51 protein-coding genes and 1 pseudogene (1 of these 52 running past the window's edge) are annotated in these 57,671 nt (G+C 55.2%); 30 read left to right on the forward strand and 22 right to left on the reverse strand.

The genetic code is table 11. From position 1 onward, the window contains the following. Window positions 1-49: 49 nt before the first annotated feature. Together J2I48_RS03335 and J2I48_RS03340 are read right to left on the reverse strand one after the other, a co-directional pair. The gene (locus J2I48_RS03335; protein ID WP_207333974.1) at window positions 50-973 is read right to left on the reverse strand and encodes a DUF58 domain-containing protein; all 924 of its coding nucleotides are present in this window, start codon (window positions 971-973) and stop codon (window positions 50-52) included. Window positions 974-1,303: 330 nt separating this feature from the next. Further along, on the reverse strand, window positions 1,304-1,750 hold the full coding sequence (locus J2I48_RS03340) for a septal ring lytic transglycosylase RlpA family protein (RefSeq protein ID WP_207333975.1): 447 nt from the start codon (window positions 1,748-1,750) through the stop codon (window positions 1,304-1,306). Between the two features lie 270 nt (window positions 1,751-2,020). Here J2I48_RS03340 and J2I48_RS03345 point away from each other — a divergent pair, with 270 nt between their 5' ends. The 3 genes from J2I48_RS03345 (at window position 2,021) to J2I48_RS03355 (ending at window position 4,332) form a co-directional block, all read left to right on the forward strand. Beyond that, a complete protein-coding gene (locus J2I48_RS03345; RefSeq protein ID WP_207333976.1) occupies window positions 2,021-2,344 on the forward strand; it encodes a DUF3276 family protein in 324 nt (107 codons plus the stop codon). A gap of 194 nt (window positions 2,345-2,538) precedes the next feature. After that, window positions 2,539-3,639 (forward strand): redox-regulated ATPase YchF, encoded by a 1,101-nt coding sequence (gene ychF, locus J2I48_RS03350; RefSeq protein WP_207333977.1) that lies wholly within the window; start codon window positions 2,539-2,541, stop codon window positions 3,637-3,639. Between the two features lie 114 nt (window positions 3,640-3,753). Then, complete coding sequence (locus J2I48_RS03355; protein ID WP_207333978.1) at window positions 3,754-4,332, forward strand: TetR/AcrR family transcriptional regulator; 579 nt, start codon at window positions 3,754-3,756, stop codon at window positions 4,330-4,332. A gap of 114 nt (window positions 4,333-4,446) precedes the next feature. Here the strand turns inward: J2I48_RS03355 and J2I48_RS03360 are convergent. Next, window positions 4,447-5,013, reverse strand: a pseudogene (locus J2I48_RS03360) (porin family protein); the annotation flags it as partial. A gap of 104 nt (window positions 5,014-5,117) precedes the next feature. Further along, window positions 5,118-5,837 (reverse strand): porin family protein, encoded by a 720-nt coding sequence (locus J2I48_RS03365; protein ID WP_207333979.1) that lies wholly within the window; start codon window positions 5,835-5,837, stop codon window positions 5,118-5,120. 253 nt (window positions 5,838-6,090) lie between these two features. Here J2I48_RS03365 and J2I48_RS03370 point away from each other — a divergent pair, with 253 nt between their 5' ends. Further along, a complete protein-coding gene (locus tag J2I48_RS03370; RefSeq protein WP_207333980.1) occupies window positions 6,091-7,266 on the forward strand; it encodes an acyl-CoA dehydrogenase family protein in 1,176 nt (391 codons plus the stop codon). A gap of 90 nt (window positions 7,267-7,356) precedes the next feature. On the opposite strand, the gene J2I48_RS03375 is transcribed toward J2I48_RS03370, so the two are convergent. Then, a complete protein-coding gene (locus tag J2I48_RS03375; protein ID WP_207333981.1) occupies window positions 7,357-8,091 on the reverse strand; it encodes a hypothetical protein in 735 nt (244 codons plus the stop codon). Further along, entirely contained in the window at window positions 8,088-8,678 is a 591-nt protein-coding gene (locus J2I48_RS03380) for an RNA polymerase sigma factor (RefSeq protein ID WP_207333982.1), read from the reverse strand. The genes J2I48_RS03375 and J2I48_RS03380 overlap by 4 nt, the downstream gene beginning before the upstream one ends. Window positions 8,679-8,851: 173 nt before the next feature. Between J2I48_RS03380 and J2I48_RS03385 the strand changes: the two genes are divergently transcribed. Beyond that, on the forward strand, window positions 8,852-11,842 hold the full coding sequence (locus tag J2I48_RS03385) for a S9 family peptidase (RefSeq protein WP_207333983.1): 2,991 nt from the start codon (window positions 8,852-8,854) through the stop codon (window positions 11,840-11,842). 167 nt (window positions 11,843-12,009) lie between these two features. Here J2I48_RS03385 and J2I48_RS03390 read toward each other — a convergent pair whose 3' ends face one another. Continuing rightward, window positions 12,010-12,288, reverse strand: a complete 279-nt coding sequence (locus tag J2I48_RS03390; RefSeq protein WP_207333984.1) for a hypothetical protein — start codon at window positions 12,286-12,288, stop codon at window positions 12,010-12,012. Window positions 12,289-12,356: 68 nt separating this feature from the next. On the opposite strand from J2I48_RS03390, the gene J2I48_RS03395 reads away from it, so the two are divergent. Both J2I48_RS03395 and J2I48_RS03400 read left to right on the forward strand, forming a co-directional pair. After that, window positions 12,357-12,539 carry a hypothetical protein gene (locus tag J2I48_RS03395; protein ID WP_207333985.1) on the forward strand — a complete coding sequence of 61 codons (183 nt, stop codon included), beginning with the start codon at window positions 12,357-12,359 and terminating at the stop codon, window positions 12,537-12,539. A gap of 97 nt (window positions 12,540-12,636) precedes the next feature. Next, window positions 12,637-13,035, forward strand: a complete 399-nt coding sequence (locus J2I48_RS03400) for a hypothetical protein (RefSeq protein ID WP_207333986.1) — start codon at window positions 12,637-12,639, stop codon at window positions 13,033-13,035. Between the two features lie 85 nt (window positions 13,036-13,120). On the opposite strand, the gene J2I48_RS03405 is transcribed toward J2I48_RS03400, so the two are convergent. Further along, window positions 13,121-16,141: a serine hydrolase domain-containing protein gene (locus J2I48_RS03405; protein WP_207333987.1), complete on the reverse strand. Its 3,021-nt coding sequence runs from the start codon at window positions 16,139-16,141 to the stop codon at window positions 13,121-13,123. A gap of 194 nt (window positions 16,142-16,335) precedes the next feature. Here J2I48_RS03405 and J2I48_RS03410 point away from each other — a divergent pair, with 194 nt between their 5' ends. The 3 genes from J2I48_RS03410 to J2I48_RS03420 all read left to right on the forward strand — a co-directional run bounded on the left by J2I48_RS03410 (window position 16,336) and on the right by J2I48_RS03420 (window position 19,954). After that, window positions 16,336-17,265, forward strand: a complete 930-nt coding sequence (locus J2I48_RS03410; RefSeq protein WP_207333988.1) for a helix-turn-helix domain-containing protein — start codon at window positions 16,336-16,338, stop codon at window positions 17,263-17,265. A gap of 106 nt (window positions 17,266-17,371) precedes the next feature. Then, a complete protein-coding gene (locus J2I48_RS03415; protein ID WP_207333989.1) occupies window positions 17,372-18,274 on the forward strand; it encodes an SDR family oxidoreductase in 903 nt (300 codons plus the stop codon). Between the two features lie 45 nt (window positions 18,275-18,319). Further along, a complete protein-coding gene (locus J2I48_RS03420; protein ID WP_207333990.1) occupies window positions 18,320-19,954 on the forward strand; it encodes a M1 family metallopeptidase in 1,635 nt (544 codons plus the stop codon). A gap of 251 nt (window positions 19,955-20,205) precedes the next feature. Here the strand turns inward: J2I48_RS03420 and J2I48_RS03425 are convergent, their stop codons facing one another. The 5 genes from J2I48_RS03425 to J2I48_RS03445 form a co-directional block, all read right to left on the reverse strand. Beyond that, window positions 20,206-20,946 carry a hypothetical protein gene (locus tag J2I48_RS03425; RefSeq protein ID WP_207333991.1) on the reverse strand — a complete coding sequence of 247 codons (741 nt, stop codon included), beginning with the start codon at window positions 20,944-20,946 and terminating at the stop codon, window positions 20,206-20,208. Next, complete coding sequence (locus J2I48_RS03430) at window positions 20,943-21,200, reverse strand: hypothetical protein (protein WP_207333992.1); 258 nt, start codon at window positions 21,198-21,200, stop codon at window positions 20,943-20,945. Before J2I48_RS03430 ends, J2I48_RS03425 begins: the two co-directional genes overlap by 4 nt. A 51-nt stretch (window positions 21,201-21,251) precedes the next feature. Beyond that, entirely contained in the window at window positions 21,252-21,761 is a 510-nt protein-coding gene (locus tag J2I48_RS03435; RefSeq protein ID WP_207333993.1) for a hypothetical protein, read from the reverse strand. A 161-nt stretch (window positions 21,762-21,922) separates the two neighbouring features. Beyond that, window positions 21,923-22,666, reverse strand: coding sequence for a LytR/AlgR family response regulator transcription factor (locus J2I48_RS03440; RefSeq protein WP_207333994.1), 744 nt, complete (start codon window positions 22,664-22,666; stop codon window positions 21,923-21,925). A gap of 4 nt (window positions 22,667-22,670) precedes the next feature. Next, the gene (locus tag J2I48_RS03445) at window positions 22,671-24,575 is read right to left on the reverse strand and encodes a 7TM diverse intracellular signaling domain-containing protein (RefSeq protein ID WP_207333995.1); all 1,905 of its coding nucleotides are present in this window, start codon (window positions 24,573-24,575) and stop codon (window positions 22,671-22,673) included. A gap of 145 nt (window positions 24,576-24,720) precedes the next feature. On the opposite strand from J2I48_RS03445, the gene J2I48_RS03450 reads away from it, so the two are divergent. The 5 genes from J2I48_RS03450 to J2I48_RS03470 all read left to right on the forward strand — a co-directional run bounded on the left by J2I48_RS03450 (window position 24,721) and on the right by J2I48_RS03470 (window position 32,237). Further along, window positions 24,721-25,641, forward strand: a complete 921-nt coding sequence (locus tag J2I48_RS03450; protein ID WP_207333996.1) for a dihydrodipicolinate synthase family protein — start codon at window positions 24,721-24,723, stop codon at window positions 25,639-25,641. 88 nt (window positions 25,642-25,729) lie between these two features. Next, window positions 25,730-26,734 carry a 4-hydroxyproline epimerase gene (locus tag J2I48_RS03455; protein WP_207333997.1) on the forward strand — a complete coding sequence of 335 codons (1,005 nt, stop codon included), beginning with the start codon at window positions 25,730-25,732 and terminating at the stop codon, window positions 26,732-26,734. A gap of 12 nt (window positions 26,735-26,746) precedes the next feature. Beyond that, on the forward strand, window positions 26,747-28,003 hold the full coding sequence (locus J2I48_RS03460; protein ID WP_207333998.1) for an NAD(P)/FAD-dependent oxidoreductase: 1,257 nt from the start codon (window positions 26,747-26,749) through the stop codon (window positions 28,001-28,003). A 25-nt stretch (window positions 28,004-28,028) separates the two neighbouring features. Further along, window positions 28,029-28,403, forward strand: a complete 375-nt coding sequence (locus J2I48_RS03465; protein WP_207333999.1) for an MGMT family protein — start codon at window positions 28,029-28,031, stop codon at window positions 28,401-28,403. Between the two features lie 120 nt (window positions 28,404-28,523). Next, window positions 28,524-32,237 carry a PAS domain S-box protein gene (locus tag J2I48_RS03470; protein ID WP_207334000.1) on the forward strand — a complete coding sequence of 1,238 codons (3,714 nt, stop codon included), beginning with the start codon at window positions 28,524-28,526 and terminating at the stop codon, window positions 32,235-32,237. Here J2I48_RS03470 and J2I48_RS03475 read toward each other — a convergent pair whose 3' ends face one another. Genes J2I48_RS03475 through J2I48_RS03485 form a run of 3 tightly spaced genes read right to left on the reverse strand, consistent with a single transcriptional unit; the run spans window position 32,238 to window position 34,879 of the window. Then, on the reverse strand, window positions 32,238-32,864 hold the full coding sequence (locus J2I48_RS03475) for a hypothetical protein (RefSeq protein WP_207334001.1): 627 nt from the start codon (window positions 32,862-32,864) through the stop codon (window positions 32,238-32,240). 5 nt (window positions 32,865-32,869) lie between these two features. Then, window positions 32,870-33,463, reverse strand: a complete 594-nt coding sequence (locus tag J2I48_RS03480) for a hypothetical protein (protein WP_207334002.1) — start codon at window positions 33,461-33,463, stop codon at window positions 32,870-32,872. A 57-nt stretch (window positions 33,464-33,520) separates the two neighbouring features. Further along, window positions 33,521-34,879, reverse strand: coding sequence for a hypothetical protein (locus tag J2I48_RS03485; protein ID WP_207334003.1), 1,359 nt, complete (start codon window positions 34,877-34,879; stop codon window positions 33,521-33,523). 310 nt (window positions 34,880-35,189) lie between these two features. On the opposite strand from J2I48_RS03485, the gene J2I48_RS03490 reads away from it, so the two are divergent. From J2I48_RS03490 to J2I48_RS03510, 5 genes are all read left to right on the forward strand, one after another. Beyond that, window positions 35,190-35,702 carry a DinB family protein gene (locus J2I48_RS03490; RefSeq protein ID WP_207334004.1) on the forward strand — a complete coding sequence of 171 codons (513 nt, stop codon included), beginning with the start codon at window positions 35,190-35,192 and terminating at the stop codon, window positions 35,700-35,702. A 226-nt stretch (window positions 35,703-35,928) separates the two neighbouring features. Continuing rightward, window positions 35,929-37,248 (forward strand): glycoside hydrolase family 30 protein, encoded by a 1,320-nt coding sequence (locus J2I48_RS03495; RefSeq protein ID WP_229375793.1) that lies wholly within the window; start codon window positions 35,929-35,931, stop codon window positions 37,246-37,248. A gap of 129 nt (window positions 37,249-37,377) precedes the next feature. Next, entirely contained in the window at window positions 37,378-38,469 is a 1,092-nt protein-coding gene (locus tag J2I48_RS03500) for a DUF4932 domain-containing protein (RefSeq protein ID WP_207334005.1), read from the forward strand. Then, window positions 38,466-39,542, forward strand: a complete 1,077-nt coding sequence (locus J2I48_RS03505) for a sensor histidine kinase (RefSeq protein WP_207334006.1) — start codon at window positions 38,466-38,468, stop codon at window positions 39,540-39,542. The genes J2I48_RS03500 and J2I48_RS03505 overlap by 4 nt, the downstream gene beginning before the upstream one ends. Further along, window positions 39,539-40,243 carry a LytR/AlgR family response regulator transcription factor gene (locus tag J2I48_RS03510; RefSeq protein ID WP_207334007.1) on the forward strand — a complete coding sequence of 235 codons (705 nt, stop codon included), beginning with the start codon at window positions 39,539-39,541 and terminating at the stop codon, window positions 40,241-40,243. Before J2I48_RS03505 ends, J2I48_RS03510 begins: the two co-directional genes overlap by 4 nt. Before the next feature lie 15 nt (window positions 40,244-40,258). On the opposite strand, the gene J2I48_RS03515 is transcribed toward J2I48_RS03510, so the two are convergent. Beyond that, window positions 40,259-40,696, reverse strand: a complete 438-nt coding sequence (locus tag J2I48_RS03515) for a WapI family immunity protein (RefSeq protein WP_207334008.1) — start codon at window positions 40,694-40,696, stop codon at window positions 40,259-40,261. Window positions 40,697-40,935: 239 nt separating this feature from the next. On the opposite strand from J2I48_RS03515, the gene J2I48_RS03520 reads away from it, so the two are divergent. Together J2I48_RS03520 and J2I48_RS03525 are read left to right on the forward strand one after the other, a co-directional pair. Next, window positions 40,936-41,316: a response regulator gene (locus tag J2I48_RS03520; protein ID WP_207334009.1), complete on the forward strand. Its 381-nt coding sequence runs from the start codon at window positions 40,936-40,938 to the stop codon at window positions 41,314-41,316. Window positions 41,317-41,345: 29 nt separating this feature from the next. Further along, entirely contained in the window at window positions 41,346-42,107 is a 762-nt protein-coding gene (locus tag J2I48_RS03525) for an MBL fold metallo-hydrolase (protein WP_207334010.1), read from the forward strand. Between the two features lie 164 nt (window positions 42,108-42,271). Here the strand turns inward: J2I48_RS03525 and J2I48_RS03530 are convergent, their stop codons facing one another. Then, the gene (locus J2I48_RS03530) at window positions 42,272-42,664 is read right to left on the reverse strand and encodes a LytR/AlgR family response regulator transcription factor (protein ID WP_229375773.1); all 393 of its coding nucleotides are present in this window, start codon (window positions 42,662-42,664) and stop codon (window positions 42,272-42,274) included. 158 nt (window positions 42,665-42,822) lie between these two features. On the opposite strand from J2I48_RS03530, the gene J2I48_RS03535 reads away from it, so the two are divergent. Both J2I48_RS03535 and mnmE read left to right on the forward strand, forming a co-directional pair. Further along, window positions 42,823-43,839: an oxygenase MpaB family protein gene (locus tag J2I48_RS03535; protein WP_207334011.1), complete on the forward strand. Its 1,017-nt coding sequence runs from the start codon at window positions 42,823-42,825 to the stop codon at window positions 43,837-43,839. 64 nt (window positions 43,840-43,903) lie between these two features. After that, window positions 43,904-45,340 (forward strand): tRNA uridine-5-carboxymethylaminomethyl(34) synthesis GTPase MnmE, encoded by a 1,437-nt coding sequence (gene mnmE, locus J2I48_RS03540; protein ID WP_207334012.1) that lies wholly within the window; start codon window positions 43,904-43,906, stop codon window positions 45,338-45,340. A 103-nt stretch (window positions 45,341-45,443) separates the two neighbouring features. On the opposite strand, the gene J2I48_RS03545 is transcribed toward mnmE, so the two are convergent. Beyond that, window positions 45,444-45,977: a hypothetical protein gene (locus J2I48_RS03545; RefSeq protein ID WP_207334013.1), complete on the reverse strand. Its 534-nt coding sequence runs from the start codon at window positions 45,975-45,977 to the stop codon at window positions 45,444-45,446. 58 nt (window positions 45,978-46,035) lie between these two features. Here J2I48_RS03545 and J2I48_RS03550 point away from each other — a divergent pair, with 58 nt between their 5' ends. The 4 genes from J2I48_RS03550 to guaB all read left to right on the forward strand — a co-directional run bounded on the left by J2I48_RS03550 (window position 46,036) and on the right by guaB (window position 49,862). Beyond that, on the forward strand, window positions 46,036-46,260 hold the full coding sequence (locus J2I48_RS03550; protein ID WP_207334014.1) for a VF530 family protein: 225 nt from the start codon (window positions 46,036-46,038) through the stop codon (window positions 46,258-46,260). 131 nt (window positions 46,261-46,391) lie between these two features. Next, the gene (locus J2I48_RS03555; RefSeq protein ID WP_207334015.1) at window positions 46,392-47,837 is read left to right on the forward strand and encodes an NADP-dependent isocitrate dehydrogenase; all 1,446 of its coding nucleotides are present in this window, start codon (window positions 46,392-46,394) and stop codon (window positions 47,835-47,837) included. 17 nt (window positions 47,838-47,854) lie between these two features. Then, window positions 47,855-48,136: a hypothetical protein gene (locus J2I48_RS03560; protein WP_207334016.1), complete on the forward strand. Its 282-nt coding sequence runs from the start codon at window positions 47,855-47,857 to the stop codon at window positions 48,134-48,136. Between the two features lie 253 nt (window positions 48,137-48,389). Further along, window positions 48,390-49,862 carry an IMP dehydrogenase gene (guaB, locus tag J2I48_RS03565; protein ID WP_207334017.1) on the forward strand — a complete coding sequence of 491 codons (1,473 nt, stop codon included), beginning with the start codon at window positions 48,390-48,392 and terminating at the stop codon, window positions 49,860-49,862. Window positions 49,863-49,946: 84 nt separating this feature from the next. Here guaB and J2I48_RS03570 read toward each other — a convergent pair whose 3' ends face one another. From J2I48_RS03570 to J2I48_RS03580, 3 genes are all read right to left on the reverse strand, one after another. Next, window positions 49,947-55,214: a DUF11 domain-containing protein gene (locus tag J2I48_RS03570; RefSeq protein ID WP_207334018.1), complete on the reverse strand. Its 5,268-nt coding sequence runs from the start codon at window positions 55,212-55,214 to the stop codon at window positions 49,947-49,949. A 103-nt stretch (window positions 55,215-55,317) separates the two neighbouring features. After that, window positions 55,318-56,046: a metallophosphoesterase family protein gene (locus tag J2I48_RS03575; protein ID WP_207334019.1), complete on the reverse strand. Its 729-nt coding sequence runs from the start codon at window positions 56,044-56,046 to the stop codon at window positions 55,318-55,320. Window positions 56,047-56,065: 19 nt separating this feature from the next. Further along, window positions 56,066-56,758, reverse strand: coding sequence for a DUF2306 domain-containing protein (locus J2I48_RS03580; protein WP_207334020.1), 693 nt, complete (start codon window positions 56,756-56,758; stop codon window positions 56,066-56,068). 276 nt (window positions 56,759-57,034) lie between these two features. Between J2I48_RS03580 and J2I48_RS03585 the strand changes: the two genes are divergently transcribed. After that, window positions 57,035-57,355: a hypothetical protein gene (locus J2I48_RS03585; protein WP_207334021.1), complete on the forward strand. Its 321-nt coding sequence runs from the start codon at window positions 57,035-57,037 to the stop codon at window positions 57,353-57,355. 13 nt (window positions 57,356-57,368) lie between these two features. Further along, window positions 57,369-57,671 carry the 5' portion of an Hsp20/alpha crystallin family protein gene (locus J2I48_RS03590; protein ID WP_207334022.1) on the forward strand. It continues 93 nt past the right edge of the window, so only the first 303 of its 396 coding nucleotides appear in the window; it begins with the start codon at window positions 57,369-57,371; its stop codon lies beyond the right edge, outside the window.

Raw genomic sequence — 57,671 nt, forward strand, 5'->3', positions numbered from 1 at the left:
AAGCGTCAGCCCAAATCGTAAATCGTACCTCGTAATTCGTAAATCCTTTTTATCTCATCTTCGTCCGCTTCACTAGGTATGCTGATAAAATGGGCTCGAAGCCCTGAGCGATGTCGGCTTCGATGAAGTCGATGCGGTACTGTGCGCAGCGGAGCTTCAGGTTGTGGAGGTAGTCCGTCACGGCGGTTTTGTAGGCGTCGCGCACTTGGTTGGGCTGGAGTTTCACGCGGTTGCCGGTCTCCAGGTCGATGAACTCGTAGGGGCGCTCATCAAAGGCAAAAGCCTGTTCGGTTTGGCGGTCAGTGACGTGAAAAATAAGTACCTCGTGCAGGTTGTGGCGCAGGTGTTGCAGGGCCGAAAACAGGGCATCCTGCCGGGCCGGGTCTGTTCCCGCCGAATCGAACATATCACTGAAGAGAATCACCAGCGACCGTTTATTGATCTTCTCGGCTAGTTGGTGAATCACTTCCGGGGCGCTCGTGCGGCGGTTCGGCTTTGGCGATTGCAACAGCTGATCGAGGTACGTAAACAGCTTATGCACGTGCCCCGGCGTGGACTTCACGGGCGTTTGTAGTTCAATCTCGTCGGCGAAAGTACACAGGCTCACGGCGTCGCGCTGCCGTTGTAGCATATAAGCCAAACTGGCCGCGCCCATGGCGCTGAACGTAATTTTACCGTAATCTTTTTCAGGATAATACATCGACGACGATGTGTCGATGAGCAGGTGGCAGCGGAGGTTGGTTTCCTCTTCGTAGCGTTTCACAAAGAGCTTATCGGTTTTGCCAAAGACCTTCCAGTCGATGTAGCGGGTGCTTTCGCCGGGGTTGTAGAGCCGGTGTTCGGCGAACTCCACCGAGAAGCCGTGGAAGGGTGATTTGTGCAAACCCGTGATGAACCCCTCCACGAGTTGCCGGGCCAAAAATTCGACGTTGCCAAAGGAACGTACCTGCGCTAAGTTGATCGATGCTGCCAAGGGGATTCTGGATGTTGGACGCTGGATATTGGACATTGGATCTGGACACAGTTGGCGTATTGGTGAATAACCAGACGTAGCGTAAGCAATCGCCAACTGTGTCCAGATTCAATGTCCAATATCCAGCGTCCAACATTCCAACGCCTAATATCCGATATCCAACGTCTATAAACACAAAAAAAACCTGATTCGTAGGTCCGGCGCTTTGCAAAGGGAATTGCAAAAAAAGGGCCAGCCTGTGAATCAGGTCTTAACTAAAACGGACTGTACTCGTCCGTACAGATGTGTGGTGCGGGTTGCGTCGGTACGCCTTGGCTTCCCACACCCTGGTTACTGCACCGGCACCAGACCGGGTAGCAGTGGCGAACGCCCATCGAGCGTTGGCGACTCATCGAGTTGGGCGACATAGCGGTCTTTTCCCACAACTCGTAATGTAACATTGGCCACCCCTCTTCCGAGCATTCCGATGGCCTTGGCGGCGGCAGTCGTCATATCGACGATGCGGCCTTTGTGAAACGGCCCCCGGTCATTGATCCGGATAACGACCGACTGCTGGTTGGATTGATTGGTTACTTCAACCAGCGTATTGAAAGGTAATGTGCGGTGCGCGCCGGTTAACATATGTTGTTTAACGCGCTCGCCGCTTGTTGTCCGACATCCGTTGAACCGATTGGCGTAATAGGATGCCTTGCCTGACTGCTGTGGTGCCTGTTTTTGGGGCACGCCTGTTGAGCAAGAGGTACTCAACAGTAGCAGGAGGGATGTGAATAAACTCATACAGTCTTTGGTTCGTGAAACAATAGAAGAAGACCTTTCCAAAACCGGGTTTCATAACGCCTTCATTCACCAAAAAATGCAATTCCCTACTAACAAAGATAGCAATAAAGGGCTATAGAACAAAGCGTTATGACTGCCTGATCTGTATCTAGCCTGTAGAGTAATGTCCACGAAATATGATTTTTCCAGAAAATTATATTCCCCGCTTTCTTTTTGTTGTGCCCCGCCGCACCGTATTTTGACCCGTACTATCCCTAAATTGATTGACCAGTGGACGAGCGAACGAACGAGAAAATCTATTCAAAACGGGTGCGTGCGGGCAAAAGGACCTACTTTTTCGACGTGAAGGCCACCCGTGGCAATGACTTCTACCTTACCCTCACCGAGAGTCGCCGCCTGCCGCATGGCGACGGGTTTACCTACGACAAGCAAAAGATGTTTCTCTACAAAGAAGACTTCGGCAAGTTTCTCGAAGCCCTCCAGGAAACCATCGACTACGTGAAAACCGAGCTGATGCCCGACACCGATTTCACCCAATTCGACCGCCCCGAAGCCGTTGCCGACGACCTCCATACGGAGCTAAAATGGGAATAGTACTATTTTGATCAAAGTCACCAAGCCAGCCTCGACCCCGGTCTGAGGCTTTTTTTGTAAATTTGCATTGTGTAGAGACGCAACATCCTGCGTCTCACATGCGTCAGCAATGATGTAATTATAAACTAAGCGTATTGCTGACGCGAGAGAGACGCAAGATGTTGCGTCTCTACCAGACTACCAACATCATTTTCATGGGACTTCAATGTGGCATTGTGGGTTTGCCAAACGTGGGCAAATCCACCTTATTTAACGCAATTTCGACCGGCAAGGCCGAAGCTGCCAATTACCCCTTTTGCACTATCGAACCCAACGTGGGTGTGGTGACCGTACCCGACGAACGGCTCGATTCGCTCGAAAAGCTGGTGACCCCGCAGCGGGTGGTGCCAACCATCATCGAGTTTGTCGACATTGCCGGGCTGGTGAAAGGCGCTAGTCAGGGCGCGGGTTTGGGCAATAAATTCCTGGCCAATATCCGCGAGGTAGACGCCATTGTGCACGTGGTGCGCTGCTTTGAAGACGACAACATCGTACACGTAGAAGGCCGCGTCGACCCTGTTTTCGACAAAGAAATCATCGACGCTGAACTGCAACTGAAAGATTTAGAGTCGGTTGACAAAAAAATGCAGAAGCTGGAGCGCAACGCCAAGTCGGGCGATGCACGGGCGAAGGCAGCACTCGAGACGCTGCGGTTGTACAAAACCGCGCTGGAGCAGGGCAAAAGCGCCCGCACGGTGCAGGTGTCTGCCGAAGAGCAGGAAGAGGCCATCGGCGATATCGACCTGCTGACGGTGAAGCCCGTGCTCTACGTAGCCAACGTCGACGAAGGATCGCTGCCCAACGGCAATGCCTATTCCGACAAGCTGCGGGCGGCGGTGGCCGACGAAGGTGCCGACGTAGTGGTGATTTCGGCGGGGATCGAATCGCAGATTGCCGAGATGAGCGACCCCGAAGAGCGCGAACTGTTTCTGAGCGAATACGGCCTGACCGAATCGGGTTTGAGCAAGCTCATCAAGGCGTCGTACAAACTGCTGGGCCTGATCACCTACTTCACGGCGGGCGTGAAAGAAGTTCGTGCCTGGACCATCCGCCGGGGTTGGAAAGCCCCCGCCGCCGCTGGCGTGATCCACACCGATTTCGAGAAGAAATTCATTCGCGCCCAGGTCATGAAACTCGCTGATTTCGAGCAGTTTAAAACCGAATCGGCCGTGAAAGAAGCTGGCAAACTGTCGGTAGAAGGCAAAGAATACGTCGTGCAGGACGGCGACATCATGGAGTTTCTGCACGGGGCATAACAAGGAAGTTTCCAGTTTTCAGTTTAAGAGGTTTTCAGTTGGCTGACGCAAGACCCTACGTTTGCGTCAGCCAACTGAAAACCTCTTAAACTGAAAACTTTTTAAACTGAACACATGGCTCGACCAAAGGCTTTTGCGGAACAGGATGCCCTTCAGGCAGCGATGGAAACCTTTTGGCAAAAGGGGTATCACCAGACATCGATGCAGGATTTGGTCGATGCCATGGGTATCAACCGGGCCAGCCTGTACGATACCTTCGCTGATAAGCACACGCTGTATAAGCTGGCGCTGGTGCATTATGCCGACCTGAACCGGGCCGAACTGACCGAGGCCATTGCGGAAGCGGAGTCGGCCCGCGCTAAAATCCAGCTCATCTTCGACCGGGTGGTGCAGGAGATTGTGGACGATAGCGAGCAGAAAGGGTGCTTCCTTACTAACGCCACCCTGGAAATGCTGCCCCACTACCCCGACGTGGCAACCATCATTACCGATGATACCGAGGCCCTGACCGCCACCTTGCATGACCTATTGCACGAGGGCATTGCAGCCAAAGAATTTCGGGCTAAACTGCCTGTTGATGAGGTAGTTCCGTATCTGATAAGTCAGCTGTCGGGCCTGCGGGTGCTGGGCAAAACAAATGCCAGCCCCACTATGCTAAAAGCAGTAGTAGAGCTGGCAATGAAAACGTTGTGATGTACGATGTACGAATTACGATTTACGATTTACGATTTATTGCTTACGCCGGAGCACAGGTACTATGGCGTAAGCAACAAATCGTAAATCGTAATTCGTACATCGTAAATCAGTTTAATACTCTCGGCCGATGCCGAAGTTGTAGCCTACCCCAATGGTAATCATCTGGTTACGTAGGTCGCTGTTTGCCACGGCTAACGGTGTGACGCCGTAGGTATAGCGAGCATCGACGGTGAACCGCTGCGTGGCACCCGTGCGGAAATTGGCCTGGAAACCAGCGGTAAGTCCCAAATCAGCGGCGCGGTAGGGGTTGCTTGTTTCAGGAATCACGTCGATGCTGCCCCCCTTCACAATCGTGGCGTGACTGAGGTACAGTGCCGATACCACGCCTCCGTAAATGTTTGGCCTGAAATTGCCGGACCGGTTCAGAAAATACCGGGCCGTGATGGGTACTTCGAGGTAGTTGATCCGGTAATTGAGCGATTGGTCTCCGTAGGCATTGTGGCTACCCCGTTGCGAATAGAGTACGTCTATGGCAAAGCCAAACCGGCTGACATTGCTATACATGACGCCCAAACCAGCCGACAGACCGGGCAGCAACTGATTGGTCTGGCTATCGGCTGTTTTTGTAGGGCCAACCACACCCGCGAAGTTGGTCAGGTTCAGCCCAACCCGTGGGCCAAAGCTCCACCGCTACCGCGACTGACCGAAGCTGATAGTTTGAACAAAAAAGAGTGCGGCGAAAAGAATACTATACCGTACGTTTTTCATGGCATCTGCTAAAGTTACCGCGCCCGGATTGGCAGCTTGCGGTCGCCAGGCTGGTACTGGCGACCAATGCCGAAATTATAACCTAAACCAATGGTAATCATTTGGTTACGCACATCAGTTGCTCTATACGCAATGTTTGTAATACCTTGCGTATAGCGGGCATCGACGGTAAAGTGCTGCCGTGGGCCGGTACCCCAGTTGAGTTGAATACCACCCGTTACGCCAAGGTCAGCCGAGCGGTAGTCATCGGTGGTGTTAACCGATATTTCACTGTTATTTCCCTTGATAGTCCCTACGCCGCTGAGGCGCAATGCGGGCACGGCACCCAGATAAATGTTTGGCCGGAAGTTGCCCCCTCGCGTAAGGTAATAACGCCCTGTAATGGGCACTTCTAGGTAGTTCACCCGGTTGATGCCCGTGTATTCGATATTGTTGGCAATGGTTTTGGCCTTATTTCCTCGTTGTGAATACAGAATATCTACGCCAAAACCGAAGCGGCTGATATCACTATACACAAAGCCAATCCCTGCCGATAAGCCAGGCAGCAATTCATTAGAACCATTACCATTGGTTCCCTGAGGAATACCCGGCACATTGATGCTCGTACCAGCCAAGTTAGTCAGGTTTAGCCCCACACGAGGACCCAAACTCCAGCGTTGGCGTGATTGACCGAAGCTAACGGTCTGAGAGAAAAGAAGAATAGTGAAAAGAAGGATGTAACGTGCGTTTTGCATAAAAAGATGGGAGACATTTCATGCCTACGATCAAAAGCTACGTAACTGGCTCATTATTAACTGAATAACATTAAGCATAGCAACTGATAACCTTCGGCAAAGTATAATAATTTTAAGTTTACTGATTGAACCCATAACGGTCATCAACCGGCTTTGTTTCATGAATACCCATTGTTTTCGTGAACGGCCCCGAATGGCTACTTTTACGTATTGACCCTTGCGGCGAAAAAATTGTATTCAACAAACAGAATTCATGAAAAGACCTTCCCTGTATTTCACCGACGACCACGACCTGTTTCGGCAGAGCGTACGGCAGTTTATCGAGAAAGAAGTGGTGCCCCATACCGAAGCCTGGGAGACCGCCCGCCGTATTCCGCTATCTGTTTTCGGGCGCATGGGTGAGCTAGGTTTTCTGGGCCTGCCCTACGCCGAAGCGTATGGCGGATCGGGGGCCGATTTCTGGTTTTCGGTGGTGTTTCTGGAAGAACTGGCCCGTTGCGGCATGGGCGGTTTCGTGACGGCGGTGAGCGTACACGAGTATATGGCCATCAACCATATTGCCAAGGCTGGTTCTGATGATCTGAAAGCCAGGTATTTAGCGCCCGCTATTGCCGGTCAGAAAGTGGCCGCGCTGGCTATTTCCGAACCCGACACCGGCTCCGACGTGTCATCTATCCGCTCCACGGCGATCAAAGACGGGGATCATTACATCATCAACGGGGCTAAGACGTTCATCAGCAACGGCACCTACGGCGACTTTGTCACGCTGACGGTGAAGACACGGCCGGAAGGCGGAGCCAACGGCGTGAGCCTGATCGTGGTAGACTTGGACAGCCCCGGCATCACGCGCACGAAGCTCAACAAGATGGGCTGGCACAGTTCTGACACTGCCGAAATCCGGTTCGACGACGTGCGCGTGCCTGTTGAAAACCTCATTGGCGTAGAGAATTCGGGGTTTTATTACCTCATGGAAAGCCTGCAACTGGAGCGCCTCGTGGCCGCCATCATGGCCGTGTCGGGCGCCGAAGTAGCCCTCGATTGGACACTCGACTACCTGAACGAGCGCGAAGCCTTCGGCAAGAAGATTGGCAAGTTCCAGGCCATACGCCACAAAATTGCCGACGTAGCCACCGAAATCGAGATGGCGAAGCAGTTTGTGCACCACACCTGCTGGCTTTTCACGCAGGGCGAAGTGGTGGTGAAGGAGTGCTCGATGGCGAAGCTCTACACCTCCGAAATGCAGAAGCGGGTGATCGACACCTGCCTGCAATTTTTCGGTGGTTACGGGTTCATGGAAGACTACCCCATCTGCCGCGCCTACCGCGACGCCCGCGCCGGTACCATTGCCGGGGGTACCTCTGAAATCATGCGCGAAATCATCGCCAAAATCGTCGTCGACGCCGTAGCGTACAAACCGGCGTATGCGTAAGGGGAATTTAAAGTCTAAAGTTGGCTGACCCAGGCGGTCCCGCGTCCGGGTTACGCCTGGGTCAGCCAACTTTAGACTTTAAACTCCCCTTCACAACTTCACCGCCGGGGGCCAGTCGCTGAAGGCGCGTTCGGGGTTGATGGTGCGGGCGCGGCGGGTGGCTTGTTGTTGGTCGGCGAGGGTAGTGGGGGCGCTGGGGTCTAGGGGTAGGGTAGCGACGGGAACCGGTGCTGGCGACATGGCAACAACCTCTGCCGCCGCTGTCGGTGCTTCAGCGGCCGAACGCAACGGCGATCTCCTGGCTACGACCCGACGCAGGTTTTTACCCGCGACTATTTTCGCTGGTACGGCCAAAAAAGCGGCTTTCTGGGGTGCAGAGGCTGTCTCGGCCGTTCCCAAGTCTTTTACGTCCAGCAAGACCGTGCCTGGCTCCAACTGGGGCTGCGTCACGTGCGTTACAGCCGGGATACCGCTTTTTTGCGCTACCGTGATAGCGGGGTTGGTGGTGTAGATCAGGTACAGGGCTACGCTCATCACCAGCAGCACCGACGCGGCCAGGCTGGTAACCCAGAGGGGCATCAGACGGCGGGGTGTGGCGGCTTCATGGATGCGCTCCTGAAGGGCCTCGTGCAGACTTTTGGTTTGGCGTTGCAGGCTGCTACCGGCTTGCTGAATGGCCTCCAGGCCCTCCAGCGCATCGGCGTAGATGGGGTTTTCGAGTAGTAGCCGCTCGATGCGGTGCTGCTCGGCCGCGCTGAGCTGTCCGGCCTGATAGGCCCGCAGCTCGTCGAGGGTAAGTGGTTGATTATAGGCTGAATAACTCATTTCTGTAAGATCAATTTCAGGTTACGGCGGCCGTTCTGGAGATAGCTTTTCACCTGTTTCAAGTCAAAGCCGGTGAGATCGGCCACATCAGCATAGCTTTTCTGCTGCAAATAAAACAGGTCGATGCACACGCGCTGCGGGTCGGGTAGTTGACCCAGCGCGGCGGGTAACCGGCTCAGGTGCCGTTCCAGGTCCAGCGCGGCTTCGTCCTCATCAGGCCACACGGCCAGCACCTCGTGGGTAGGCCGGTCGTCGTCGATCAGGTCCATGTCACCGTCGCCGCCTACCCGCACACGTTGCTTGCGCAGGTGCATGAGGCAGTGGTTGCGTGCCACGGAATGTAGCCAGCTTTTGAAGTTGATCACCTCATGCCGCCGCAGGTCTACAATTAGCTGTTCAAATAACTGCATCACCGCGTCTTTGCTGTCGGCTTCGTCGCGCAGGTATTTGAAACAAACGGCATAGACCAGGTCAATGTGGCGCTCGTATAATTCACCCAGCACGTCCAGGTCGCCCGTGGCCTTATACGCCGACACGAAGTCGGCATCGGCGGTGGGGCGAGCTTTGCGAAAGCGTTTGAAAAACATACGCGCAGGCTGTTTTGGGTCAGAACATCAACGACACCGTATTGATGCCGGACTACAATTATTTCCACAAACCGGTACTGACTTTTAGTATCAGAATGACTTACACGATAAGCAATGCCGGAGCAGGCGGCTTGTCTTTATCTTTATAGGCTCCTTATCAATCTACCCAGCCTATGCCCCGGTTTACTCAACTAACTGCCCTCTTTTTTCTGTTGATTTCGCTGCCTGCCCTAAGCCAGAAACGGGCGCTGACGGCGGCTGATTATGACCGCTGGCAAACGGTTCGTTCGGAAAAAATTGCCCCAGATGGTCGCTGGATCGCCTACCAGATTGACCCGCAGGAAGGCGACGGGCGGTTGGAATTGGTAAGCAGCACCGGCCCACTCAGCAGCCGGACACGCTACGCCTTTGCCCGTGGCTACATGGCGCATTTCACACCCGACAGTAAGTATCTGGTGATGCGGCTGAAGGTACCCGTGGCCGATACGCGCAAAGCCAAGTTGAAGAAAAAGAAGCCCGACGAGATGCCCAAAGACAGTCTGCTGGCCCTGAACCTGGCAACGGGCAAAATCACCAAACTCCCCAACGTGAAGTCGTTTGTGCTGGGGAAAGAGGCAGGGTCTTGGGTGGCGGTGGTGCAGGAACACAAAGAAGCTACGCCGAAAACAGGGGCCAAATCAGTGGCCCAAAAAGGCGACCAGAAGGACACGCTCAACCCGTTGCCGCCCGTGTCGACTACTGTGGCGAAGGGCAACACGAAAAAGCCCAAAGGCGACGACCTTACGCTGCTGAACATGGCCGATGGTACCACCAAAACGGTGCGCTACGTCTCGAACGTGGTGATGGCCGATAATGGACAGGCCGTTTTTTACAGCAAAGAATCGGCCACAGATTCGTTGAAAACAGGCGAAAAGAGCGTACCGGGGGTGTTTTTGTTTACCACTACAACCGGCCAAACAACGCTCATCGACACTAGTTCGGCCCGGAAGATTTATAAGGGCCTGGCCATCGACAAACCCGGCAAGCAACTTGCCTGGATGGCCTCTGCCGACAGCGCCGGGAGCGACGTGAAGGTGTTTACACTTTACTATAAAAGCCTGCTGCCCCCCGTAGCGGCCAAGGGCAAACGAGCTAAAACGACCACTGCTGAACTGCCCTACACGGTCATCGCCGACACGCTGACGAAGGCTTTGCCCAAGGGCTGGTCGGTGAATGAATACCGCGAACCGCAGTTTGCCGATGATGGGAAACGGCTGTATTTCTCGGCGTCGCCCATTGCACCGAAACCGACGAAAGACACGCTGACACCGGAGGACGAAAAAGTGAAAATGGACGTCTGGAGCTGGACCGACACGCGGCTGCAACCCATGCAGCAAAAGCGGCTAAAAGAAGAAAAAGAACGCGGTTTTCTGGCCGTCTATGACCTCCCCACCAACAGAGTCACGCTACTGGCCAACCGCGAGGTGCCCACCGTAGCGTTCGACGAGAAAGTAAATACGCGCTACCTGCTTGGCCTGAGCGACTTACCTTATCAGGTGCAATCGTCGTGGGATCCCGGTCATACCGACCTGTACCTGATTGACACACAGACGGGTGAGAAAAAGCGGATTGCCGACGACGTGATGGCGTCCAGCCCCAAACTATCGCCCGGTGGTAAGTACGCTTACTGGTTTGACGAGCGCGATTCGCTGTGGCGGGCGTGGAACATCGACGCGGGCAAACGCATCGACCTTACGCGTGGTCTTCCGGGCAAATTTTTCGACGAAGAACACGACATGCCCAATTTGCCCGGGTCCTACGGCTCGGCAGGCTGGACCACCGGCGACCGGTATTTGTGGCTCTATGACCGCTACGACATCTGGCAGATTGACCCCACTGGCACCGAAAAGCCGCTGAACCTGACGGCGGGCTGGGGTCGTAAAAACAAGATACGCCTCCGCCGCGCCAACCTGAACGACGACGATGACGCGCCTGCGCCCACACCCACGCCCGGTGCCAACCGTCGTACGCCGGAGAAGCCTATTGACCCGAAGACCGACCTGTTTTTGACGGGCATTTGGGAGAGTGACAAGGCTACGGGCATCCTGAAAAGCAAAAACGGCCTCGCCGCCACCGATCCCGCCATGCTGACCCGCAGCAACCACCGTTATTCAGGGCTGAGTAAGGCCAAGCACGCGGCCACCATGACGTTCTACCGGGGCAATTTCCAGGAGTCGGTCAACTTGTTTCAGACGGATACCACGCTGGCTACGCCCGTGCAACTTACCCGCACCAACCCGCAGCAGGACAGCATCCGGTGGGGCAGCGTGGAATTGGTAAACTGGGTTGGCACGAACGGGACGAAACTGGAGGGGTTGCTCTTCAAACCCGAAGGCTTCACCGGCGACACTACCGGCAAGAAGTACCCCATGCTGACGTATTTCTACGAACGCAACGCCGAAACGCTAAACGACTACCGCGCACCCAGCCCTAGCCGGTCAACGATAAATATTCCCTACTGCGTCTCAAACGGCTATTTGGTCTTCGTGCCCGACATTGTGTATACCACCGGTCAGCCCGGCCCGAATGCGTATGACTGCGTGGTGCCGGGGGTGCTGAGCCTGCTCAACAGGGGCTTTGTTGACCGCAGTCGGCTGGGTATTCAGGGGCAAAGCTGGGGTGGCTACCAGACGGCCTACATCGTCACGCGCACGAACCTGTTCCGCGCCGCCGAAGCCGGGGCTGCCGTAGCCAATATGACGTCGGCCTACGGGGGTATCCGGTGGGAGACGGGCGTGAGTCGGGCGTTTCAATACGAAAAAACGCAGAGCCGGATTGGGGGTACACTGTGGGATAAGCCCATGAACTACATCGAAAACTCGCCGCTGTTCTACGCCAACCGGATAGAAACGCCGCTGCTGCTGATGCACAACGACGCCGACGGGGCCGTGCCCTGGTACCAGGGTATTGAATTATTTTCGGCCCTGCGCCGCCTGAATAAGCCCGTCTGGATGCTGGTTTATAACGGCGAAGGCCACAACCTGACGCAGCGCCACAACGCCAAAGATTTAAGCATCCGCATGTACCAGTTCTTCGATCATTACCTCAAAGACGCCTCTCTGCCAATATGGATGAAAGAGGGACGTACCTCTGTGGAAAAAGATCGCGGCGAGATGAAGTATTAGGGAAAAGGTTTTTTAGACAGAGTTGTTTAGGACAGGATTATCAGGATAGCAGCGGACGCCGCGCGGGATTGACAGAATTTTTCTTTGCTATACCGAATCAATCGCAAGCAAAAAAAGAAATCCTGTCCATCCTGAAATCCTGATAATCCTGTCAAAAAACCCTTTTTTTAAATCCCCCGTCGTATTGCTTTATAAAACGCGTCGGCCACTCCTGTCCTTATATCCAGTTCGCTGATTTTATTGTTGTTGCGGGTGGGGTAGACGCGCTTGCGGAGGAAGACGTAGTTGAGGCCTACGGCGGGGTTGATCCAGGTAAAGGTGCCGGTATAGATGGCTAAATTACCGAAGCTGATATCGGGCAGAATACCACTGCTACGGCAATAATGGATGATGCTATATCCTTTTGTGGCTCGGTTCCCTGAATAATAAGTTTCTACATTATTCATTTGTTTAATTACCAAACAAAGTGTATTTTTGTATCGTCCTCCACAGGAGCGGCACCAAACTAACTGCTATGTTTCAAGGTATCTTAAACCGGCTTAACCGCCAGATTCAGCTTCTGGAGAGCGTATTAACATCCGTGCGTGATCTCATCACCGACAAGGGCGAAGCCAGCCCGGAAGTGCAAGCATACATCGACGAGGCGCTTGATGAACTATTTACCCTCTACGCTACTCGTCAGGACTTTCTAATGTAAAAAAAAAGGAGGGCTAACCACTCTTACTCACTTGTCCAAGAAAATAAATTTTATAGAATTTATTTCGTTAACCACTCGCACAATAACCACTCGTACCATGACAACCAGCGAACTCATCGCCCAAATTCAGGCTGTAGACACGCCTGAAGCAATGGCTAAAGTCGATGCCCTTATCCGTAGCCAGCCTGGCAAAATGGCCCCCGCCGTGCAGGAGGCCCTGTTGGCGAAACTGGCCGAAGTAACCCAGCAAAGCAAAGAACTGCGGGCTAACATTCGCGAAGTGCTGATGCTGAACGGCGTGGAATACCCGCTCACCGACTGGTTAACACCCGCCGCCTATGCCCGCCGCTTCGGTCTGCCCAACGTATCTACCGTTACCAACTGGATCAGTCGAGGGGTAATTCCTGCCGAGCACATCCGCGAGGTACCTTCCCTTGGCCTTCGGCTCATTAAGGCCGTAGCGCATGCCGCCCGCCAATATGAACGGGCAGCGTAGGCTTACTTTCGTATGGCTGGAAGCATAAAACAAAACCCCGCTGGTCTTACCAGCGGGGTTTTGTTTTATGCTTCCAGCGACGTGTTTATTGAATGGCCGTTGCTCCCCGTCTGATCGCCTTGTAAAACGCATCGGCGACGCCAGTGCGGATGCCTAGTTCGCTGATTTTGTTGTTGTTGCGGGTGGGGTAAACGCGGTTGCAGAGGAAGACGTAGTTGAGACCCACGGCTGGGTCGATCCAGGTGAAGGTGCCCGTGTAGCCTGAGTGCCCGTAGCTGGACGGACTGGCTAGGCGGGGGGCGTTGCCGTTGTATTTGTAGGCGGCTTTTTCAAAACCCAGCCCGCGGCGGTTGCCAAGTTCGGGGAATTGGTAGCGCGTGAATTCCGTAATCGTTTCGGGTTTGATCAACTGCCGGTCGCCGTAGGTGCCGTGTTGCAGGTAAAGCTGCGTGAGCTTCATCAGGTCGTTGGCGGTGCCAAACAGACCCGCGTGGCCCGACAGGCCGCCCAGCATGGCCGCGCCCTCGTCGTGCACCCGTCCCCAGATCAGCGTTTTGCGGAACAGCGAATCATATTCAGTGGGCACAATCCGGCTCAGCGGGTAGAACCGGCGGGGGTTATAGGTCAGCGTGTTGGCACCAATGGGCCGGTAGAGGCTGTCTTTCAGGTACCCCTCGAAATCGCGGCCTGTGATGCGCTGCACAAGCTGCGGGTAGAGATAAAACGACAGGTCGCTGTAGACGTATTCTTTCTTGGCGTTCAGCGGCGAATCTTTGATCAGCTCGAAGATGGTGCTGGGGTACTTTTTGAACAAAAACAGGCTGTCAGTCACCTCAATGGGGTATCGATTGCTGCGTTCGGCCACGAAGGTCTTCTTTTTGAAGGTGCCGTCGGGGTTTTTGGTAGCCTGCCAGAAGGGTATCCACGCCTTTAGTTTGGCCTGGTGGGTGAGCACGTCGCGCCACCGGATCGTGTCTTTGTTCGACTTCCGGTAGCCGGGCAAATACTCGCCCATGGTGCCGTCGATGTTGAATTTTCCGGCATCGACCAGGCGCATGAGGGCGGGGGTAGAGGTGCTGATTTTCGTAACCGACGCAAAGTCGTAGAGGTCGTCAAGCTGGGTAATTTCGGCTTTGCCGCCCAGGCTGGTGTCGTAGGTGTGTTTGCCGTAGGCTTTGCGGAAAATCACCTTGCCATCCTTCGCCAACTGCACTACGCAGCCGGGAAATGCCTTCGCGTTTAGCCCCAGGTTCACCACCGAATCAACCTGTTGCGCGAGGTATGCACTGCTGATGCCCACCTCTTCGGGGATCGTGTATTTCAGCCGACCAATGGGCTGAATGGTCATGCCGTCGCCCACGCGGAAGGTTTGATTGACCGTCACCGGCAACCGCCCCGACGCGCCGATGGCCCCGAAGATGAGTTGCGCCGACAGATCTTCGGTGAAATCGGTCAGCTGATAGGGCATCACCAGCGCCTTTGCACCTTCCAGATCGGGCAGTTTATCCAGCACGTAGGGGTTGCCAAACACCGTAACAATGGCCTTGCCGGTAGCCACCAGTTTCTGCACCAGTTCGGCGGTGCGGGCCTGCATACCGTATTTGGCGGGCCTGATATTGTTCAGGTGTATGCCTACCAGTACCGTATTAAACTGCCCCAGCGTGTCCAGAACGGCCTTTATTTCGGCATCTGTTGATTTCGACGACAGCACAAACGGCGTCACGGACGTATAGTCGGCAAGGCGGTTTTGGAACACCGTAGGGGCTGTGGCTTCAAGCGAAACCGAAGCAATGCGGAGCGTGTCGAGGCGTTGCAGGGGCAGATTGTTGTTGGGGTTGGCCAACACCGTGAGCGCGGCTTCGGTGAGACGACGGTTAATCACCTCCGACTCGGGGCGGTTCAGGTCGGCCACCAGGTTGTCGAGCACCACGGGGCGGTAATTGTTCAGCCCCACCCAGTATTTGGCCAGCAGCATCTTGCGGCAGCGGTCCCTGATTTCGCTTAGGGCCAGGGTCCGTTCGTCGGCGGCTTTGCAGATCTCGGTCATGGCGCGGGGTATGTTTTCGGTGAACTCGAGCACGTCCATGCCCGCTTCCAGCCCGCGCCGGTCGGCTAGACCAGAGGGAAAATATTTGGTCAGGCCCTTCATGTTCATGGCGTCGGAAAAGACCAGCCCGCCAAAGCCAAGTTCATTTTTCAGCAGCCCCGTCACGATGTTGGGCGAGAGCGTCGACGACCGGTTGCGGGTGGTGTCGAGGGCGGGCACGCTCAGGTGCGCCACCATCACGCCTGCTGCCCCGGCCCTGATCAGTTCGCGGAAGGGGTATAGTTCGAGGCTATCCAGCTGCGCCCGGCTTTTGTTGATCAGGGGCAAATCGAAGTGCGAATCGGTGCCGGTGTCGCCGTGACCAGGAAAGTGTTTGAGGGTGGTTAACAGGCGGTTATCCTGCATGCCGCGCATGTAGGCCAGGGCTTTGCGGGCCACGGCGTACTTGTCTTCGCCAAACGACCGGAAGTTGATGACAGGGTTATTGGCGTTGTTGTTGACGTCGGCGTCGGGCGCGAAATTGACGTACATACCCAGCCGCCGCATCTGCCGGGCCAGGTCGGTACCCATGTCGTAGATGAGCTTTTCGGACGTCTGCGGCATACCGCCGAGGGTCATCTGGTAGGGAAACCGCACGGTGCTGTCGAGGCGCATGGCAATGCCCCACTCGGCATCCATTGCCACCAGCAGCGGCACCGCCGACGCGGCCTGCAATCGGTTGTTGAGTTTGGCCTGCCGGATGGGTCCGCCCTGGAAAAACACCACGCCACCCAGCTTGTAGGTGCGTACGAGCGTGGTGAGCGAATCTTCGTAGCCAGCGGTCCGGTTGGAATAGCCCGCCACCATAATCAGCTGCGCAATCTGCTCGTCTAGCGGCATACGTGCCATAATGGAGTCGGCCCAGCGGCTGGCGCGGACATCGTTGCGCAGAAACGGCGGCAATGCATTGGCCGAACGGATCGGTTTTGAAGTGGGAGCGGTGCCCATTTGGGCAAAGCCGGGGGCGGCGAGGGTGAGCAGTAAAAGCAGTGCGGCAAGCGTACGTCGGCAAGCAGTCATTCCGTATGAGATCAAATTAGCTAGATCAAAAGTAACAGTTGTAGCGCAGGCTTCAGCCTGTTTCTTGATGCGAAAGCAATAGACTGCGGCCATTCTTACCCTACTTTATTGCTTTCGTGTCAAGATACAGGCTGGGCGCCCCCGGCTGAAGCCTGCGCTACATCCGCTATCTTTGATTTTTATAACGGCTACTTATGAAAACCAGCTCAATCGATGATTTTTCGGCTAGTATCGTCACCGCTGATAAACCCGCCGCCGATCCCTTATTGTTGGTGGGCGCTGTGGGGGAGGTTAGCCAATTCAACCTGTTCAATATGGCCGATTTGATGCGCACGTACCGCAGCCGGCCACCGATGACGTTTGACCGCCGACCGTTCTATAAAATCAGCCTGCTTCGTGGGCGAAGCCGGGTAGAATATACCGACCGGGTGGTGGAGATTGATCAGAGCAGCCTGTTTTTTGCCACGCCCAGAGAACCCTACCGCTGGGTGCCCTACGACCTGGCCCAGACCGGTTACTTCTGTGTCTTCACCGACGAGTTTTTGCTACCCGCCAAGAGTGGTATCGTGCTGGATGATTTACCGATTTTTCAGCCGGGAAGCTATCCGGTATGGTCCATCACCGATGCACAATACGAGGCTATTGAGGCCATATTCCAGAAAATGGCGCTGGAAATTACGTCCGACTACACCTTTAAATACAGCCTGTTGCGCACCTATTTGCTGGAGTTGATTCATGCCGGGCAAAAGCTACAGCCTGGGCCGACACAGGCGCTGCCGCACACAGCGTCGACGCGGGTAACGGCCCAGTTTACCGAACTGCTGGAACGGCAGTTTCCCCTGGGCACCCCCCGTCAGCAGTTGCGTCTGCGTACGGCCAAAGACTACGCCGACCAGTTGGCTGTACACGTCAACCACCTTAACCGGGTGCTGAAAGAAACCACCGGCCACACCACCACCGCGCTTATTGGCAGCCGGGTGGCGCAGGAGGCGCGGATTCTCCTCAAACAAACCAACTGGACTGTCTCGGAAATTGCCGAGAGTCTGGGCTTCGCCAACGTGGCCCACTTTTGCAGCTTTTTCAAACGACAGACCACCCTCACCCCCGGCTCTTTTCGAGAATGAGCTGATTGTTTGAATTATGTAATAGATGGTTTGACCGGCGTAGACCCGGTCTGACCCCATTGCCAGACCTTTGTGGCGTAGTTAACAACCATAAAACAGGCAACGTATGAACGTTTTCTTAACCGGCGCAACGGGCTTCATCGGCTCGGCCATTGTGCAGGAATTACTTGGCGCAGGCCACCAGGTGCTTGGCTTGGCCCGCTCTGATAAATCAGCCCAGGCACTCATTGCCGCCGGGGCCGATGTACACATGGGGTCGCTGGATGATCTCGATAGCCTGAAGCGTGGCGCGGCGGCTTCGGACGGGGTTATTCACACGGCCTACAACCACGACTTTTCGCAGTACGTGGCCGCCGGACAAACTGACAAAGAAGCCATTGCTGCCCTTGGCAGTGCCCTGGCAGGCTCAGACCGGCCCCTCATTGTCACGGCCGGACTGGCTGGCCTGGTGGCATCGGGCGGTATTGGTACCGAAAATGATAACCCGGCCCCGTCACCCCGGCAGTCGGAAGATGCGGCGATGGCACTGGCAGCGCAGGGCGTGCGGGTCTCGGTGGTTCGCCTGTCGCCGTCGGTGCATGATGATGGTGATTATGGCTTCGTGCCGTTTCTCATTGGCATGGCCCGGCAAAAGGGGGTGTCGGCCTATATTGGTGACGGGCAAAACCGCTGGCCTGCCGTACACCGGCTCGATGCGGCGCACCTGTTCCGGCTAGCGCTGGAAAAAGGAGCACGTGGTGCCAAATACCACGGTGTGGGTGACCAGGGTATCTATTTCCGCGATCTGGCCGAGGTGATCGGGCGGCAATTGAACGTCCCCGTGGTGAGCAAAACCCCCGACGAAGCCCCTGCTCATTTCGACTGGATGGCTCGTTTCGCGGCCTTCGATATGGCGGCTTCCAGCACGCTCACGCAGCAACGGCTGGGCTGGACACCCACCCACAAAGGCCTGCTGGCTGATTTGGAAGAGGGGACGTATTTTAAGGGGTTTAAACGTACCACGGACTGAAGTCCGTGGTACGTTTAAACCCCCGTTCCTGCCTAACTTAAGCCCATGAACCGTACGCTTTACTGCATGGTCCTCTGCCTGCTGCCCGTTCTGGCCGGGGCACAGACCGCTTTCACCCACGCCGACACCCTGCGCGGCAGCATCACGCCCCAACGCGCCTGGTGGGATCTGACGTATTACCACCTCCGGGTGCGGGTTTCGCCCAATGATAGTACACTTAGCGGCAGCACCACCATTCAGTACACCGTGCTGAAACCCAACCAGACTTTGCAGGTTGATTTGCAACGACCACTTCGCGTGGCCAAAATTGAGCAAAACGGGCAGCAGCTTACCTACCGGCAGGAGGACGACGCCTATTTCGTGACGCTCCAGAAGCCACAGCAAACCGGCCATTCTGAGCGGCTGACGGTGTTTTACGAAGGTAAACCCCGCGTGGCCAAACGCCCGCCCTGGGACGGTGGCCTGACCTGGGCGCGGGACACTACCCGCCAATGGTTCATCGCCACGTCGTGCCAGGGGTTGGGTGCCAGCGCGTGGTGGCCCTGCAAAGACCACATGTATGACGAGCCCGACTCCATGCGTATCACCGTTACCGTGCCCAACCCGCTCGTGGATGTCTCGAACGGACAACTGCAGGGAATTGTCGAAAACGCCGATAGTACCCGCACGTTCGACTGGCTGGTGCGTAACCCGATCAACAATTACGGGGTCAATATCAACGCCGCCACCTACGTGCATTGGACTGATTCTTATGCGGGTGAGAAAGGAAAACTGCCCCTGAATTTCTACGCCCTGCCCCAACATGAGGCACAGGCGCGGAGGCAGTTTGGGCAGGTGCCGCTCATGCTGAAGGCCTTTGAACACTGGTTTGGGCCGTATCCGTTCTACGAAGACGGCTATAAACTGGTGGAGGTACCCTACCTAGGCATGGAGCACCAAAGCTCGGTGACCTATGGCAACGGTTTCAAAAACGGCTACCGCGGGCGCGACCTGTCGGGTACCGGCTGGGGGCTGCTCTGGGATTTCATCATCGTGCATGAGTCAGGCCACGAGTGGTTTGCCAACAACATCACCTATCGCGACGTGGCCGACATGTGGATTCATGAGAGCTTCACCAACTACTCGGAAAACCTGTTTGTGGAGTATTACCACGGCAAGGCCGCCGGGGCGCAGTATGTGATCGGGTGCCGAAAAAACGTGCGCAACGACAGCCCGATTATTGGCACCTACAACGTGAACAAGTCCGGGTCGGGCGACATGTATTACAAGGGCGGCAACATGCTTCACACCATCCGGCAACTGGTGGGCGATGATGAACAGTGGCGGCAGATCCTGCGCGGGCTGAACAAGACCTTTTACCACCAAACCGTCACTACAGCCCAGATTGAAGGGTTTTTAAGCGAAAAATCGGGCCGGAACCTGACGCCCATCTTCGACCAGTACCTTCGCGATACCCGCATCCCGACGCTGGAATACCGCCTTCAAAAAGGCACCATCCAGTACCGCTGGGCCGACTGCTTGGCCGGGTTTGATATGCCCGTGCCGGTTTGTCTGGGTGATGCCGATACCTACCAAAACTTGCACCCCACCACTGCCTGGCAATCTTTTCCGGCCAAGGGGAAACCCGCCAGCCTGAACGTCGACGCTGATTATTACGTGACTGTGCGGAAAGTGAGGTAGGGCGTCTTCTGTTTGCCGTCTTCTGTTGCTTCGCTCAACATAAACTACCTGCAATACGCGCCACCCCGGCAGAACGTAGGCACCAGCAACAGCGATTTCTGCCGCCAGTTGTCGGCTTGTTTCACCCACATGATCAGGTACGCACCGCGTAATTCCACCGGGCCGTCGGGTTCGTTCCATTGCTCCCGCCACGTACCCGCTTCATGCTAAAGGAGGAGACCACCAATAACTACGTGCCTTCCTGGCTGTAGTTACGGATTTGGTCGCCGTTTGCTGATGAATACATCTTCAAACACGTAGGAGGACTGGTAAATAAACTGGCCGCTGTAGCTGAAATGAATGGATGGCCGTTCAAACTCGTAATCGGCTTGTGGGTTTGAGCCAAACAGAACCGGCATGTTCGTGAGGTTGATTATTCTTCGTTCTCGTGCCCCAAAGACACTTAGGTCGAAGGTGCGGGCTTGTGGACTAAGGGAGATGATAATGGTATGAGCGGTTTGGTTATTTAAGGTGCCGATCAGTTGACTGGTGTTCTCATTGCCCACATCTCGAACTAGCATCAGCCGTCCATCCGTCATAATTCGGAACCGGGTTACCCAAAGAGATTGAATACCCTGAACGTCAATTGTCATTTCACCCACTACAGGGCCGAGTTTAGCCGTCCAATAAAACCAGGTAGTCTGATCATAAGTAGACCGAATGCCTTTGAAGTTCAGCCAACTGTCGAACACTCGTACCTCTCCCCTTGAATTCATATTCGTGAAGACTAATGCTTTCTGACCCGGAGTGAAGGTAGATGTCTGCACTCGTAGCCATGGACTAATAATGGCTTTGTAAGCAACTGAATCACCAACCGGAGCGCCGGGCAGATCTTTTGTTGGCGCAGTGCCAATAGCGTCGCCCTCGAACGTAGCAACGAGTAGATTCGTAGTTCGGCAGGCCGACAGCGAAAGAAGCAACAGGCCGGTGCGGAGAAGCGTACCTAGTTTCATTTCTTCGTATCGGTTTCGGCCACGAGGGTCATGTTGCCGAAAGGCCGCATAAACGCGATGTCCGCCAGCCATTGTCCCTTCTCTTTGCGCCACGTCCGTATATACGCCCCCTCGTGGTCGATGTGCTTGTTATCGGGCAGGCTGTCGAAACTCAGGTTGAAGGTGCCGTATTCATAGGCTATGGCAGAGGTAGATTGGGCAAAAGCAGCCCCGCCGGTCAGGCATACGAGAAGCGGAAGCAGTTGAGTTTTCATGGATTGTTCTGGTTTTAAAATGTATAGATGAGAATGGTACTTAGTGATGCGTTAGTCTTTCTCCCAGATGAAGCGCAGGCTTTTGCCCATCTTGGTGTGTAAGTCTTTGGGCGTGTTGTACATGCCTGTGTGGATGCCTAAGAATTTGGCTTTCGAGATAAGAAAGCTGCCGCGGTTAGCCTGTGCCAGCGTGAGCGTGATTGTTACTGGACCCGCCCGGTCACCTTCTGTTTCGAGTCGGCCACCAGGAACGAGTCGGCAATCGCCGTCCAATACACTGACCCGTTTCCACCAACGAACAGGCGGCTGCGCCTCAAAACTGATGATGAGCCTGCGGGGGTCCTGAATAGGCGTTTCGATGAGCCGGATGCGGTCTTCGCCATTAATTTCCTGCGTTGGGTTAGCGGGCGTGGCAAAGTCCGACCACATAATGGCGCGGTCAACCCCGCAAAAACCACCACGGGAGTGTAGCAATCGGCAACCCGTCAGCATCGACAGGATTACCAGGATCAGCGTGCGTTGACCACGCTGTTTCGACGAGATAATGGGTCTGTTGTTCATCTTGAGCGTGGATTTATGCCCAATACTACACCCCAATACATGACCCCATCTTGATGAATGTACCGCTGGCAGGTTTACCCGGACGGTTGGCTACAATGACTTACCACCTGAGCGAACGGCTGGGACTTTAGCAGAGTTGGCAGTGGCTACTGCCAACTCTGCTAAAGTCCCAGCCGTTCCAGCAGTTCATCTTTGCGGCGGCGGGATATGTCGATGACTGAGCCGTCGGTGAGTTCGAGCTGACCGCCGTCGGTGCGGAGATACCGGCGCACGTGCGACAGGTTGACGAGGTGTGAGTTGTGGACCCGGAAGAAATTGTAGTCGGCCAGCAACTCGTCGTATTCGCCGAGGTTTTTCGATACCAGCACCGGACGGCCCGCCGTGAGGTGAAATTGGGTGTAGTTCCGGTCCGATTCGCAGCGGACGATCTCGCTGATTTGCACAAACAACAGGCCCTCCTGCGTGGGCAGGGCCAGTTTGTTGAGCGACTGACTCTGATTTTTGAGGTTCTCGAAAAAGACTCGGTACTGCAACATAGTGTGTTGCAAAGCCTGCTCTTGCTGCGCCCGCAACACGGCCTGCTGTAGCTCGGTCAGGTCGATGGGTTTCAGCAGGTAGTCGAGCGCCGAAAACCGAATGGCCCGGATGGCGTAATGGTTGTAGGCGGTGGTGAAAATCACCGAAAAGTTGACCGTGCCCACGCTATCGAGCAAATCGAAGCCGTTGAGGTGGGGCATTTCGATGTCTAGAAACACCAGGTCGGGGTTCTTTTCGTTAATCGCCGCCAGCCCGTCATAGGCCGACGTACACACACCCACCACCTCCACGCCGGGTAAGTGGCTAAGCAACAGCCGGAGCGTTTCGGCACTGTTGGGTTCGTCGTCGATGAGCAGCGTACGGAGCATACGGTTAGGGTGTTAGCACGGGTAAATCAACCACCACGCGTGTGCCAATGGCCTGACCCGTGTCGTCGGTGAGGTCGGTAACCTGAACGTGGCTGTTGCCGGTGGGGTCGTTGGTGAGCAGGGCAAGGCGTTCGGTGGTGATGCCCATCCCCGCCGACCGGTGCCGGGTACGGTGAGCGCTTTGGTAGGTAGCCGCTGCCTGCCGACCCACCCCGTTATCGTCGATAAGGCAGCGTAAGCTACTGTCAGATAATAAGTTAAACGAAACTTGAATGTGGCCATGGCCTTCGGGTTTGTGCATCAGACCGTGCCAGATGGCGTTTTCCACGAAGGGCTGAATCATCAGGCAGGGAATAGCTATGTCGTAGGCATTGATGGCAGAATCCAGTACGAAGGCATAGGTAAACGGCTGACCAAACCGCAGCGATTCAAGCTCCAGGTACACCCTCAGCATCTCGATTTCGCGTTGCAGCGACACCGTCGGCTCCCGCGACTGCTCCAGATTGAAGCGCATCAGCCGGGCAAATTTGGTGAGGTAGCCCGCCGCCGCGAGGGGGTCTTTGGCTAGAATAAACTGCTGGATGGAGTTGAGCGAATTGAACAGAAAATGCGGGTTCATCTGGCTACGTAGGGCACTCAATTCCAGTTGGAGGACCCGATTTTTGGTTTGTTCCGTTTCCCGGACACTGCTTACGAGCCGCTCCTGTGCCTGCGCCGTTTCGCGCCGGTAGACGTTGATCCGGTCAGCGAGGGCGAATGAAAGTAGCACTGTTTCGAGCGCAACGCCAATAGTTACAGTGCTGGTAGTCAGTAGATTGACGGGGAGCCAGCCATTAACTCGGCCCAGGAATAGTAGTGTGGCGAGCAAAAGCACAGTCCAGGCCAACATGTAGAAACGGGCCTCTTTCAGGCCTCGGCTAAACAGGTAGACACCCAGGCCGAACAGGTATATGGCGGTGGCACTAATCAAGACCTGCATACTCACGGTCATGGCTAGGCGTAAGTCGAACCACCGAAACAGCACCGGCACCAAACAGGCCACCAGCAGCACCCGGATGCCCTTGTCGAGGCGCGGAGCATGACGGGGCGTGTTCAAAAACCGTTGCGCAAATAGCAATGCGCTGGCCAGCATGACACAGAGTGCGTAGCTGACGTATAACGGGAAAGCGGGCAGATAGCGGTCGAAAATAAACTCGTTGAGGTAGCCCTGGAAATCGGTGGAGACAACGCCGGTGAGTACGTAGAGCACATAAAACAGGTACACCCGGTCGCGGATGACCAGCAGGAGACAGAAATTATAGCCCGCCATGGCGAACATTACGCCAAGCAGCAGGCCCGCCAGCAGGTCTTTGGGGTGGCTTTCGGTGGCTACCTGCTGGGCCGTCACCAACCGCAAGGGGATCACCAGGGGCATGTTGTTTTTCACACGCAGGTAAATCGTGGCCGTGTCGCCGGGGCGGTCGGTGGAGGCAAAGGCGCGGAAATAGCGTAGATTGTTACGAAGGTCTTTTTGTTTTGGCGGGTAAAACAACCCCTGCCGTTGCCGCCGTACTGAATCGGTCCGTGAGGAAGTGCCGAAGAACGAAATGTCTTCGATGAGGTGGTTTGTCGATTCCAGCAGCCAAGCGTCGGGGTTGTTGGCCCGGATGCGTAGTCGCAACCATAAAGCAACAGGCGATGAGCCAAAATTGGGCGTTCCGGGGCCGTAGGGTCGAAATAGACCTGCCCGGTCGGCCAATAGAGCCTGGGTAAACGTGGCCGTGGCCGCCGTATCGAGCCAGACAGCGGGCAGGGGGCGGGGCGTGTAGCCGTCGTGTGGTGCGGTCAGGTGCAACACGGGTTGTCCAACACCCGAAAGCCAGCCCAGCCACAGACTTATCAATAGGCCAAATCGGGTCGGGAAGGTCATGGTTGAGTTTGGTTGGATGCCCGGATACCGCTGCTGTCTAAATTAGTAAAAATCGTATCGTAATTGACTACATCGTTACCGGGTAGTTCACTGGACGGAGTTTACTTTTGACCTAACGGTTGGCTGTCAAACTACTCTAACGCGCATGAACGCATCGGTTACCTGGACGGGTGTCTACCCCGCACTGCTCACCCCTTTCACAGCCCAGGACACCCTGGACGTTTCTCTTTTCGAGAAAAACCTTCACGCTCAACTCGATGCCGGAGTGCACGGTTTCATCATCGGCGGCTCACTGGGTGAGGCCAGTACGCTGGAAAACGACGAGAAAATAGCCCTGCTGCAATCGGCGCTGGGCGTGTGCCAGAATCGGGTGCCGGTGCTGGTAAACATCGCCGAGCAGGCCACCCGGCAGGCTGTGGCCCGCGCCCACGAGGCCGAAGCCAACGGGGCCGATGGCCTGATGCTGCTGCCCCCCATGCGCTACCCCGCCGACGCCCGCGAAACGGTCATGTTCTTCAAAGCAGTAGCTGGGGAAACGGCCCTACCCATCATGATCTACAATAATCCCTACGATTACAAGATCATGACTACCGTCGCCATGTTTCACGAATTGGCCGAACACGCCAACATTCAGGCTGTAAAAGAATCGACCCGCGATTTGACCAACATTACCCGGATGCGTAATGCCTTCGGTGACCGGTTCAAGCTCATGGGCGGCGTAGACACCCTGGCGCTGGAGGCCCTGCTGCTAGGCTGCGATGGCTGGGTGGGTGGCCTGGTCGATGCATTTCCGCAGGAGACTGTGGCGATTTATGATCTCGCCAAAGCCGGGAAAGTGGCCGAAGCCCTGGAAATCTACCGCTGGTTTATGCCCCTGCTCGAACTCGATATTCACCCCAAACTGGTGCAGTACATCAAGCTCGCCGCCACCGCCACGGGTATCGGCTCAGAACACGTCCGCGCCCCACGACTGCCCTTAGTCGGCGAAGAACGCGCTCAGGTACAGGCGGTTATTGATAAAGCCATGGCTGTAAGGCCAGTGGCTTTTATAAGTGGTAAGTGCTAAACGCTAAGTGGTAAGTTTGCTTCCGCTAGCGTAATTGCTCTGGCGGAAGCAAACTCATCACTCACCACTCATCACTCACCACTAATTCATGTCCACAACCCACTATTTCTGTATCGACGCGCATACCTGTGGCAACCCCGTGCGGGTGGTGACGGGCGGTAGCATTCCGTTTCTGGAAGGGGCTACGATGAGCGAAAAACGGCAGCATTTCCTCCGCGACTACGACTGGATCAGGCGGGGGCTGATGTTTGAACCACGCGGCCACGACATGATGTCGGGCAGTATCCTCTACCCACCTGCTGACCCCAAAAATGACGCGGGGGTGCTGTTTATCGAAACGTCGGGTTGTTTGCCCATGTGCGGGCACGGCACTATCGGCACGGTTACGGTGGCCATTGAACAGGGGCTGATTTCGCCAAAAACGCCGGGCATACTGCACCTGGAAGTGCCGGCCGGGCTGGTGCGGGCCGAATACCGGCAGGAGGGGCAGAAGGTGACGTCGGTGAAGATTACGAACATCAAATCGTACCTCGCCGCCGAAGGCCTCACCGTAGACTGCCCCGACCTCGGCACGCTCACCGTCGATGTGGCCTACGGCGGCAACTTCTACGCCATCGTTGACCCCCAGCCAAACTTTGCCGGGCTGGAAAACCACACCGCCGACCAACTCATCAGCTGGGCGCGGACCATGCGACAACGGATGAACGAGCAATACACCTTCGTGCACCCCGACAACCCGACCATCAATGGCCTGAGCCATATTCTCTGGACGGGCAAACCGCTACACCCCACGTCTACGGCCCGCAATGCCGTTTTTTACGGCGACAAAGCCATCGACCGCTCTCCCTGCGGCACGGGCACGTCGGCGCGGATGGCGCAGTGGTACGCGCAGGGACGTCTGAAACCGGGCGATGTTTTCGTGCATGAAAGCATCATCGGCTCGATCTTCAACGGCCGCATCGAAGCCGAAACTGAATTGGCTGGGAAGTCAGCCATCACTCCCAGTATTGAAGGATGGGCCAGAATCACCGGCTACAACCACATTATCCTGGACGATGACGACCCGTATGTGCATGGGTTTCAGGTGATATAAACGTTTTTAAACATGATCGGCATTATTGGTGGGGGTATCATCGGGCTTTGCTCGGCGTATTATTTGCAGAAGGCGGGGTATCAAGTCACGATTTTCGACCAAAACCTGCTGGGCGACGGTTGCTCTACGGGCAACGCCGGTATGATTGTGCCCAGCCACATTGTGCCGCTGGCGCAGCCGGGCATGATTGCCAAAGGCATGCGCTGGATGCTGAACTCGACCAGCCCGTTCTACGTCAAGCCCCGCCTCAGTGCCGACCTCATGCGCTGGGGGTGGCTCTTCTACCGCCACGCCACCCCCGAACACGTGGCGCGGGCCATCCCGCAACTTCGCGACCTGAGTTTGTTGAGTAAACGGCTTTATCAGGACCTGGCCGCAAATGGAGACCTGGCCTTTGAGTGGCAGGAGCGGGGCCTGCTGATGCTCTACAAGACTATCGCCGCCGAGCACGACATGGCCGAAGAAGCCGACGTGGCCAACCGTGCTGGTATTGATGCTCAGGTACTTACGGGTCAGCAGATTCAGGACATGGAACCTCACACCCGCGTCGACGTGCGCGGTGGTGTGCTCTACCCCGGCGACGCGCACCTGAACCCCAACGAATTGATTGGCTCACTGGTGGCGTACCTGCGCGGCGTGGGCGTCACCATCCTGGACGGGCAGGCGGTAACGGGCTTTGGCAAGACCGGGTCGCGTAAGACCGGGTCGCTGATTACATCGGTGCAGACCAGCGCGGGGGCCTATGATGTAGACGAACTAGTGGTAGCGGGCGGGGTGTGGTCGCCGGAGCTGGCCAGGCTGCTGGGCATCAGCCTGTCGTTGCAGGGTGGCAAGGGCTACAGCTTCATGCTCCGCAATGTGATGGGCAACGTGCAGATACCGGCCATTATGCTCGAAGCCCGCGCCACGGCCACCCCCATGGGCCATGACTTGCGCTTTGCCGGTACGCTGGAAGTGGCCGGTACCGACCTGACCGTCAACATGAACCGGGTGCGGGGCATTGTGCAGTCGATTAATAAGTACTATCCTGATATTCAAGTGGGTATACCCGCCGTAGACACCGTTTGGCGCGGCCTGCGGCCCTGTTCCCCCGATGGCTTGCCTTACATCGGTCGCTCGGAACGGCACGACAATGTGGTGCTGGCCACGGGCCACGGCATGATGGGCCTGAGTCTTGGCCCCGCCACAGGCAAGCTCGTCAGCGAACTAATCGGCGGTGCCACCAGCAGTATGGATATCAGCGGCTTCCGGCTCAATCGCTTTGCCTGAACATCCGTTTTTGGTATCTTTACCTATGGCCGAGAAACGCAAGATCACTACGCCCGACGGGCTGGTGGCTGACCCACCCCGCGATTATTTCGAGGACGTGTATGCCGTGGTGCGGCAGGTGCCACGGGGGCGCGTAACCACCTACGGGGCCATTGCGCAGTACCTAAGCCTGCGGGCGGGGGCACGCATGGTGGGCTGGGCCATGAGCAGCAGCCATACCCGCGAAGACGTGCCCGCCCACCGCGTCATTAACCGCCTCGGCGTGCTGTCGGGCAAAAACTTTTTTGGCTCACCTACCCGTATGCAGGAACTCCTCGAAGCCGAAGGCATCCACGTCGAAAATGATCAGGTTGTCGGGTTTAAAGAACTGCTGTGGGATCCTTCTCTAGAACTGAACTGATTTACGATGTACGAATTACGAATTACGATTTATTGCTGTCGCATGGGTTTGCTCTACAGCAAAGGAGTGCGACAGCAATAAATCGTAATTCGTAATTCGTACATCGTAAATCCCTTCCTCATGACCACTACCCAACCCTTCGACGTTCGTCATACCGTTGACCAGCTTAACCTCATCGGCCTTACCGTCGAGCATGACGGGTCGGTGTCGTATGTGAACCCCTATACCCTGCGCGTTACAGCCTGGTCGATAGACGATGTTATTGGCCGGAACTTCTTCGATGTGCTCGTGCCACCCGACGACCGGCCTACGCTGGAAACGCTTTTCCGCGAGGCGCTGCAACGCGGTGGTTTTCCGGAATCGCGTGAAGTCCAGCTGCTTACGCGCAGCGGGTCGACGCGTAACGTGCACATCAACTCGTTTATTCCCACGGGAGCCGGGGGGCGGCCTGATGCGTTTACCATCATCGGCGAAGACCTGACCAACAAGCGGCGGGTGGCCTCGGCGCTGAGCAACACCAACGCCCAATTGCAGGACCTGGTCGATAACACGAGCGACCTGATTCAGCTCATTACGCTGGATGGCAAGTTCATTTTCGTCAACAAAGCCTGGCGCGATTTGCTGGGCTACAGCGCCGATCAGATTGCCCAACTCACCCTGCGCGACGTGCTCCACCCCGACTATGTAAAGAGCACCATCGACCGGTTGCAACGCGTGCAGGAAGGCGAACCCAACCCCTCATTCGAGACCGTTTTCCGGAGCCGCGACGGCCGCACTGTGTTTTTGTCGGGCAGCGTCAACTGCCGCTATGACCAGGGTAAACCCACGGCGTTTCGGTGCATCCTGCGCGACATTACCCAGAAAATCAGGTCGGAGAAGGCACAGCGGCTGTACTACAGTATTGCCTCCTGGACGCTGAACACGCCGAATCTGGACGATTTCTACCAGCGCGTACACCGCGAACTGGGCAACATCATTGACGCCAGCAACTTTTTCATTGCCCTCTACGACCAGAGCAAACGCTACCTCACCTTCCCGTACTACGTCGACGAGTCGTTTCAGGGGAGTGTGCGGTTTACCAAAAAACGCCTCGGCAGTGGCCTGACCGAATACACGATCAACGCCAACAAACCGCTGTTTCTCTACGATACGGACATCCTGCGCCTGGCCGACGAACACCAGATTGACCTCTACGGGCAGCAGCAGCCCAAGGTAATGCTCACGGCTCCGCTGCGCATTGGCGACGAGATCACGGGCATCATCGGTGTGAAATCATATGACGATGCCAGCTTGTATGGCCCGCGCGACCTGGAACTGCTCGAATTTATTTCGGGACAAGTGGCCCTGGCTATTGCCCGCAAACAGGCCGAGGCCGCCCTGAACAAGCAAACCGCCCGCCTCAACGCCATCTTCGACAGCAGCACGTACCTGATCTGGTCGGCCAACAAGGCCATGCAGCTGACGTCATTCAACAAAAATTACGCCCGGTTAATTGAGCAGCTAACGGGCGAACAACCCCGGCTGTACCTACTGACGCACCAGCAAAACTGGATCACGGTGGGTGAAGAAAACCGGAAGATGCTCGATGAACGTTACCGGCTGGCGTTTAAAGGACAACCGCAGAATTTCGAGATGCGGTTTGACCTGAGCGGCAAAGAAACCTGGCTGGAACTGCACCTGAACCCTATTTTGCTCACCGGCGGGGTCATCGAAGAAGTGTCGGGCATTGCCCGCGACATCACCACGCGGAAGGGTGCGCAGATGAACATTGAGCGCAGTGAAGAGAAGTTCCGGGGCATTTTTGAAAACCTCCAGGACATCTACGTGCGCGTTGACCGGCAGAGTCGTATCACCATGATCAGCCCGTCGGTATTTAAACGTAGCGGCTACATGCCCGACGAGGTGCTGGGGCAGAATGCCCTCCAGTATTTTGTGGACCCCAGCGTGGTCCGGCGGGCGTTGTTTAAGCTTGTACGGACGCGGTCGCTACGGAATTTCGAGGCCACGCTGCGCCGCAAAGACGGCACCGAACGGCAGTTTATGTTTAACATGCTGCTGCTGAAAGATGAAGACGGCCGCTATTCGGTCATTGCCGCCCTGGCCCGCGACATCACCGAACTGAAACGGCAGTCGGCTGAACTGGTGAAAGCCAAAGACGAAGCCGAACGGTCGCTGAAGGTGAAAGAGCGCTTTTTGGCTAATATGAGCCACGAGATTCGTACACCCATGAACGGCGTGATTGGCATGGTAGACCTGCTCAACGACACCGTGCTCAACGACGAACAACGCGACTATGTCCGCACCATCCGCCGGTCGTCGGAAACGCTGCTGAACATCCTGAATGACATTCTCGACCTGTCGAAGATCGAGGCGGGCAAGATGGTGCTGCACGAAGCGCCGGTGGCTCTGGGCGAAGTGTTCGAGAAGCTCATTGCACTCTTCGGGCAGCAGGCCAACGCCAAAGACAACCGCTTGTTTTACACCCTCGCGCCCGACCTGCCGCAGTTTGTCATTGCCGACCAGACGCGCCTGCTCCAGATTTTGTCTAACCTGACGTCTAACGCCCTGAAGTTTACCGAGAATGGCACCGTAGAAGTGGCCGCATCGCTGGTGAGCAAGCGGGGAAAATTCAATCGGATCAAGGTTGAGGTGAAGGATTCGGGTATTGGTATTTCGCCCGAAAACATTGGCCTGCTATTCAACTCGTTCAGCCAGGTAGACACCTCGTCGCGGAAGTCGTTTGGCGGTACGGGGCTGGGGTTGTCGATCTCGAAAGAACTGGCCAGCCTCATGAAAGGCGAAGTGGGCGTAGAGTCGACGGTGGGCATGGGCAGCACGTTCTGGTTTACCGTCGAAGTGAAAGAAACAGCCATCAGTCCCACGCAAAGTCCCGCCGAAGCCGCCGCCGATATGAAGGTGACGGACTTTTTCACCCACTACAACCCCATTGTGCTACTGGTAGACGACAACATTGTGAACCGCAAAGTGGCCAGCGAAATACTGCGTAAGGCGGGTTGCGTGGTCACCAACGCGGCCAGCGGTCCCGAAGCCATCGAAAAAGTAACGGCCAGCTACGCCCCCGGCGGAACGCCCTTCGACGTGATCTTTATGGACATCCAGATGCCCGACATGGACGGTGTGGAGACCACCAAACACCTCCGCGACCAGCACGGGAAAGCGTTGCCCAAGATTGTGGCTATGACCGCCTACTCCATGCGTGAAGACCGCGAACGCTTCCTCAGCCAGGGCCTCGACGATTACATTGCCAAGCCCATCCGCGCCCAGGGCCTCATTGCCAAGGTGAGTGAGTTGGTGAAGAAGAGCGGAGAGCAAAGGGCAGATAGCAGAGAGCAGAGAGGAGAAAGCAGGGAGGGGAGAGCAGCGGGCAGCGGGCAGGGAGGGGAGAGCAGAGCGCAGAGAGCAGAGAATTGGTCCTCCAATGCTCAACCTCTAAACTCTATGCCCGCTGCTCCAAGCCCTACGCTCCTCGCCCCTTACGCCGACGTGCCCGTGATTGACCTCGACATTCTGGAGCAACTGCGCGACATTGGCGGGGCGGAACTGGTGGAAAGCGTGTTCGACGATTTTGTGACCGAGGCTACCGAACTGGTGCAGGAGTCGCTGACGGCCTTTGCAGCGGGCGATATTGCCACGGTGAAAAGCCATCTGCACACCCTCAAAGGCAGCGCCGGCACCGTAGGCGTGGCCCGCCTTGCCCGCATCGCCCGCGAAGCCGAGGGGAAGCTCAAGGTGCAGGATACCAGTCAGTTAGCCCAGGAACTTGCCGCGCTGAAAGCCGCCTTCGATGAGTTTATGGCCACACCGAGACCGTGATTACTCTGTATGAGGTGGCTTTATTGTAAGACGCACACCTAGCCCCACACTGAATGCCTGTATGGCTCTGGCCGATTGAAACAGCGATGTTTCGGCAATAATAGGTAGTTGTAATGACCAGGCGGGGGTTAACTTGAATCCAAAGGATGCCTTAGTATAAACACCAACATAATACTTGTTGTTGACCTCGAATTGAACCAGATACCTGCCCTCAGCAAATTTTACCGTACCTCCCCCATCAGGCACACTTTCAAAGTATAATTGGATGGGATAGTACTCTGTAGCTAATCGTAAGGAGCTACCAATCGTAAACTCAGCCATAATACGGCGACTGTTTAATGGAGCTATAACTGACCCGCCCAGACGAAGATCCCAACTTTGAAATAGTTCATTTTGCAGGGCTTGTTTGAAGTCATTTGTTAGACTGCCAACCGATGTCTGGCCAATTGACGCTTCCAGGCTAATCAAACGGTTAACTTGATAAGCTGTTTGGAATCCCACCGAACTTCCTACCGTTCGATATGTACTCAAACCAATACGATTATAGGTACCCTGAATAGACCAAACTTGCGCTTGCCCCGTCAAGCTTAGCATAAACAAGCTCGAAGCAAATAACAGCTTTCCCATACATTTTAGAACGCGTATTGCGCCATTATACCCAAGGAAGCCGTCATGTTGTTGATGCGTGCTGTAAAAAACTGATCTCGCTGTTCTTTTGTATAAACGATTAGCGTTCGCCCGGTCACGGCTATGCTAAAACGTTCATTTAATGGAACCGCTATTTGCATTTGTAAAGCAGGGCCGTCATACAACTTATTCACAAATATGGCTGCCGGTTCACGAGGTTCTACTAAAAAGTAAACCGCATCTCCGGGTTTGACTATTCCAACAGCATAGCCAGGTTGTAATTCATTACCCCAAAGCCATGCATATCCAGCCATCAACGAAATTTTGCTGCCTAATAATCCAATATTTAGTTTCGGCCCAAGATCAAATGAATAATAAGCGGCTTGCAATCCACTTCCAAAACCAGCCTCTGAACTGTAACGCTGCTTCTGCAACATACCAACCGACGTTTGCAGGTTGATTAATTGTTGCTTGCCGAAGCTAACGTTATGCTGTATACGCAAGGCATCACCCCATATGTCGCCTCGACTAAAGAAGACGCGGGCATACTCTACACCTATTGAATGCTTGATTCTGTTTAGGGTATCGCTTTGTGCCATAAGGAGCGTACGCCCCCAGACTACCAGGAGCGTACACAATAGCCATTGTTTTATCATTTAAGGCAATTGAATAAACTTCATGGGGAAGTAATAGTAGGACCCGTCAACCTGATTGATCCGCCAGCCGGGGCTTCTTGTTCCCGCTGTGTATGGGAAAGTAAGACGGAAGTTGAACACATTCACGATACGTACCTGTTGTGACTCCGGCTGTGTTAGCCCATTACCACCGTCCTTATTTGCTGTTGCGAAATAAGAACAGCGATCAATCGGATTGTAAAATTTGATGTTGCCGTTATTGTGAGCTCGAACGTCATCATACGTGACATTAATTTTTGCAGTGGCTGATACAGTCGTACCTGACCAACCCGCTCCAACTTCGCCCGAAAATTTCAATGAACCAGTATCATCGTCTAAAATCAGAATCTTCTGCTCGGCTTCGACTGTTTTCCAATTGTCGTCAAGATCGGTAGTATATTGATTTGAGTACCACAAATCCCCCCAACGCATTCGTTGAATGTCATCATATGGCACCGTAACGTTCTCCCAAATCACGTAAGTTGCCCCACCGGGCAAAAAGCCATTAGCGGTATTTATAACGCCTCCATCAGCTGAAGCCCTCAATATTGTAACCTCGGAGTCCCCACCAAAGAGCTCTGGGTCCCAGTCAGTTATTAGTCTATATTGAAAGAACTTTGTTTGGACAATCCAGTTGTTATCTATCGTCTGGCAGTTTTTGTAAATGCTAGGGCTCAACGGGCTGCCTACTGGTGTAAGGTCATCTAACCTTTTGCGCCCATTTGCGCTTTTTGGTTGCTCTACGGTATACTTGCCTTCGTATTTCTCGGCAGGCATAATCACCCATGTTGGATGGTCATCTACATATCTTTTGTTCACCTTTGAAACAGTGGACCGCTTACCATCAGCTAAATTTATCCTGACACCAGTGCTAACAGAATCCTGTATCAATGGATGATACGTAATGGTAATGTCATTGATAGGTATGTTAAACTGCTTCAAGATAGAAAACATGGGCATCCAGGCCACGATGTGATTGTCGGCTAACCACTTTTCTAACACCTTCAGTTCACTGCCAAAAGCACCCCTAGCTTTTGAGTCAGCAGCTAACTCCGCCTTGGCTGTACTCCAAGCAGACCGAAAATTGCTAGTTCTCAATTGAGACGCCCGCGCACCCTTTGGTGCTGACTCGAACAGGTCGCGAAACAGGACATCTTGACTGCCGTAAATTCGTTCAAGGGCTGCGTCAACCAACTCCTGCCGAGCAGGCTCACTTTGAGCCACTTTTTCAAGTAAAGTACTTGCCAAAGACATCATCTTTAGCATCTCTTCCTGTTTGGCTTCAGCAGACACTTCGTTCTCAACAAGAACTGGCTCTTTGCATGAGATAGGAACTATCAACAGGCAAGCTAAGCCAAAAAGGATGGTTGCAAATCTGTGCAACCAAAACGCGGGGGGGGGGGTAATTTTTCATCATGATTAGTTGTTTTGTAGTTACCAGTTATTAATTCACTCACCGCTAGTGCTATCCGATGCGGCCTGACAAGTGTAGGTATTAAATATGGTAATAATAGTGAATCAACTTACTCTTTATTAAACGGTAAGCAGTTTGTGTGACTTAATAGTAACAAAAGATGATTTTATGTTGTGTCTTAGTAATAATACTTAAGTATAATATTGCATTTAACTATATTAATGTATATTCCCACCCATGAACAAAACCGCCATCACCGTAATGCCGGGGTATTTCGACCGGTACATTAACCTGGTTCCGAATGTTGATCTGCTCGACGCGCTGGAACAACAGGCATCGCTGGAAAGCGTATTGCCCGCCGAGACCATGACGGGTCTGGGCGATTTTGTCTATGCACCCGGCAAGTGGACGGCCAAGGATATTGTGCAGCATCTGATTGATACCGAGCGCATTATGGCCTACCGCGCCCTGCGCTTTGCCCGTGCCGACAGTACGTCACTGCCTGGCTTTGAGGAAGACGACTTTGCCCGGTCAGCCCACGCATCGCGCCGGACTATTCCTGATTTGTACGCTGAGTTTGATGCCGTTCGGCAAGCCACGCTGGCTATGTACCGTAGTTTCGACGAGGAAATGCTACAACGAACGGGCATCTGCGCGGGGCAAACGATGTCGGTGCTGGCCTTGGGATTTGTGCTGGTTGGGCACCCCATGCACCACGCCAGGGTGGTGCGGGATCGGTACCTGTCGTAACGCGGATATTAAGCGAGGACACTCAGTCCGTGGTACGATTTTAACCCCTCTAACTATCTGTAAGTCAACCCTGCCCATGAACAATTTTTACCTGCCCAAGCAACTAGCTCTTACCCTGTTTCTGATTAGTATGAGTGGCTGGTTCGTGGCCGACTGCCAATCGTCGGGGGGACAGTCCACGCCCGTGCCGCCGGTGGTAGTCCCGCCCGTGGTGGTCAAGTCAGACATGGCTCTTTACGTCACCACGCCTGACCAGAGTCAGCTGTTTCTAAAACAGAACAGCAGCCTGGTGTTTAGCACCACCGCCACCTCCTCCGGTACGGTGATCGACGTCGACACCACACAGACGTTTCAGGGCATTGACGGCTTTGGCTTTACGCTCACGGGCGGCAGCGCTATACTCCTGAACCAGCTTAAATCCGCCGACCGCACGGCGCTGCTGCAGGAATTGTTTTCGCCCGAAGGCAACGGTATTGGCATCAGCTACCTACGCATCAGCATTGGCGCGTCGGACCTGAGCGACCGGGTCTTTACCTACAATGACCTCACCACCGGGCAGACCGACTTGACCATGGCTAAATTCAGTCTCGACCCAGAGCGTGCGGATTTGATCCCGATTTTGAAACAGATTCTGACCATCAACCCAGACATCAAAATATTGGGATCGCCCTGGACGCCGCCGTCGTGGATGAAGACCAACGGCAACTCGAAAGGAGGGAGCCTAAAACCCGATTATTACGATGCCTACGCGCTTTATTTCGTCAAATACATCCAGGGTATGAAGGCCGAAGGCATCCCCATCGACGCCATTACGGTGCAAAACGAGCCGCTGAACCCCTACAACAACCCCAGTCTGCTGATGCAGGCCGACGAGCAAACCGTATTTATTAAAAAGAACTTGGGGCCGGCGTTCCAAAAAGCGGGTATCACCACCAAAATTATCCTCTACGACCACAACGCTGACCGCACCGATTACCCCCTCGCCATCCTGGCCGACGCCGATGCCCGCAAATACGTCGATGGCTCGGCGTTTCATCTGTATTCGGGTCGCATTGATGCCCTCACGCCCGTACATAACCAATATCCCGACAAGCATGTCTACTTCACCGAGCAGTGGACCGGCTCAAAAGGTAGCTTTTCGGGCGATCTGGCGTGGCACGTAAAGAACCTGCTCATCGGAGCTACCCGCAACTGGAGCCGCAACGTGCTGGAATGGAACCTGGCCTCAGACCCCGCCCTGAATCCGCATACCGACGGCGGGTGTACCGAGTGCCTGGGTGCCTTGACTATCGGGGCCAGCGTAACGCGCAACGTGTCGTACTACATCATTGCCCACGCGGCCAAGTTTGTGCGTCCCGGCTCGGTCCGAATTGCCTCATCGAACCTGACCGGCCTCTCGAATGTGGCGTTTAAAGCGCCCAATGGCAACAAAGTGCTGCTGGTTCAGAATGAAAACGGCAGTAGCCAGACCTTCACAATCAAATTTGGCAGCAAGACCGTGCAGACCACGCTGCCCGCCGGAGCCGTGGGGACGTATGTTTGGTAAGAAAGCAGGCTAGCAGAGCCAGAAAATGGGCGTTGGTCACGGAAAGTTGCGCGTTGGTCAATCGGTTTTGGTGTGGCATGGGGCACGATTGTAGGTTTGATGAACACTAAACCGCGCTACGCAATCGCCATGAAACTGCTCATCAACAGTCTTATTATCAGCTGTTTGCCCATCCTGTTGTTGGCGCAGTCAACCCCTGTGGCCCCTGGTCGGCTTACGGCTACGGTGCATCCGGGTATTGAGTTGTTTACGGTGGTACAATTGCTGGCGGGCAAATACCCGATGCCCAACAAATCGGCCTACGCCAAAGAAGTAGAGACGTATTTTACGCCCTATGCCAACCACCCGGCGGTGCAACAGGCGCGGCAATTGAAAAAGGTATACTCCGACTTGCCCGAACTGGGCTACTGCTTCGACAATTTCCCAGACATACGCATTCATTATCCCGAACAGGCTAACTGGTATGCAATGAATGGTAAAGACACCATTCAGGCCTATATGCGGCTCTGCAAGCAGTTTTACGAGGACACTCATTTCTGGAATTTCTTCCAGAAACACCGTGCCGACTACGCTGCCTGGGCCAAACCCGTGGAAGAAAATTTCGCCCGGCAGGGGCTGGTTGTCAAACTCGACTCGTTCTACCGCACGCAAACCAAAGCCGCCAACTGGACCATTTGCCTCGATCCACTCAACAGCTGGGGTGCCCACGCGATCATGCCCAAAACCCTCAACCCGCGCTATGCCGATTACGTGGTTTACAACGTTGGATTCTTCAACCGCGAATCGACCGACGCGGGTGTGCCCGTTTTTGACATTGGGGCCGAGTCGGTCAATGTGGTCTGGCACGAGGGCAACCACATCTATACCAACGCCTTGCAAAAAAAGTACGCTGCTGACATTGAGCAGCTTAGCTACCTGTTTAACAAAGGCGATCAGGGCATGAATCGCAACAATATCAGCACCTGGAAGCACTGTTTCGACGAAAACCTGGTGCGTGGCATTGTCATTGCCTTGTTCCGGCAGCACCGCAGCCCCAAAGAAACCCGTAAGCAGGCCGCGCAGGAAATCGTTAGTGATTTTCAGTATGCGGGCGACATTGCCGACGTGATTTCGGCGAAGTATACCGGCCAGACAACCTACCGGAATTTCGAGCAATTTTTCCCCGAAATCCTGACGTACTTAGCCCAAAAATACCCCACTGCCGAACGCACTAACCGATGACCGTTAGAAGCCACCTGCCGCAACGCCTGACCTTGCCCGAATGGCTTGTTCACTGGCTTGTCTGGACGTTGCTGACGGTCAAAGACGTGGCCGACATGTATGGCAGGCCCACCTACCCGGTGGCCAAAACGGCCGTGGCTACTTATTGGTTGCTGGGCGTTGGCTACATGCTCATCAGTGTGCTGGCGTTCTACCTGTCTATCTGGCTGGTAGCCAAACCGCTGCTGACGGGGCCGCTGGGCTGGCGGTCGTTTGGGAAGGCCGGGCTGGGGCTGCTCGTTACGCTGGCAGCGATCACGGTGTTCCGCTACGGGCTGGAATTTTACCTGTTCAAGCCCATTCTCGGCTTTGACAACTACCACCGCAACACCTCGTTTACGCTGGGCTGGTTTGTGCAAAACAGCGTCGGCTTTTATTTCGATTACATCATCTACGGCCTGCTCTACGCATTTTTTCGCCGAAACTTTATCAACGAGCGCCGCCGTCGTGAGGCTGAGCAAGCGCAGACGGCGGCCGAACTGGCCTTTTTGCGGGCGCAGTTGAACCCGCATTTTTTGTTCAATACCATCAACGACATTTACGCGCTGGTGTATCAGAAATCAGATGCCGCGCCGGGCGCATTACTCAAACTGTCGGAACTGCTCCGGTACGTGTTGCACGAAGCCCGCCACGACCGGGTGCTGCTGGCCAAAGAAATAGATTATGTAAACGGACTCGTTGACCTACAGCGCATTGGCAGCAAGGACAACCTGTACGTCGACTATCAACTGCATGGCTACCTCAATGGGCAGATCATCGCGCCCATGTTGCTGGTGTCGTTTGTTGAAAATGCGTTTAAACATGGCATAGTCGACAACCCGAACCAGCCTATTCAGTTGCGCGTGGACCTGACCGACACAACGCTGGATTTCAGCCTGCACAATGCCAAAAATCACCAGCAAAAAGACCATACGGGGGGCATTGGTCTGGCCAACGTGCAGCGCCGACTCGACCTGCTCTATCCCCGTCGCCACACGTTGCAGGTGACTGATGGCCCCAACGAGTACTACGTCAAGCTCCACCTCGACTTATGACCCCGCCTATGCGCTGCCTGGTGGTCGATGATAAACCCCTGGCCATTGATATCCTGACCGATTACGTGTCAAAAGTGCCGTTTTTACAACTCGTTGGGGCAACCACCAACCCCCTCGACGCGCTAAGCTGGGTAACTGACCGTACGGCTGAGCTTGTTTTTCTGGATATCCAGATGCCACAGCTAACGGGGATTCAGTTCATGAACGCGCTGCATGGCCGCGCCGGGGTGATCCTGACCACTGCCTACGCCGAATACGCCCTCGACGGGTTCGAGCACGACGTAATTGACTATTTACTGAAACCCATTTCGTTTGAGCGATTCTACCGGGCCGTGCAGAAAGCCCAAAGCCAGTTACGCGCCGCCCCTGCCCCGACCGATGCCCGGCCATACCTGTTTGTAAGAACAGAGCATAAGATGCAACGCGTTGACCTGCAAGCGGTTCTGTATGTTGAAGGGCTACAGAATTATGTGCTGTTGCACACACCGACGGAAAAAATTATTGCCCGCCAAACCATTGCCAGTTTAGAAAAGGCCTTGCCTGCACCCGCATTTGTGCGGGTACACAAATCGTTTATCGTGGCACTGGCTCACATCCATACCGTGGAACGCAACCGCATTGTTATCAACGGCAGCAGCGGCAACACCACTGTTATTCCCGTGGGTGATGCCTATCGTGAGGCGTTCCACAGGATGCTGTAAACGTGACCAAAAGGCTTACTCGCGCACGGGGAATTTGTCGAGCTGCGTGGCGAGGTCGCGGATGGCCAAAATCAGTTCGTCGCGGTTGGGAGTAAGGGGCATCCAGAACGGCTTGCTGTCGGCGTGCCAGTTGGGCGTGGCTTCGTTGGCCAGACCAATCCGAAACAGGTAATGGTCTTTGTTGTCGGAAAAATTGCTAAAGCTCAGCGTAGGGTCGATAAACGTGAGCCGGGGTGCCGGGTTTGCTTTGTCTACCACCGACTGCATCCAGTCGCGGAGCATTTCTAGTTCCCAGGTCGAGAGCAGGGTGAGCGTACGCGTCGATTGCTGATCGCCCTGACTCGTTACCATGCTCACAATAAGCCAGTTGCGTTTCAAGAATTGGGCTGCGTCGGAGTATTCATAGTCAATGACGTTCAACTCAAATTCGCCTTGTGGTCCGGTCAGTTTCATCGCTTTATGGGAATAAAAGAGGAAGGTTCCGCCACGATCAGGACCGCTGTGTAGACCAGCTAGTTAGCCTATATAAATGCCTATAGAACAAGTCGTTTTGGGAGATAAAACTACGTTAGAAACCTTACATTTCCTACAGTTGTCGGCATCTATTTTGCGGGGTAATTTTGGTTTGCCGTGGGTGATAGTCTGCCTTTTTGCCTTAATTTCACCGTCTGAAAACGAACCTTTAGCACCCCATGGCAACCTCAAAACGCGTATTAATTGCCGAAGACAGTTCTGTGATCCAGAATTTAGCCAAGAAGATTTTGGAGTTTCAGAACTACGACATCACGGCTGTTAAAAATGGCGAACAGGTCATGCAAATTCTTGACAGAGAAGATTTTTCCATTCTCCTGCTAGACATCAACATGCCCGTCATGGACGGTATGGAGTGCGTACAAAAAGTGCGTGCCCTGCCCAACGCCGCCAAAGCGTCGGTGCCCATTGTGGCCATCACCGGCAACGCCCGCAACTACACCGAAGAGGAGTTCAAGGCCGCCGGTTTCAACGACGTCCTGGTGAAACCCCTCAACTTCGACCGCTTGGTGGAAGTGGTTAATCAACTAACAGATAAGTAATTAGTGGGCAGTGGGCACTGCCTACCCTTATGATTGTTACCCTCCTCGGCACGGGCACTTCGTCGGGCGTTCCGCTGATTGGCTGCGGGTGCGCCGTGTGCCGCTCTGTCGATTTTCGGGACAAGCGGCTGCGTACGTCGGCGCACGTGCAGGTGGGCAATACGAGCATCGTAATCGACACCGGGCCGGACTTTCGGCAGCAGGTGTTGCGGCTGGGGTTGCTCAACCTCGACGCGGTGCTGTTCACCCACGAACATAAAGATCATACGGCGGGCCTCGACGAGGTGCGGGCCTATAATTTCCGGTCGGGGAAAGACATGCCCGTGTATGCCCGCCCTACCGTGCTGGCGCAGCTGGCGCGCGAATTTTCGTACATCTTCGCCGAAGTCAAATACCCCGGCATTCCCCGGATTATAACGCACGTTATTGACAATGAGCCGTTTGACGTGGCGGGCATCCAGATCATTCCTATTGAGGTAATGCACCACAAGCTGCCCGTGTATGGCTTCCGCATCGGCGACTTCACCTACCTCACCGACCTGAATTCCATCAGCGATGCCGAACTGGAAAAGGTATACGGTACCCGTATCCTGATCCTCGACGCCCTGCGCCACGAAGAACACCTGTCGCATTTTGCGTTGAACGAGTCCCTCGCGCTGATCGAGCGCATCCAACCCGAACGGGCCTACCTCACCCACATCAGCCACCAGATGGGCCTACACCGCGAGGTGAACCTAACCCTGCCCCCCAGCGTACGCCTGGGCTACGATGGGCTTCAGATTGAACTGTGAAGGGATTTGGGATTTCGGATTGTTGCTGCGGTCCGACGTCTCGGCGCGGGCGTACCACGGACTTCAGTTCGTATTTATTCTGTCTCTTACGGACTGAAGTCCGTGGTACGCCAGAGCAAACCCGTGCGAAAGCAACAATCCAAAATCCAAAATCCCAAATCCTCCTAGCTAATGCCCAGTTGAGAAAACTGCTGTTTCACCGACGACCAGCGCCGCCGGGCTACGGTCAGACACACGCCATTGCTGAGCTGTACTTCCACCACCTTCACTTTACGGCGTATTTCCACGATATGATGCACGTTCACGGCGCAGTTCCGGTGTAGCCGCACGAACCCGTTCACGGGTAGCTTAGCCTCATAATATTTCAGTGTCCGGGGCATCAGCAGCCGTTGACCATCGGTCCAGACCAGCCAGGTATAATTGGCTTCAGACTGTAGCAGTACCAGGTCGCAGACGGGCATACGCTGCTGACCCATGTTGTGCAGGTAAATTTGCAAGGTGGCCTGCATGGGTGCCTTGGGGGCAGTAGTGGGGGCAGTGTGTAAAGCAGTGTTCATTGGGGCTTCCGGTTAAGATGTTTATGGAAGCAAAGGTTGGTATTTGGTCCAACGCTGACGTTCGGTTTTGGGACAACTTTGTTTGGTAATCGGCCAATGTGCTGGCGCACAACCAAACACCCGTCGGCGCTGTTAGCTAACCAAACAGCTTTCCTGTTATGGCCATCGCAATCAAGACTACCCGCGCGTTTTCCAACGACCTGCTCAGTGCCCACCGCCTCCTGGGCGACCCCCCCGCCGATGCCGCTATTGTGGCCGTGGCCGCCGGTGGTCGCGACGCCGTAGGGGCACTCATGCGCTGGCTCAGCACCGCCGATGACCTGTCGCCCGCAACGCAACCGACTGTAATTCAGCAGTTTTTTGCCGATTACGCCCACCTGCCCGCCTGGGCTGACCCTAAACGAATGCAGCGGGGCATGACTTTTTTTCAGAAACATATGGGCGTCATTGGCCTGACGCTGGGTACCTATTCGCTGCCCTACACCTACTTGGGGGCCAATGGCGTGCAACTGCTCTGGCTTACCGAACGCATCCGCACCGACACCGCCCGCCGCCTTCAGGAAACCGGCGACTGGGTGTTTGCGGTGAATAATCCGAAGAACTGGGTGGGAACAACGGCTATTTACTACACCCTAAAAATCAGGTTGATACATGCGGCGGCGCGGTGGTTTGCTCACCAAAGTGGTCGGTGGGACGATGTCTGGGGTGTGCCGGTTTGTCAGGAAGACATGGTGGGTACCATTGGGTCGTTTAGTTACATCGTGCTGCGGGGCCTGCGCAAAATGGGCATCGCCATGACCGAGCAGGAAGAGGAAGACTACCTGCACCACATCAACGTGGTGGGCTACGTCAACGGGGTCATGGAGGATCTCACGCCGCTCAACCTGCGTGAAGCCTTTCACCTCGATAAGCTAATCGTTAGTCGGCAGTTTCGCCCCTCCGAAGCGGGCCGGGGCCTGACCAAAGCTTTGCTGGATGCCATCGGCACGCTGGCGGGGCCTTCGGGCAATGCCGAATCGGCGCGGAACTTGGCGGCGGCGCAAATGCGTTTTTTCCTCGGCAATGACCACGCCAACGACCTGGGCATCCCCGACGTGCCCGCCGAAACTCGCCTGATGAGGGTTGTCAGCCGCCTGCCCATTTTTCCAAAATTGATACCAACTATAGCCCCCTAACCCCCGAAGGGGGAAGCGCTGCCGCAAGAGCAGTTCCCCCTTCGGAGGTTAGGGGGCCGTTTCTATGATTCACCAACTCCACCCTATCGCTGCCCTGGCTACTGCGCCAGGGATTGGTGCCATTGCCGTCATTCGCGTGTCGGGCGAGGGAGCTATTGCCTTGACTGATAAGGCTTTCCGTGGGAAAAAGCTCGCAGGCCAGCCCAGCCATACCGCTCACTTTGGCACGTTTCGCCATGCCGACCGTGGCGACGGACCGGACACCATCATTGATGAAGTGCTGGTAACAGTGTTCAAGTCGCCGCGTTCGTTTACCAAAGAAGACGTAGTCGAGATTTCGTGCCACGGGTCGGAGTACATCGTTCGGCAGATTCTCACGCGGTTAACGGATTTGGGGGCTCAGTTGGCTAAGCCCGGCGAGTTTACGCAACGGGCCTTTTTAAATGGGCAGTTCGACCTGGTGCAGGCCGAGGCTGTGGCCGACGTGATCGCCGCCGATTCGGCCGCCAGCCACCGGGCGGCGCTGAGTCAACTGCGAGGCGGCTTCTCGAAACGGCTGAAAGATCTTCGCCAGCAACTGATTGATTTTGTGGCGCTGGTGGAGCTGGAACTGGATTTTGGCGAAGAAGATGTAGAGTTTGCCAAACGCGATCAGCTGCGTCGGCTGATGACCAATATCCAGGGCGTTATTCGTCCGCTGATCGAGTCGTTTGCGGCGGGCAACGTGATCAAAAACGGCGTGCCCACGGTAATCATCGGTAAGCCCAACGCGGGTAAATCGACCTTGCTTAATGCCCTGCTCAACGAAGAAAAGGCCATCGTTTCCGAGATTCCCGGCACCACCCGCGACGTGATCGAAGATGAGCTATTCATCGACGGCGTTCGCTTCCGGCTCATCGACACGGCGGGACTCCGCGACACCACCGACACCATTGAGGCCCTTGGCGTGGCCCGCACCCGGCAGCAAATCGAAAAAGCCGCTTTGGTAGTGTACCTGTTTGATGGTCAGTCAACTACATCGGATGAATTGCAGGCAATGGTAGCCGAACTGGACGCATCGGGCAAGCCGTACCTCCTGGTGGGCAATAAAGTTGATCTGATGCCAGCCCCGGCTCCGCCTCCTGGTCGAGCCTATTCAATGACCAGGTACGATGATCTGACGGAAGCGGACGGGGTGTACGTACCCTCGCCCATTATCTGGATTTCGGCCAAAGACGCGCATATTGATGAACTAAAGTCGGCGCTCTCGGCCCGTGCCCGCACCGACGCGGCCATGCAAACGGGCAGTGCCGTAGTGACCAACGCCCGCCACCTGCAACACCTCACCGCCACCGACGAGGCCCTCTCCCGCGCCGTGGCCGCCGTAGACGCAGGCACCTCCGCCGACTGGATCGCCATGGATCTCCGCATCGCCCTCCGTGAACTCGGTGAGCTGACCGGCGAGGTAACAACAGATGACCTGCTGGAGTCTATTTTTAGCCGGTTTTGTATTGGAAAGTAAAAACGGGTTTAGCTCAACCTCTGGTAAGTTGCCAACACCTATGGTTGCTCTGGATAGCCCCCGTCGGCATTCATGTGTTGTAGGATAGCCATGAGGTCACTTTTCAGTGTTTCCAGCGCAGACCGGCCGTTGTGAAGCGTAGCTCGTCGAGGCTCAGGCCGGGGCATTGCACGCGCATCGTCAGGCTTTTGGCTGACCGAATCTGCCGGATCAGTGGCTGGTCGGCATCAAAGAAAATGGTGCTGCCGCTGCCATTTTCGGCTGCTGTCAGCGTGTACGTAACCGCTCGTGCCCCGTCGAAACGAAGCTGCGCCCGGCCACCCTGGAAGCTACTGGTAAACAGGCCCTTTGAGGTGGTTAGGTACGCGTTTGTGTGTCCATTGCGGTGCCGCAGAATCAGCGATACCGTTGACCCACCCGCATATGGATACGGAAACTGCACTACGTTGGTGGCCGCAAGAATCGCTTTGTCGACCGTTCCGCTAATCTGGTCCGACTTACTTTCGTACTGCCAGGCTACTACTTGGCGTGGTTGGTTCGCCGTAGTTGGCTGAAGAGGCGCAGACCGATTGGGAGCAAGCCCGCAAAAGGCAATCGGTATGGTTAGCAGGCAAACAAGCCGGAGAGATAAGAGCATAAGCGAATAAATCGTCAGGGCAACAGCCTTGACCAATGATTAAAAATAAGCCTATTCCATGACTTCACCGCAACAAAATAACCCCCTCCACGGCAAAACGCTGGCCCAAATTCTGGACGAACTCGTGGCCCACTACGGCTGGGATGAACTGGCCGAACGCATTCCGATCAACTGCTTTAAAAGCAACCCCAGCGTGAAATCGAGCCTCACGTTCCTGCGCAAAACACCCTGGGCACGGGAGCGTGTGGAAGGCCTGTATCTGAAGATGCTGCGACTCAGTTAGCGATAGTCCTCCCTGTCAGTTAGTTATTTTCGAAAAATGACCGTTCAGTCAACTGCTGCTATTAAAATGATAGTATTACTTTCATTTAAGAAATTAATACTATTACATTTGCTGTCGAAACTGATTCGATCATGCAAGCACAACCCATTACAGTAGCTTACGGGGACGGAATTGGCCCCGAAATCATGCAGGCCACCCTCGACATCATTCTGGCCGCCGGGGCGCAGCTCGATATTGACACCATCGAAATCGGCGAGGCCGTTTACCTGCGTGGTAACACCGCCGGTATCGACCCGTCGGCCTGGGATTCGCTCCGGCGCACGAAGGTGTTTTTGAAGGCCCCCATCACCACGCCGCAGGGGGGCGGGTTCAAAAGCCTCAACGTGACTACCCGCAAAATGCTGGGCCTCTACGCTAACATCCGGCCCTGCGTGTCGTACTCGCCCTACGTGCACACCAAACACCCGGTGATGGACGTGGTGATCATCCGCGAAAACGAGGAGGACCTTTACGCGGGTATCGAGCATCAACAGACGCCCGAAGTGGTGCAGTGCCTGAAGCTCATTTCGCGGCCCGGCTGCGAAAAAATTGTGCGCTACGCCTTTGAATACGCCCGCCAGTACGGTCGCAAAAAAGTGACCTGCTTTACCAAAGACAATATTATGAAGCAGACCGACGGCCTGTTTCACCGGGTGTTCGACGAAGTAGGGGCGGAGTATCCGGAGTTGGAAAAAGAACACTGGATTGTTGACATCGGCGCGGCCAAACTGGCCGACACGCCGGAGATTTTCGACGTGATCGTGATGCCGAATCTTTACGGCGACATCCTCTCAGACGTAGCGGCGCAGATTGCCGGGTCGGTGGGGTTGGCCGGTAGCGCCAACATCGGCGAGGAAGTAGCTATGTTCGAGGCCATCCATGGGTCGGCACCGCGCCGGGCGGGTCAGAATCTGGCTAATCCGTCGGGCTTACTGCTGGGGGCGGTCATGATGCTGGTACACATTGGGCAGGGCGACGTAGCCGAAAAAGTGCATAATGCCTGGCTAAAGACTCTCGAAGATGGGGTACACACCTATGATATTTTTGAGGCTGGCGTAAGCACCGAAAAAGCAGGTACCCGCGAATTTGCCCAGGCCGTCATTAGCCGGTTGGGACAAGTGCCCGCGCAACTGCGCCCGGTGAGCTATGAGGCTGCCAAAGCCAAGCCCATGCAGGTGAAGCTGACACAATATGCTGATCCTAAGATCGATATGATTGGCGTCGATGTGTTTTTGTACCATAATGACCGCGATGCCAATCAACTGGGCGACACGCTGAAAGCCACTGTGCAGAGCGACATGGATCTGTCTATGATTACCAACCGGGGCGTGAAAGTATGGCCGGGTGGCCTGCCCGAAACCTTCTGCACCGACCACTGGCGGTGCCGGTTTAAGGCCCACGACGGGCAGTTTATTAGCTACGGCGACATCATCGACATTCAGCAGCAACTGACCGAGGCAGGCTACAAGATCATCAAAACTGAAAACCTCTACCACTTCGACGGCGTGCCAATGTTTTCGGCGGGTCAGGGCGCGTAGATTAACCCACAACGACCATGACCAACGAAATCAGTTTCCACTTTATCAACGGGCGTTTTTCTACCGACGAAAGTCAGCCCATCATTTCGGCTATTGCCGAAGCGAAACGCCTGCACCACGCCCGCAAAATGACGGCCCACGCTGGTACGGAAGAAGACATGAAGGCCTCGGAAACGCGGATTAAGGCCATCGAGACCGAAAAACGCGCCGTACTCGATTTCCTCAAAGCCGTTGCCCAGCGCGGCAACACCGTCGACATCGAGGGGTCATTGGTCGTGCGTGAAATTGTGCGCGGATAGGAGGGGGAAGGTTGGATACTGGATGTTGGATATTGGATGCTGGACGTTAGAGCACCCTGGCCTGTGTCCCCACAGGTCTACGCCGCCGGAGGTACGCCATTGCTGACGCGAGCGTAGACCTGTGGGGACACAGGCCAGGGTGCTCTAACGTCCAGCATCCAACGTTCAGTATCCAACATCCAGCGTCCAATAGCCAACATCCCCGAATTATGCGTACCTTTGACTGGCAAATAACACCCCCTGCTTATTTGCCATGAGCTTAGACGCCAGCAAGTTCTTGTACGAAGCGCTCACCTACGACGACGTACTGCTTCTCCCCGCTTACTCTGAGGTACTGCCCAGAGATACCACCACCACCACCCAGCTTACCCGCACCATCCGCCTGAACGTACCCCTCGTTTCGGCCGCCATGGACACCGTCACCGAATCGGAACTGGCCATTGCGATGGCGCAGGAAGGGGGTATCGGCATCATCCACAAGAATATGAGCATCGAAAAGCAGGCCGAGCAGGTCCGCAAGGTGAAACGTTCGGAAAGTGGCATGATTATCGACCCCATTACGTTGTCGCAGTCGGCTAAATTGTCTGATGCTCAGCGTATTATGCGGGAATTTAAGATTGGTGGTATTCCCGTGATCGATGATGAGGGCAAGCTGGTGGGCATTCTCACCAACCGCGATCTGCGTTTTCAGCGCGATCTGGCCCGGCCCGTGACCGACATTATGACCCGCGAAAACCTCATTACAGCCAAAGCGGGCCTTTCGCTGGATGATGCCGAGAGCATCTTGCAGGAGTTTAAAATCGAGAAGCTGCCCATCGTAGACGATGCCTACAAGCTGGTGGGCCTCATTACCTACAAAGACATCCTGAAGCGCAAAAGCCACCCCAACGCCTGCAAAGACGAACTGGGCCGGTTGCGCGTGGGGGCTGCCGTAGGCGTAACGCCTGATTTGCATCAGCGCATCGAAGCACTGGTGAAAGCGGGCGTCGACGTGATCAGCGTAGATACGGCGCACGGCCACTCGCGGGGGGTAATCGACGCCGTGCGGAATATTAAGACGCAATTTCCTACCCTTCAGGTCATTGCGGGTAACGTAGCCACCGGCGAGGGGGCCAAGGCCCTGGCCAATGCCGGTGCCGACGCCGTGAAAGTGGGCGTAGGGCCGGGCAGCATCTGCACTACCCGCATCATTGCCGGTATCGGGATGCCGCAACTTACGGCCGTGTTTGAAGCCGCCAAAGCGCTGGAAGGCACAGGCGTTCCCGTAGTAGCCGATGGCGGTATCCGCTTTTCGGGCGACATCACCAAGGCCATTGCTGGCGGGGCGAGTACGGTGATGATCGGCTCATTGCTGGCAGGCACCGAAGAGGCCCCCGGCGAGGTGGTTCTGTTTGAAGGTCGCCGGTTTAAGAGCTACCGGGGCATGGGGTCGGTAGAGGCTATGGAAGAAGGGTCGAAAGACCGGTATTTCCAGGATGCCGAAGATGACATCAAGAAACTGGTACCCGAAGGCATCGTGGGGCGGGTGCCGGTGAAAGGCAAAGTGGCCGAGATCGTGTACCAGATGGTGGGCGGTCTGAAAGCGGGTATGGGCTACTGCGGTGCCGCTGACATTGACGCGCTCAAGCAGGCCAAATTTGTGAAGATCACCACGGCCGGCTCGAAAGAAAGCCACCCTCACGACATTCAAATCTCGAAAGAAGCCCCGAACTACAGTTCGCGGTAAACAAGAAAAGTCTGGAAAGCCGTAGAAAAGAAGAGCACCGCCGCGGTGCTCTTCTTTTCTACGGCTTTCCAGACTAGCAAGTACTTACTTCACCCGAACCGTCACCACCGATTCATCGTCTTCGCCGGGGCGGGTGGCGTGGTTGGCGGGGGTTGAATCAGAATCGGGCGTAGCCGAATCGGCTATTTCGGCGAATACTTGCGCTGAAGTGGTTGGCCGCCAGAGTAACGTGGCCGTGGCGGTTGTACCGTTAGTTAGTACATTGATATACAACGAAATAGTGGTCGGTCCGGTTAGGCCGATCCAGGCATTGTTGCTGTTTCGGTAGAAGCCACCTGGCAAGAGTACATCAACGCGCACGCCCGAGGTGGCGAGGCTACCCTGGTTGGTCACGATGGCATTAAGGGTGACGGTCTCGTTGGCTTGTGGCGTAACCGTACTTGCCTGAAGTTGCAGACTTAAATCGGCTTTGTCAGGGCTGGGCGTTGGCTGATTCTTAATTAGCATGGGCAGCGAGCGCTGGTTTGGGTTGGCCGATGCCAGCAGTGGTCCAGTGGCATCGGCGGTACGGATATCGGTCTGGGTGGCGTCATCTTCACCATCGCCAGTGCCGGAGCCAGGCTGGCTGTCGGGGTCGGGTGTTTGGCTGGCACTCACCTCGGTGGCGTTCACAAATGCGCCCCCCGCGTTTACCTGCGCCCTGAAACTGACCGTAACGGCCTGACCAACAAGCACACTGCCGACAGCTACAGATAAGCTACCGTCTGTCGCTGTTTGCCAACCCGGCGACCCATCGATAAACGTCAGCCCGGCGGGTAGCCGGTCGGTGAGTTGAACGCCCTGAGCGTCCTGCGGCCCGGCATTGGCAACGGTAAACGAGTAGCTGACAATATCGCCTAGTCGGGGTATGCGGCTGCTTACGACACTGCTGAGCGTGAGGTCGGCACTACCCGAACCAATGGTTAGGCGGGCTGTACCGCTGCCCGTGCCGGGGCCGCAATAATTCCGAATCGCCGCCAGTGAGTAGCTGGTGGTGGCCGTTGCCGTTAGTGAAAGCGGATATGGGTTCTGGTACACGTTCTCTACCGTCTGCCCGTTCGAGAGGGTAAATGACCACGGAGCCGGCCCCGAAAAGCCCACGGCCACTGCCGCCGGTTGCCCCCCCTGTACCAACGCGTTGCCCGTTAGGGTGGCTGCCGTGGGCACACCAACCACCACATCAACCGGGTCTGATTCTGTATAACAGCCACCTTCGTCATACACCAACGTATACCGACCCGACTGGGTTGGATAGACGTTGGCGTCGCCGCTCGAGCCAAATGTTATCCTGCTACCATTGCGCTTCCAATAGGAGTAAGACCCACTAGCTGGTCTAAGTACTGTTGTGGCACTGGCGCACTGCACTAAGTTTCTGAGGGTTATGATAACGGGTTTTGCGGGCGCACCTAGTTTGACTTTATAGCTCTTTGATATACCGGTACAGGTACCAAAAGAAGCCGTAAAACTGTAAACGCCCGATTGATTCACATTTACATAATTTCCCGTCGTAGTCTGGAAGGCAATACCATCGCGATACCAGGTGTACTGACCAGAACCAGGAACCGACTCATAGGGCGTAAGCAATGAGGCAGACAGGCAATTTTCAGAGGCGGCAAGACCCATCATAATCTGTGGGCTAAACGTTATTGAAACGGCTGGTGCCGTGGTCGAACAACCCCCGGTCGTGATAGTACGCACGGTGTAGGACCCTGAAGAAATTGCATTATATGAGCTATATACAGCTCCTGGAATATCAACACCGTCTTTCATCCATTGCAAACCAACCGTGGTTAGCTTAGAGTATAATGGTTTGGTCGTGCCCGCACAGACGGTAGCACTGCCCGTAAGAGAGACCTCATTAAATCGCTGCTTGGCCTCGCTCACTGTAATAGGCTCAGCGAAAGCAGTGCAATTGCCTCGCCTGGATTGTAAGGTGTAGACCCCTGGCTGACTGACATAGATTGTATTTTGAGTGGCACCGACTATAGGGTTATTATCTTTAAACCATTGAAACGATGTTTTCAAAGGACCATTATAATCTATTTCCAATCGAACGGTGTTTCCGCCACACAAAACAGGTGTATCACCATAGCCGACGTTGATTGGCGTGGGGTAAATTAAATTGCTGAAGACAAGCTGAGCCTCACCGCTTCTATTCATAAGACAACTGCCTTCCTGCACACTATAGGCATATAGGCCTGACTCCGTAGCGGCGTATGACATGGAGGTAGCCCCACTAACAGCCACCCCATCTTTATACCACTGATAACTGGCTGATTCACCAAGGGTAGCAACGCCCAAAATCGATGACGTACCCGTACATATTGGGTCCTTGTGGGCAAAATCATAGGCCGTAAAGTTATAGAGCGTTGTGGATGTGGTGAGGTTATACGCTGAATAAGGGGCTAAACTGCACCCACCTTCAGTTGCCGTAAAACTGTATAGCCCCGCTACCGACGTTGATAGCGTGGCTGATTGCTGGCCCGATAGGATGACACCGTCTTTAGACCAACGATAAGATACACTCGGCCTGAACGAACCATACGCTATGAGTACGGCCGTGCTACCTGGACAGATATTGTTTGACCCGTAGCTGAACGTTATCGCATAGTCATCATAAAAGTTGCGTCGGTCTTTCACAGCGGCTGAACCCCTTGATAAGTCGCTGAGAACGAGCGTTTCGCTGGCTGTGGCCGTGACTCCCAAATCAACCGCTTCTACCTGTATTCGGTATTTGTCGCTGTAGGTGGCATAGCTAGGCATGGTCACGGTGATGGGGCTGCTGGTGCCGCTGCCAATAATGGTCGTGTACAGGCCCAGATACTGGCTTTCGGCGAATGTACCGTTGGCATTGGAAAGGCGCACTTTATACTGTGTGCTACTTCCGTTGGCAAGCGTGAAACTGACGGGCAATGTGCTGTTTACACAGAGGGCCGTCGTTGATAGTGGCCCTACGGTGAGCTGTGGTGCCGTGAAGGGGACGGCCCATACGTTGGTTTCCCAAACACCCCGGCCCAGTGTACTTACCAGTACGCGCCCGTCGGCGGGGCGGTAGCTGAGGTGGTTCGTTTGAATCAGGGGCATACCCGTCGTGCTCAACGTCCAGGCGGGGTTGGCGGCGGTGATGTCAGTAGTAGACCAGACGCCCAGTTGCGTGGCCAGCATCACCTGCCGACGGTCGACGGGGTTGAATAAGGCCCCGTTGACGGGTATATCGGGCAGGCCATAGCCGGGTTCATCTTTTGAATACCAGTTGGCCCCGCCATCATTGGTGTACCAAACCGACTGCACGCCGTAGTTTGAGAGCGTCACCAGCAGTTCGTTGTCTGTTGCGCCTACGTCGATGCTGCTCACCGAGCCGTTTGCCGACATGGCTCCCCCGTCGATGCGGGTAATGGTGGGTGAGGCCTGATTGGTGTTGGTGACTTTAAAAAGTTGACTGGCCGAAGCGTACCGATCTGTGTTGATAAATAACGTGTTGGCGCCTTTGCCCACCTTCATGCAACTGGGCTGCGCAATCGGCAGGTTCCACGATGCCACGGTATTGGTACCGCCAATGTCTGTTACCCGGTAGAAGCCCAGGTTCCAGAGGTAGAGGGTGTTGGTAGGGCTATCATAGTCAATAGCCGGGTTGTAGGAAAAAAAATTTCCGGGCAACGTACCACTGGTCCAGTAAGGCGATACCAACGTGTTTTTCCGGACCATATAGCCGTAGGCATCCACGCTGAGCGAGATATAGGGCTGGTCCTGGTCTACAAAAACCCGCTTCGAGTTGGCTCCGTAAACAGTCTGCCCCGAGCTGGCCCCCGCATCCAGCATGTCGGCTACATACAGCTCATTTTCGCCACCCAGCAGCACATAAGAACTGGCCGCTACATTCCGCATGGAGCTACTACTAACAGACGTAGTGCCAAACCCCTTATTGCGGCGATCCGACGATGATGCAGTCGTTGGGAACGTGGTGGCATACATCATGCCCGTAGCCGTTGCCAAAACAGTATTCGTCGGTCTCACCAGCAGGGCAAACACCCTGGCGTAGGAAGATGTACCCGTCCAGGTTGTTCCACCGTCGGTAGAGGAATAGACGGCTGAGCCGCCCGGCGCATACACCGTGAGCGGGTCGGTTGGGTGAACCGCCAACTGTAGGGTTCTTACACCGTCGCCATTGGTAAAATCGTAGGAACTGGCAGCACCATAGAGGTACGTTGGGCGCGGCGACGTAGTCCAGGTAGTGCCGGCGTCGGTCGATCTGACAAACCACTTGATGTCTTTGCTATAGTTGGCATTGTTATAAAATACGCCGATGGCATAGACCACCTGCCCTGTTCCACTCGTCGACGGGGCCAGGGCCAGCTCAGTGCGGGTACCATTGTAGGGTGAGGTACCGGGTGGCGTGATTTCGGTCCAGGAGGTGCCTGCCGTGTTCGTGGCCCGGAACACCCGACCGGTGCGGGTGGCGGCAAAGAGAATGCCATCGCTACCCATTTCGAAGTCGCTCATGATATCCTCACCACCCGCAATGGGCGTACCACCAATAGATTGCTGCGGGGCCAGCACAAAACTCCAGCTACTGCCGCCATCCGTTGAGCGAAGAATGCCCCCCGTAGTAGCCGCAAACACAACGCTACCCGTACTCACCATTATCTTGCTAATTCCCCGAAAAGCCTGCTGTAAGGCCGAACCTGATTGGGCTGGAATCGTGCTGTTCAGGTGTGCCCAGGTTGTGCCGCCGTTGGTTGTTTTCCAGATGCCACCGCCGGTTGGAAAGTAAGGTTGCGAGATCATTTCGCCCGTACCAGCATACATCACCTGTGGGCTAGCGGGGTCTGCCGCCAGCGCCGATACTACCCGGTTCTCCCAGGCATCGCTAACAACTGTCCAGCTAGCGTTGGCGTCAGTAATGTCGGGGGTATACCAGAGGCCCCCCGTTAGGCTACCAGCCCAGACTTTCTTCTGGTTGGGGTCGTTGGGGTCAACGAGCAATGTGCGGATATCGGTGGCAAAACCCAGCGGCCCGCGTTCGGTCCAGGTAAGGCCGGGAATACCTGCCTGCGATGCTCCGCCTTTGGCTGCCGATAGCTTGATTTGTTGCCGGGCAGCTTCCAGCCGTTCAGTGGGTACCCGGTTTAACGCTGGGTCTTTTTGGCGGTCCTGGTCCCAGACTTCCGCTGCCCGCCGTAATGAATCAAGACGGCGGGGGTTTGCTAAAAAAGCGGAATCAGCTGGCGATGGCCGATTTTGGGCTGTGGCGGTGTTGAATGGCGTAAAGAAGTTTAGCGCCAAAAAAGAAATGAGAAGGTAGCGTAGCTGCATATAACCTGGCTAGTGTGCACATATGTACAAGTAGCCAAATATACGCTTCGGTGTATATGGTATTTGAAAAATGAACCAAGTATTTCTGTCTATTTTCTGCCATCTAGAACCGAACCACCCGGCTGCTTAAGCCGTGGGGCGTAACCTCGATTTCGCGGAGATAAGGGCCTCGTTTTACCAACTGAATATCGGGTGTGTGCGGGTCGAGTTGAATGTAGGTAGAGGGTGTGATCAGTACGGTGGTGTTGCCACGCATGACGGTGGCTTCGGTGTGGTAGTGGCCACTGATGACCTGAATACGACAGGGTAGTTCTTCGGTGGTTTCTACCCACCGCGCCTGTTGCCGAAAGGGGTACTTGGTGTCCATAAAGAGGGCATTGGCGGGCAGCACGGGATGATGGCAGAACACCAGCGCGTTATGATGCAACAGCGCCAGCTCCTCGCCCAGCCACTGCCACTGCCCCTCAGAAAACGACCCCTTCGATGAATCGAGAAACAGGGCCGGGTACCCCTCCAGCGGAATGGCGCTGTAGAGTTCGCCGTCGGTGAGGTGATGAGTCAGGTGCAGTTCCTCGGCCATCATCGTCACGTCGTCGTGGTTGCCGGGAATGGCAAACCACTGGCAGGGCAGGTTGCCAAGCTGCTGTTTAATCCACTGATAAACACCGCGTTCACCTACATCAAAACACAGATCGCCGCCCAGCACCACACAGGCCGGTTTGGTGGCACGCACGTAGTCGAGCGTTTGCAGAAAATTTGCCCGTACGTCGACCCCGGCGGGGCATTCGCCTTCAGCGGCGATGTGTATGTCGGTGATGAACGCGATTTTCATGCCCTAAAATAAGGCAAACTCAAGCCGCTTCCCTTACCCGGCCAAACTTTTGTTTGTACCGCCGCACCGTGAAGCCAATGAGCACTCCACCCAGCAGCGCGGGCGAAATCCAGGCCACCGTGCCGAGCCATTCGGGTGTATTAGCTGGCGCAAACCGACCCACGTTGGTGACCAGCGCAACGGTGAACGTGGCAATGTAGGATCCCCCCATGCGGGTGAAATGATGGAAAAACCAATGCTGCTTTTCGGCGGGCTTGCCCAGCACCCGGATGTCTTCATAGGCATTGCGGCCGGTAAGAAAACCAAAAAACGTGAAGACAATAGGCAGGAACTCAAAGCCATTAAGTACCAGCAGGTAAATACCAAACAGGGTCATGCCGGTGCCCGTGAGCAGGGTTCCGTAAGCCAGGTACCTGTCAACGGGGGAGTAGAGCCCTTTTTTCTGTTTAGTAGCCCGCCAGCCAGTGATGCATAGGTAGAAGCTCAGCACGGCAATACCTGCCAGAAAAAGCCGGAACATCCTGAATGGTTGCAGGGTACAGAGTAGGACCGCCGTAATGGCCACAATGATCATGCACCAGACATACACCAGTCCGGCGCGTTTGTGGAGGCGGGTGCCTTTCTGAAGCAGCATGGGAATCAGGCCCACCAACAGGGCGACGATGCCGGTAGTGATATGGGTAATGAGCAGGGCAGTTAGCAGCGTTTTCATGACGACGATTTAGTTGCGTTCGGTAGGACAAACGTAAGCCGCCTAACCCCGTAAAACACGCTCTTTGGGGCGTTTGGAAAGGTTTGGGGAGTTTGGGAATGTGGTTAGGGGTTTGTTGTTGGCTTCGCGCACTAGGTTGCTGTCGCGCCGAGACGTTGGACCGCAGCCAACTACAAACCATAAACTACAAACTTTTTTCTCTTCCCTTAAAGTAATCCTCCCACTTGTGCGTCATCTTGATTGAAGCGGCTAATCAACCCCGTTTCGGACAAGACAATGAATCGTATGCCTCGTTTTATGCTGCCCGCTGTTTTGTTTGGCGTGGCGCTCGTGGTCTTCTTCCACTTTTTTGTGAAACTGGCCCTGTTTGCACTGATCGTTGGCGGTGCAGTCCGCTTTATTCGTAGCCGGATGTTCGGTGGGTCAACCGGCTCGATGGGTCGGGATGGCTGGCAGAACCGCCGCCTGGAGTTCACCGACAAGATTCGCAATATGAGCGACGAAGAGTATGCTGCTTTCAAGCAACCCCGGTGGCTAAACAACCGCAACCAAACCGACGAGTCGTTTGGCCGTCATAGTGAACATTTCGTACTGTAAAACAACAAACACCATGCATCATCACCATCATGGTCGCCAGCACGGCGGCCCATTTGCCCAGTTTATGCGTCCCTTTTTCAATGGCTTCCGTCGGCCTAAATACAACGTTCCGATGAACGTGGAAGACCACGGCGACCACTACCAGATTCAGGTCTATGCCGTTAGTTTCGACAAGGCCGACATCACCGTTCGGGTGGTTAATGACCAACTCTTGATCCAGGGCACTCGTGCTCACGACACCGCTAATGACCCCAACTTTCTGTTGCAGGAATACCCGCTCAAATCGTTCGAGCGCGTACTGCCCCTCAGCAACCGT

The sequence above is a fragment of the Fibrella aquatilis genome (assembly GCF_017353255.1).
Classification (GTDB): Bacteria; Bacteroidota; Bacteroidia; order Cytophagales; family Spirosomataceae; genus Fibrella; species Fibrella aquatilis.

Bases quoted from the DNA above. Each gene is read 5' to 3' on its own strand.
- J2I48_RS03510 (WP_207334007.1), top strand. From the start codon at position 39,539: ATGACCCCGCCTATGCGCTGCCTGGTGGTCGATGATAAACCCCTGGCC.
- J2I48_RS03515 (WP_207334008.1), bottom strand. From the start codon at position 40,696: ATGAAACTGACCGGACCACAAGGCGAATTTGAGTTGAACGTCATTGAC.
- J2I48_RS03380 (WP_207333982.1), bottom strand. From the start codon at position 8,678: ATGTTTTTCAAACGCTTTCGCAAAGCTCGCCCCACCGCCGATGCCGAC.
- J2I48_RS03535 (WP_207334011.1), top strand. From the start codon at position 42,823: ATGGCCATCGCAATCAAGACTACCCGCGCGTTTTCCAACGACCTGCTC.
- J2I48_RS03560 (WP_207334016.1), top strand. From the start codon at position 47,855: ATGACCAACGAAATCAGTTTCCACTTTATCAACGGGCGTTTTTCTACC.
- J2I48_RS03430 (WP_207333992.1), bottom strand. From the start codon at position 21,200: ATGAAAACTCAACTGCTTCCGCTTCTCGTATGCCTGACCGGCGGGGCT.
- guaB (WP_207334017.1), top strand. From the start codon at position 48,390: ATGAGCTTAGACGCCAGCAAGTTCTTGTACGAAGCGCTCACCTACGAC.
- J2I48_RS03395 (WP_207333985.1), top strand. From the start codon at position 12,357: ATGTTTCAAGGTATCTTAAACCGGCTTAACCGCCAGATTCAGCTTCTG.
- J2I48_RS03545 (WP_207334013.1), bottom strand. From the start codon at position 45,977: ATGCTCTTATCTCTCCGGCTTGTTTGCCTGCTAACCATACCGATTGCC.
- J2I48_RS03370 (WP_207333980.1), top strand. From the start codon at position 6,091: ATGAAAAGACCTTCCCTGTATTTCACCGACGACCACGACCTGTTTCGG.
- J2I48_RS03530 (WP_229375773.1), bottom strand. From the start codon at position 42,664: ATGAACACTGCTTTACACACTGCCCCCACTACTGCCCCCAAGGCACCC.
- J2I48_RS03505 (WP_207334006.1), top strand. From the start codon at position 38,466: ATGACCGTTAGAAGCCACCTGCCGCAACGCCTGACCTTGCCCGAATGG.
- ychF (WP_207333977.1), top strand. From the start codon at position 2,539: ATGGGACTTCAATGTGGCATTGTGGGTTTGCCAAACGTGGGCAAATCC.
- J2I48_RS03440 (WP_207333994.1), bottom strand. From the start codon at position 22,666: ATGCTCCGTACGCTGCTCATCGACGACGAACCCAACAGTGCCGAAACG.
- J2I48_RS03455 (WP_207333997.1), top strand. From the start codon at position 25,730: ATGTCCACAACCCACTATTTCTGTATCGACGCGCATACCTGTGGCAAC.
- J2I48_RS03555 (WP_207334015.1), top strand. From the start codon at position 46,392: ATGCAAGCACAACCCATTACAGTAGCTTACGGGGACGGAATTGGCCCC.
- J2I48_RS03340 (WP_207333975.1), bottom strand. From the start codon at position 1,750: ATGAGTTTATTCACATCCCTCCTGCTACTGTTGAGTACCTCTTGCTCA.
- J2I48_RS03450 (WP_207333996.1), top strand. From the start codon at position 24,721: ATGAACGCATCGGTTACCTGGACGGGTGTCTACCCCGCACTGCTCACC.
- J2I48_RS03365 (WP_207333979.1), bottom strand. From the start codon at position 5,837: ATGCAAAACGCACGTTACATCCTTCTTTTCACTATTCTTCTTTTCTCT.
- J2I48_RS03550 (WP_207334014.1), top strand. From the start codon at position 46,036: ATGACTTCACCGCAACAAAATAACCCCCTCCACGGCAAAACGCTGGCC.
- J2I48_RS03575 (WP_207334019.1), bottom strand. From the start codon at position 56,046: ATGAAAATCGCGTTCATCACCGACATACACATCGCCGCTGAAGGCGAA.
- J2I48_RS03435 (WP_207333993.1), bottom strand. From the start codon at position 21,761: ATGAACAACAGACCCATTATCTCGTCGAAACAGCGTGGTCAACGCACG.
- J2I48_RS03445 (WP_207333995.1), bottom strand. From the start codon at position 24,575: ATGACCTTCCCGACCCGATTTGGCCTATTGATAAGTCTGTGGCTGGGC.
- J2I48_RS03470 (WP_207334000.1), top strand. From the start codon at position 28,524: ATGACCACTACCCAACCCTTCGACGTTCGTCATACCGTTGACCAGCTT.
- J2I48_RS03460 (WP_207333998.1), top strand. From the start codon at position 26,747: ATGATCGGCATTATTGGTGGGGGTATCATCGGGCTTTGCTCGGCGTAT.
- J2I48_RS03580 (WP_207334020.1), bottom strand. From the start codon at position 56,758: ATGAAAACGCTGCTAACTGCCCTGCTCATTACCCATATCACTACCGGC.
- J2I48_RS03400 (WP_207333986.1), top strand. From the start codon at position 12,637: ATGACAACCAGCGAACTCATCGCCCAAATTCAGGCTGTAGACACGCCT.
- J2I48_RS03425 (WP_207333991.1), bottom strand. From the start codon at position 20,946: ATGAAACTAGGTACGCTTCTCCGCACCGGCCTGTTGCTTCTTTCGCTG.
- J2I48_RS03385 (WP_207333983.1), top strand. From the start codon at position 8,852: ATGCCCCGGTTTACTCAACTAACTGCCCTCTTTTTTCTGTTGATTTCG.
- J2I48_RS03390 (WP_207333984.1), bottom strand. From the start codon at position 12,288: ATGAATAATGTAGAAACTTATTATTCAGGGAACCGAGCCACAAAAGGA.
- J2I48_RS03520 (WP_207334009.1), top strand. From the start codon at position 40,936: ATGGCAACCTCAAAACGCGTATTAATTGCCGAAGACAGTTCTGTGATC.
- J2I48_RS03490 (WP_207334004.1), top strand. From the start codon at position 35,190: ATGAACAAAACCGCCATCACCGTAATGCCGGGGTATTTCGACCGGTAC.
- mnmE (WP_207334012.1), top strand. From the start codon at position 43,904: ATGATTCACCAACTCCACCCTATCGCTGCCCTGGCTACTGCGCCAGGG.
- J2I48_RS03420 (WP_207333990.1), top strand. From the start codon at position 18,320: ATGAACCGTACGCTTTACTGCATGGTCCTCTGCCTGCTGCCCGTTCTG.
- J2I48_RS03500 (WP_207334005.1), top strand. From the start codon at position 37,378: ATGAAACTGCTCATCAACAGTCTTATTATCAGCTGTTTGCCCATCCTG.
- J2I48_RS03355 (WP_207333978.1), top strand. From the start codon at position 3,754: ATGGCTCGACCAAAGGCTTTTGCGGAACAGGATGCCCTTCAGGCAGCG.
- J2I48_RS03480 (WP_207334002.1), bottom strand. From the start codon at position 33,463: ATGGCACAAAGCGATACCCTAAACAGAATCAAGCATTCAATAGGTGTA.
- J2I48_RS03525 (WP_207334010.1), top strand. From the start codon at position 41,346: ATGATTGTTACCCTCCTCGGCACGGGCACTTCGTCGGGCGTTCCGCTG.
- J2I48_RS03570 (WP_207334018.1), bottom strand. From the start codon at position 55,214: ATGCAGCTACGCTACCTTCTCATTTCTTTTTTGGCGCTAAACTTCTTT.
- J2I48_RS03415 (WP_207333989.1), top strand. From the start codon at position 17,372: ATGAACGTTTTCTTAACCGGCGCAACGGGCTTCATCGGCTCGGCCATT.
- J2I48_RS03375 (WP_207333981.1), bottom strand. From the start codon at position 8,091: ATGAGTTATTCAGCCTATAATCAACCACTTACCCTCGACGAGCTGCGG.
- J2I48_RS03465 (WP_207333999.1), top strand. From the start codon at position 28,029: ATGGCCGAGAAACGCAAGATCACTACGCCCGACGGGCTGGTGGCTGAC.
- J2I48_RS03405 (WP_207333987.1), bottom strand. From the start codon at position 16,141: ATGACTGCTTGCCGACGTACGCTTGCCGCACTGCTTTTACTGCTCACC.
- J2I48_RS03585 (WP_207334021.1), top strand. From the start codon at position 57,035: ATGAATCGTATGCCTCGTTTTATGCTGCCCGCTGTTTTGTTTGGCGTG.
- J2I48_RS03475 (WP_207334001.1), bottom strand. From the start codon at position 32,864: ATGGGAAAGCTGTTATTTGCTTCGAGCTTGTTTATGCTAAGCTTGACG.
- J2I48_RS03495 (WP_229375793.1), top strand. From the start codon at position 35,929: ATGGCTCTTTACGTCACCACGCCTGACCAGAGTCAGCTGTTTCTAAAA.
- J2I48_RS03410 (WP_207333988.1), top strand. From the start codon at position 16,336: ATGAAAACCAGCTCAATCGATGATTTTTCGGCTAGTATCGTCACCGCT.